Genomic DNA, 47,066 nt, shown 5'->3' with positions numbered 1-47,066 from the left:
TAATTCACATGCATTAAGCCAGATGGCTCCCTTTTTCATTCGTTTTGCTGCCTGATGTCTGCAGGAGTCAGGCCCATTTCTCGCACCAATGCGCGACTTAGTGTCCGTCCAGAAGTAAAACCGAGAGAGAGCGCGATTTTGTCGATGGGGTCATTGGTGTATTTCAAAGCGTTGTAGGCCTTTAAGCGACGCCAGTGGCTAAGGTAGGCGATGGGTGCCATACCCAACGCATCTTGAAAATGGCGAACCAGTGTCGCTTTCGACATACCGACGTGCCTTCCAATCTCTTCGAGTGTCCAGTCTTTACCGGGCTCGCGATGCATCAGCATCAAGGCTTCATGAATACGTTTATCTTTTACTGCTTTGATAAAACTAAAACTTTCAGTGGTTTCGTTTAAATAGTGAGACAAAAGCTTTAAAAATAACGCTTCTGAAAGTTTATCGACAATAGGATTTTCCCTGTATCCATGCTCCGAAATTTCTTTATCGATGGATATTACGAGGCGCCAAATTGTTGTGTCGTGTCCAATATCCTTGATATGGATTACTGGGGGTAAAGCGTCAACTACCGGGTGGCTGAGTCCGGCATCAAACATGATGAGTCCACACATCAGTTTGTGGGTAGTAGGTCCTTCCTGAAACAGCGGTTTTCCCAGTTCGCAAGCGTCGATGGCGATGTCACTCAGGGTCTTTTTATTGTCGGGAGAGTCCGCTAACCAGTGCGCATCACCTCCCGGTAACAGAAACACATCCATCTCATTTGCGAGAAAAGGCTTATTGCTATCCAAACCTACAAAACAGTTTCCTTTGAGTGTGATATGAAAGCGTGGAAACTCGCGTTTCTCCAGTGCTATGCCCCAAGGTGCACTGAGATCGGAACTGAAGAAAATGCTGCCTTTAAATCTAAGAGTTTCAAAGACATCGGACAGATAATTAAAGGTTTCTTCGCTTTTGATTCGTTGAGGCACCGTTCTGATTCCCTTAGTAACATCATGGCTATGTAATTTAGCTTAGACTAACGCAAGGTGTGCCAAGATGGTGCACCTCAACTGTACTAGAGGTGAGAAAATGGATGTAAAAAACACCAAGGCAGCACTACTAACTGTGGCTTCAATGATTATAGCTGGCGGTTTCGTATCTACTTCGGCATTTGCCAAAGAGTATTTCACTGTCAAAGACGGTGAACTTCAGAGACCAACTGGCTACCGCGAGTGGGTGTATGTCGGTACGCCTGTGACACCGAATGATATGAACAACGGCAAAGCGGCTTTCCCAGAGCATCACAACGTTTACATTGACCCAGAAAGTTGGGCGGTGTGGAAAGAGAAGGGTGAGTTCAGAGATGGCACCATCATCATCAAAGAGCTCGTCAGTGTGGGAAGCAAGGCTGCAGTCAGTGGTAATGGTTATTTTCAGGGTGACTACATTGGCTTGGAAGCCACCATTAAAAGCAAAAGCCTGAACCCAGATGAGCCGGGTAACTGGTCTTACTACAGCTTTTCAACGCCTGACCATAGTGCGCTGACTGATACTGCGAAAGCTTTTCCTGCAGCAGCTTGTAACGCTTGTCACCAAGCAGCAGCGGCTGATGACTTTGTATTCACTCAGTACTACCCAGTGCTGCGTGCGGGCAAAGCGAAAGGTGAGGCAGCAAGCGGCGGACACAGCTCTAGCCTGAAATAATAAGAAAGTAATGGAGTCATTTATGAAAAAGGCATTTCTTATCGGCTTGCTTGCCACTGGTACAGCGTTTAGTGCGCTTGCTGCGAACGATGCGTTTTCACCTTACGTGGATGAAAAAGGAAACATCAGCTTCCCGAACGATTTCCGAACCAATATGGTCCATTTAGGATCTTGGTTTGTACCAGAGGGCGGCGCTAGCGGTTTCCATGGTGTGTACACCGAAAAAGAAACGGTGGAAGCGTTTCGAAAAAACGGCAAATTCCCAGATGGTGCAACGCTGGTTAAAGAGTTGCGTGCGCACAACACCGGCAATTATACGACGGGCAGTGGCGTCAGCCATGAGACCGGCGATCTCAAACAGTGGTTTGTGATGGTGAAAGACGGTGAAGGCCGCTTTTCCGATAATGGCTCTTGGGGTGAAGGTTGGGGTTGGGCATTGTTCAAAACCGATGACATGACCAAGAACGCCTCGGCAGATTACAAGACTGACTGTCTTGGCTGCCATGTTCCTGCCAAAGCCAATGATTGGATCTACACCGAAGCCTATCCGATTCTTGGCGAATAACAGAACAGGTTAATTGATTACTATCCCTCGTAAAACAAAGCCAGCCGACGTGCTGGCTTTATAAAAAGTGTCAACCTATTTTAGGACTAGACAGTTTTTATCTAACTTCCCCGGTATGTCGAATACCCATAGGGCGAGACCAGCAGTGGGACGTGATAGTGCTGGTTATGGTCGGATACGCCGAAACGAATGACAATCTCATCAAGGAAAGGGATAGCGTCAAGCTGGGCGTTGGTATGTTGGAAATAAGAGGCTGTGGCAAACACCAGCTGGTATTGACCAGAAATAAGGTAACCTTCTTCGATGAGAGGTGTATCTGTTCTACCATCATTATTGGTGATGCTTGTGGTCACTGGATGTAGACCTTCTTCATCGATGCGGTACAGCGAGATTTTGACACCTTGTGCTGGCTTTCCCCTAGCGGTGTCGAGAACATGCGTGGTCAGTTTTCCCATTTCACCACCTCAATTTCAAAAGCTCTTGTCTTAACAAAAAATTAGCATTTGCTGCGTTGGCACCCCAACACAAAATGATAAAACTTTGAGCAAGCGCCTAATTCAGTTGAACTTTTAGCATTTTTCAGTAGGTAGGAGACTCGATGGAGAAAGGGCAAAAAAGGAAAACCGGGCCATGATGACCCGGATTCATATCATTACGCGTTCTGCAGCGCGGGACGCACAACAGGCTTGTCGTTAATCGGCAGGTGGATAAGCGCTGCAGCTATTGCCAGCACCACTGTTGTCCACCAGATAGGCTCATAAGAGCCGTAATAGTCGAACACGCGACCGCCAACCCAGGCACCTATGAAACTGCCTATCTGGTGAGTAAAGAACACCAGACCATAAAGCGTCGACATATAACGCGCTCCAAAGATCTGACGGACCAGACCAGAAGTCAGTGGCACGGTTCCCAGCCAACAGAAACCAATCGCCGCGCCAAATAAGGTCGCGGTGTGTGTTGTTAGTGGTACGGTGATAAACAAGGTCAATACTACAGCACGCATCATGTACAGCGTGGTCATGACATAACGTTTATTAAACCTATCGCCCATTAAGCCCCAGAAATAAGAGCCAAAGATATTGAAGATACCCACATAGGCCAGTGCCATCGCCGCTGTGTTGCCCGGCAATCCTTTATCAGCGATGTAGCTCGGTAAGTGCGTCGCGATAAACATGACCTGAAAACCACAGACGAAAAATCCGGCGTGGATCAACCAATAACCTGGGTGTCTGAACGCTTCTGCCATGGCTTCTTTCAGCGTTTGTTCTGGTTCTTTTTGGCCGGCTGAGGCAGATGAAGGCGCTGCCGTTTTCATAAACACGGCAAAGGCGATCATCAGCGTACAGCACATCGCAAACACTTGCATTGCGGTTTGCCAGTCATAGTTAGCGAGCAGAGACTGAGCGCCAGGGATAACGGCAAACATACCGAATGATCCCATGGCCGTTGTCAGGCCAAACGCTTTCGCGGTGTGTTCTGCCGGTACCACTTTGGCAACAGCACCTAGCACAATCACGTAGCTGGTCGCACTCAGTCCCAAGCCGATCAGAACACCCATCGAGATGTAAAGTACACCAGTGCCTGTGGCCATAGAAGTGAGGTAAAGACCTAGGGCATAAGCTAAACCACCCAAGGTAATGATGCGCTTGGCACCGTATTTGTCTGCTGCCATGCCCACGAAAGGTTGGAAAAGTCCAAACAAAAGGTTTTGAAGGGCGATAGCAAGGCTGAAAAATTCCCGGCCTGACTGAAAGGTGTCTGTGATAGGCATCATGAAGATACCGAAAGATTGCCTGATCCCTAGGCTGATAATCAAAATCCCTATCCCCAGCCACACTAGCAGCGGGAAGCGGAAGATACTCATTAAGTTACCTTTGTTTATTGTGTTGCGTGAGACCCGTGGGCTTTGTGTTGGTCATCCATTTGATGATGTTGATGGCAACCACCATCCACCGCATAGTCGGCAAAAGCGCGTTGTAGAGGAGTGCAATGCTGAACGCCAACCAGAGTGATTGTCAGCACCAGCAACCACCTGACAAGCTGGGCAAAAAGTGATTGTGAATACATGTTGACTCTGCGTGGAAATGGCCAATAGGTTAAAGAAGCGCGTAGGGTAGGGATATTGTGGATATGAAGCAAATGAATTAGATGCAAATAAGCCATGCGCAAAACGCATGGCTTATACCCAAACAACCTGAAGATGCAGGATTCAGGTGGTTTGGGTATCTACAAACTTAAAAAACTGAGAGCTCATTAAGTTGCCGGGCACCATGTATACACGGTATTTACGTCGGTTGCGGGCATTTTGAGAACCTTGTTGCTGCAGCGTATTTCGTTTTGCTTGAGCGCAGCATCCACCGTTTTGCTTGAAGAGAGCTCCGCGAAATCCAGTATTTGTCCCATGACATGCTCGGGGGATGCGACAAAATCTTCGTAGTTCAGCGTCAGTATATTCAGGTCTAGCTCAGAAGCCTCCAGCTTGGTGGTTTGGATAAGCTTGTTAAGCTGGAACGCTGTGCCCGCTACTGCATGACCACGCAGGCGGTCGTACTGAGCCAACTCCTGTAACGAATAAGCTCCCCGCCACCAAAGTAGGTTCTTGCCTTGGTATTCCCATTCTTCGGTAGAAATCATTGAATGCACCGTAGAAGCAGGGTCTCGGTTGATATTGATAAACTTGGCATCAGGGAAGATGCTGTGCAAATAGCAAAGGCGTGAGGGGCCAGTGAATCTCAACGCCAAACGGCTTTTATCTGAAAGGGTAACGCGTCGACTCAATATTTCTCTGATAGACGAAATCTCTACCGGGGTGGCGTGTTTTCCACGGGAAAAGCCACGGTAAAAATCGATTTCTTCGCGGGTGTGTTCATCCCAGAAGTTCATGGCTTCCGAAGGCGTGGGAGAGAATTCCCGTGCCAGAGAGCCAAAGAAGGATTTATCCTGCAGCGCTTTATTCCTGAATGCACATTTACGTTTGAAAAGTCGGTGCTGGAAGTCTGATCTAGGGTGTTTTTCAAAGCTCTCGTCAAGCCAACACAGGGCTTCGTGATGCATGACTAAATCTGAGATCAGCGTGACGCCGGAACGTGGTGGTCCGACAAAGATCAACGGCTGCTTCAGGGTAGAGGCTCTGTTCATATCAACACTCCTTCTTGTCTGTAAACAAGAAAGAGCAAGTAGAGTGCCAGAGTGATTAAGTTATTAATTCATAGAGATAAAACGGTATGCAATGCGGGAAGCCAACTTGGGTTGCAAAATGAAAATGCGAAATGGCGATTCGACACGAATCGCCGCACGTTATCGCCTTAAGGTGTTGTCACTTTTTCCTTGGGCGAGGCAAAAATCGAAAATTAACGAAATGGCCTGCTTTCGATCTCCCTCGCCAAAGCGTTTTAAAGACTCAAGTGCGCTGTCGACAACTTCGTCACCGGCTTTTTCCCTCAGACGCTCAATGAGTTGGGCGAGAAAGTCAGGTGTGAACTCCGGGTGACACTGCATCGTGAGAACGGTATGAGATTTTTGAGCCATCGCCACGGGACAAAAGTCTGAGCCAGCAATCACTTCAAATCCAGAAGCAGGGGAGAGAACTTGATCTTGATGACAGGCGATCAAATTGAGTTGATCAGAGAGTGGGGTATCTAGCTTGTTTGCTGGGTTTTGAACCTCAATGGGATACACGCCCATTCCCCAGCCCTTAGCGGACTTCTCAACCCGTCCCCCGAGCGCATAGTGAATAATTTGGTGTCCAAAGCAGATGCCAATTATAGGGCGAGTAAGCTCATCACATTCGCGCACAAACTGGGCAACAACTTCAATCCAGGGATCGGTATCATAAACGCCCCATTTACTGCCAGTGACCAGCCAGATATCACATTCATTGGGGGAAGCCGGATAATCTTCTTCGTAGCAACGATAGCTTTGGAATGTGGAGATGCAACTGTCTTCAAACATGCGCTTGAAGGCATCATCGTAATGTCCGTACGTCGGGATAGAGTCAGGGTAGTGGTCGTCACAGAGTAAAATGCCCAGCTTCATGTCTATATTGCACTCCTTGCATGGTTTATGTGACTGTGAAGGCTTACTGGAAAAGTGAACCTAAAAGACAGATTTCACCAACCTAATGTGTAAGTAAACGCTAATGGCATACATAAAAAAGCATAAAATATGCTGATTAAGAATATCTGTATGTCGCGCTTTTTAGATATTCACTCATAAATCTGCAAAATGGTTGCAGCGCGTAACTTTATGTACTCAATGGAAAAATTTCTGGTGAATCATCTGTCTGTATCGGATTCATCCACTTTGCTGTTTAAATTATGACTGAATCACTATAAAAACATGCTCTCTTACACAGAATCAAAGTGTTCGGTCTTTTATTGTTGGGTTAAACTCAAGTAAGATGCATCCAAAGTCGAGCGCCATCCCGGCGCATGGCGAGCCAAAATCATAGTGGAGAAACAAGCTTGATAAGTGTTTTCCTTGTAGATGATCACGAGCTGGTTCGCACAGGGATACGCCGTCTTCTTGAAGACGAGCGTGGTGTTAAAGTGGTAGGGGAAGCCGAAAGCGGTGAGGAAGCAGTCAAGTGGTGTCGTGCGAATCATGCAGACATTATCTTGATGGACATGAACATGCCTGGTATTGGTGGTTTGGAAGCGACGCGAAAGCTCCTACGCTATAACCCAGACGCAAAGATTATTGTTCTGACAATTCATACAGAAAATCCATTTCCAACCAAAGTGATGCAAGCCGGTGCCGCTGGCTATCTCACTAAAGGTGCAGGTGCGAGCGAAATGGTGAATGCTATTCGCGCGGTGAACAGCGGTCAGCGCTACATTTCGCCGGAAATTGCACAGCAAATGGCGTTAAGTCAGTTTTCTCCTGCTCAGGAGAATCCTTTCAAAAACCTTTCAGAGCGCGAGCTTCAAATCATGATGATGATTACGAAAGGGCAGAAAGTGACTGACATTTCAGATCAACTGAACCTGAGCCCAAAGACAGTCAACAGCTATCGCTACCGTCTGTTCAGTAAGTTAGGTATCAATGGTGACGTTGAACTGACCCATCTTGCGATTCGTCATGGTATGCTAGACACAGAAACACTTTAACCATTTCTGTTCGCTGTGTTTGATGCCAAAAATTTCCTAAAAACAGTCTCTGACAAACCCGGCGTCTATCGAATGATGGACGCTTCGGGTGAGATCATTTATGTCGGTAAAGCCAAATCTCTCAAGAAGCGGCTTTCCAGCTATTTCCGTACTAATGTCGCTGGAGAGAAGACTCGTGCCTTGGTGAAAAATATCGCCAACGTCGAAGTCACGATCACACACAGCGAAACGGAAGCGCTGATCCTCGAACACAATCTCATCAAGCAACACTTACCGCGTTATAACGTACTGCTTCGTGATGACAAGTCTTATCCGTACATCTTCCTTTCTGCGAGCAAACATCCGCGAATTGCTGTACATCGTGGCGCGAAAAAGCGTAAAGGTGAGTACTTTGGTCCGTTTCCTGATGCGGGCGCGGTACGCCAAAGCCTGTATTTACTGCAGAAAATTTTCCCCATCCGCCAGTGCGAAGATTCCGTTTATGCCAACCGCACCCGCCCATGTTTGATGTATCAAATCAAACGCTGTGCTGGCCCTTGTGTGAAAGGCATTATTTCAGACGAAGATTACGATGAGCTGGTGAATTTCACCCGCTTGTTCCTGCAAGGCAAAGACAGGCAGGTGATTGCTTCGCTGGTGGAGAAGATGGAAGGCGCAAGTCAGGCGTTGCAGTTTGAAAAAGCGGCAGAATATCGTGACCAGATTCAGGCCCTGCGTCGCGTCCAGGAGCAACAATTTGTTTCGCAAGACAGCGATGACGATCTGGATGCTATCGGCGTTTCCATCGAAAACGGTGTGGCCTGTATCCACGTACTTTTCCTGCGTCAAGGTAAAGTGCTGGGTAGCCGCAGCTACTTCCCGAAAATGCCGGCAGATACCGATGTCAATGAGCTGGTTTCGAGCTTTATCGGCCAGTTCTATGTGAAACAGGCGGAAGGAAACACGATTCCAACCAGCATTTTGATTGGCCAAGACTTGGGTGACGAGTTGGCCGATCTGGCAACCGCGTTGTCTGACATCGCAGGCCGCAAAGTGAACCTGCAATGCAAACCTCGCGGTGCGCGCGCCCGTTTCCTAAAGCTTGCCCAGACCAACGCTGCTACTGCGCTCACCAGCAAAATCAACCACAAGATGACCATCCATAACCGGTTCAGCGTGCTGTCAGAAGCGCTGGAGCTTGAATCGGTGAAACGCATGGAATGTTTCGACATCAGCCACACCATGGGTGAGCAGACTGTCGCCTCATGCGTGGTGTTTAATCAGGATGGGCCGGTGAAGCAGGAATACCGACGCTACGACATTACCGGCATTACCGGTGGCGATGACTATGCGGCAATGGCGCAAGTGCTAGAGCGCCGCTATAGCAAGCAGGTCGACCCTGAAAAGATCCCCGACATCATTTTGATTGATGGTGGTAAGGGTCAACTTAACCGGGCGTGGGAAGTGGTGAAGCCGCTGCTTGCCGACTGGCCGAAACATCCGTTGTTACTGGGTGTGGCGAAAGGGACAACTCGACGCCCGGGTCTTGAAACCTTGATTAAGGTGACGGGTGAAGAGTTTTCTATGCCTTCTGATTCGCCCGCGCTGCATCTCATCCAACATATCCGTGATGAGAGCCATAACCATGCTATTTCCGGCCACAGAGCGAAACGCGCAAAAGCACGCAAGAGCAGTGTGTTGCAGGAAATTGAAGGCGTTGGGCCGAAACGTCGCCAGGCATTGCTCAAATACATGGGTGGAATTCAGGAACTTAAGCGGGCTTCTGTTGAAGAAATCGCCAAAGTGCCGGGTATAAGTCGTGTTTTGGCCGAGAAGATTCATTCGTCATTGCAACAGCAATGACTTTCAAGCACCATAGGCCGTCACTCACAAAGTATTATAAGTATGCGACTGAATATCCCCATTATCCTGACCCTTATACGCATCGCATTAATCCCCGTTTTTGTTATCGCGTTCTATCTGCCTTATGAATGGTCAGCTTTCGCTGCTGCTCTGATTTTTGTCATCGCCGGTGCGACGGATTGGTTGGACGGTTATCTGGCGCGTACCCTTGGACAAACTACCCGTTTTGGTGCCTTCCTTGACCCCGTAGCCGACAAAGTGATGGTGGCAATTGCTCTGGTTCTGATTGCTGAACATTACAATTCTATTTGGGTGACGATTCCGGCGGCGACGATGATTGCCCGTGAAGTGATTATTTCCGCGTTGCGTGAGTGGATGGCAGAACTGGGCAAACGCGCCAGTGTGGCGGTTTCCTGGGTGGGGAAATTCAAAACAGCGGCGCAGATGTTTGCGCTGACCATGCTACTTTGGCGCGACAGTGAGTGGATTATTTATGTTGGCTACGCCGCGCTTTATATTGCGACTGCACTGACTTACTGGTCGATGTACCAGTATCTACTGGCTGCAAAAGATGATTTGCTGAACGCCGATAACTAAACCCGAATCCAATGAAAAGGCCGCAATCGCGGCCTTTTTTGTTTCTGTTGTTTCCAGTGTCAACAGACTTTAGGGGACAACTGGCACTCAATGCCGACTAGCTGACTTTCGGGAAAATCATCACAAAGGCAGCACCTTCCAGTTCGGAATCAATGACACGGATTGAGCCGCCATAACTTTCGACGATTTCGTCACATACCGCCAATCCGATGCCCGTGCCCGGGTTAAGTTGGTCTGCCCGCACCCCGCGTTGGAAAATAGACTCACGCAGAGACTCTTCTACGCCCAATCCATCGTCTTCAATGGTCAGCACATAGTGATCTGAGGCCTCGCTGCTTGAGATTCGCACCTCGCTGATACAAAAACGGAATGCGTTTTCCAAAAGGTTGCCGAGTAGCTCGGTTAAATCCGCTTTGTTGAGCGGCAAAGAAGGCAATGCTTCCAAACGGGTGGTGATATTTACTGGCTTATCACTGTAGACCTTGGCGAACATCCCCGTGAGGCTGTCTAACACAGGTTTGAGCTCGGTTTTTTCGCGAACCAGACCTCGTTGACCCACCAAAGCGCGTTTAAGTTGGTACTGCACCATGTCATCCATTTGGCTGACTTGTTCTATGATGCGTTTGCTCATGGCTTCGCGGCTTAACGTATTGTCGTCCAGTAGCGCATTGGTCGCGGCAAGGCGGCTTTTAAGACTATGAGCGAGATCATCCATCGCATGACGATAGCGTTGGGTTTGCTCTTTTCTGAGGGTGATCATCCGGTTCAGCGCGTCTGTGACATCTCCCAATTCTTTAGGGTAATCCGAATCCAGTTTTTCTCGGCGGGATTCCGCAATTTCATTCAGCTCACCCGCGAGTTTTCTTAGCGGACTGAAGCTCCAGTATGACGCGGCATAAAGTAAACCTGTGGCAATCGAAAACAATAGCCCCATGTAAAACCAAGTCTTACGTCTTATCTGAGACAAACTTTCCAGTTGGGCGCTGACTTCACGAAGTACAAAGAATGCTTCTTCTGTCGAGTAAGTCGCTTCAGAGATAACGTGGACGACATACGGCAGTTCGTTGTAGTAGATAAGGTCTGGGCCAGAAAGAGAGTAGGGAATGTGGTGGCAGACATTTTTCATGCCGTTATCGCGCGCGCCGTAAGACATCCAGGAAGCATTGCCATCACGTTCACAGATAAACGCCAGATAGTTGGTTTGCTTGGAGGTAGGAGTGGGAATGGGTTGATCGCGATGTGGTGCGTTCTCACCGAGTTGTAGCATGTTGTCCTGTCTCAGTTCACCAATGATATGCGGGACTTCTGTCACCAAATCGGCAGAATACATGGCAATGTAGCTTTTGACATAAATTTGGTTAATCACCACACCAAGTCCCAACGAGAAGGCAAGGATGATGGCAATGGACGTGACCATCACCCGCTTGTGGATTTCGGGCATCATGTTCCGCGTCATATCAGGTCACCTGAAGTTCAAAAATGTAGCCCTGACCACGTACGGTGGAAATCGGATTATCTTGCCCGGCCTGAGTGAGCTTTTTGCGAAGGCGGCTCATCATGACTTCAATGGTGTTTGGATCACCTTCCTGATCTTGATAAAGCACATCCAGCAGGCGCTGCTTGGAAACCACTTGGCGGTTGTGGCGCACCATATATTCCAGTAAATCGTACTCAAAGGCGGTGAGATCAACAGGGGCATCATCAACGGTGACTTTTTTCGCCAGTAAATCCATGGTGATTTTATCGGCTTTGATTTCTGGCTTCACAAACCCGGCGCTGCGACGAACTAATGCATTAAGACGGGCGACCAGCTCTTCTTTCTGAAACGGTTTTACCAGATAGTCATCCGCACCGGCATCTAATCCAGACACTTTATCTTGCCAGTTCGCGCGGCCAGTCAGAATGAGGATGGGCATACGGATTTCGGCGCGGCGAATATCGCGGATAAGGCTCAGGCCGTCCCGATCAGGCAGGCCGAGGTCAACAATGGCAATGTCGTTGGGATAATCTTTGGCAACGAAAAGGCCTTCAGATGCGGTTTTGGCGCAGTGCACCTGATTACCCAGTTCAGACAGTTCAGTTTTTAGATGATGGCTCAATAGAGGATCGTCTTCGACGATAAGAATGCGCATAAACCGTTACCTTTACTTTGTTTTCCGAATACCAGCTTAACGATGATAACGCGCAAAACGTTGCGCTGATGCAAACAACCTGCGGGTTTGTTACTGACGTGCAGGAAGATTCAGCAAACAGTGTAACTTCTGTTCGCTGAATCATTGCTGACTGCTTTGCCGGATATGCGAGGAGACTAGGAGGATTAGGGCTATCAGACCCTAATACCAACAACTCCTAAGTCAGTATAACGAGAAGGGTGCCTGCAAACGTCAGCAAAACGTTGGCGATGGCGTAGGTACCTGCGTAACCAAGAGCAGGAATGGTGCTTCGCGCATGTTGATTGATCATGTCCATGGCTGGTGCACAGGTACGCGCACCAATGATCGCGCCAAACAGCAGTGCACGGTTCATGTTGAGAATGTATGCACCGACCAGATATGCCAGTATTACCGGCACCACGCTCACAGCCAGTGCACCAAACATGATGGTGAAGCCCATTTGCTGCAAGTATTCAATCAAGTTGCCACCTGCGCTCAACCCTACGCCGACCATAAAGGTCATCAGCCCCAGCTCTTTCAGCATGTTGATTGCCCCTTGAGGCACGTAACCGAAAGTTGGGTGGTTAGCACGCAGGAATCCGAGCAAAATCCCTGCAATCAACAGACCAGACGCGTTACCTAAGCCCAGGGTCATCTGGCCGAATGTCATGGTGATCAAACCAAAAATCAGGCCGAAGATGAAGAAAGAACAGAACGCCAACATGTCTGAAACCTGACTGTGAATCGAGATAAAGCCGATTCGTTCAGCCAGTCCCATAACGCGGCGCTTCTCACCACTGACCTGCAGTACATCCCCTTTAGACAGCAAGATATTGTGGTCCATTGGCATTTCAATCTGCGCGCGGACAACGCGGTTTAAGAAACAGCCGTATTCAGACAGATTCAAATCTGACAGGCGCTTACCAATGATGGCGTCGTTTTTCACCACGATTTCTTCTTCAACCACCCGAAGGTCAAGCAGATCACGGTCGAATACTTCTTTTCCGTTGCGGAAAGAAGGGTCGAGTCGGGCGTGGCTATCCGGGTAACCTACCAATGCGATTTCATCACCTTCCTGCAAAATGGCGTCACCATCTGGGTTGGCGAGAATACCGTTACGGCGGATACGTTCTATATAGCAACCGGTTTGACGGTAAATACCCAGTTCACGAAGGTTACGGCCATCGACCCAGTTAATCAGCTCAGGCCCAACGCGATATGCTCGGATTATCGGCAGGTAAACTTTGCGCTGTGAAGAGTTACCCAGCCCACGCTCCATCGCAATCTTTTGCGCAGAGTGCTCAAGATTCTCTTTTTGCAGCTTTGGCATAAAGTTCGCCAACACGATAAGGCTGATAAGACCGACAAGGTATGCCAGTGCGTAACCCACGCTTAGGTTATCAATCATGCCTGCCAGTTGGTCTGGGGTAAAAGATCCCCCCAAGCCTGCGTTTAACGCATCTTTCGCACCTACCAATACCGGTGTTGCTGTCATCGCTCCCGCCATCATGCCGGTTGCAATACTGCCGTCTACGCCAAACTGGTACTTCATCAACAGAGTGATACCCACGGAGGTACTCAGCACTGTAAATGCAAGGACGAGATAAGATTTACCGTCGCGGAAGAAGATGCCAAAAAAGTTTGGGCCAGCTTCAATGCCTACACAGAAAATGAACAGCATAAAGCCGATGTTCAGTGCTTCTGGGCTGAACGAAAAGCCTGCATGTCCGAAAGATAAGGCGGTCACCAGCACACCAATAGAGTTACCAAACTGGAAGCTGCCGATTCTGATTTTGCCGATGGTGAGGCCAATGGCCAAAACAACGAAAAGGAGGAGGATGTCGTTATTAACAAGCAGGTTGTAGACGTCTATGTTCACTGAACAGTAATCCGCGCACGGGTCAAGGGAAATTCTGGGGCGCCATTATACTCATTTGCAATGAAATGTAATGGAAACTCGCATGAAAAATAGTATTAAATTTTGCTGACTTTCCTAATGGAAAGTATGAAAGCCTGTGTTGATGCCAACTTTCTGTTTTTGAACAATAAAAAAGCCGGCATGCTTGCCGGCTTTTTCAGAGAAATCTAAGAGAAATTACTGGTACAGACCCAGATTTTCTTTTGCGTAAGCTTCGAAGTCTGTGAAACCACCTACGTGCTCTTGGTCAACGAAGATTTGTGGCACAGTTTCAACTGGCTTACCTACGGTTTTTTCAAGGTCAGCTTTGCTGATGCCTTCCGCGTGGATGTCTACATAACGGTAGTTGAAATCGTCACGCTCTTCTTTCAGTTTGTCAGCAAGATCCTTTGCACGAACACAGAATGGGCAACCTGGGCGACCAAAAATAACCACGAACATATTCATTTCCTTTCTTATTCAAATTGATTGGATGGTGCCATATAGGGAAGGTGCCCGTGGCTTTATCATCCGATTGGCAATAACTATGCCTCAAGCACTTGGCAGATAAAAGAAGGTTTTGTCTCTTAATTCAATCGAAATTATCTATCAATCGGAAAATGAACAGAGCGCGCATTTTTGAAAGGGTGTGATGAAGGCTCCACATGTTTAAAACGAAGCGGTTTTAACCACAGAGTCTCTGCTTTGTATCAATTTTATATTCACTTAAGTGCGTAAATTGAGTGTTGAATTTTTTCGGTTTGAGGATCTGCTTTTCGTTTCTGACCAGATCCAGGGAGGTGCCATGTTTCAGTTTATGACCGCTACGCGGATTATTTTTGGTGAAGGCGCGCTTAACAACTCCTTCTCTATATTCAATAACTACGGATACAGCGCGCTTGTTGTGACAGGGCGTGATGACCAACGTGCCGATCCATTACTCGCTTATCTTTCCCAGCAAAATATTCGTTATCAACGGCTCGCTGTACACGACGAACCGCTCATTGCCATGGTGGAAGAAATGGCTGCTGCTGGGCGCTTGTTCAAACCTGATATGGTGATAGCAATAGGCGGCGGAAGTGTGATGGATGTTGGCAAGGCACTGTCAGCCCTTATCCCTAACCAGGGCAGTGTTTATGATTATGTGGAAGTCGTTGGCCGGGCTCTGCCACTCACTGCCAAGCCACTGCCTTGTATTGCAATACCAACCACAGCCGGGACGGGTTCGGAAGTGACCCGCAATGCAGTGATGATTTCTGCCCAAGAGAACGTCAAAGCAGCAATTCGAAGTCCCGACCTGATTCCTGATGTCGCGATCATCGACCCGACGTTAACCTACGGCACAGAAAAATCGCTTTCGGCAAGATGCGGTATGGATGCATTCACTCATCTAATGGAAGCCTATGTCTGCGGTGAGCCGAACCCGTTGACCGATATGATATGCGAGGAAGGTTTACGCCGTCTGGCCCCGGCGATTATTCATGCCTGCGAAGATGACGACCCGAAAGCCCGCGCGGATATGGCATTTGCTTCCATGCTAGGTGGTATGGCGCAGTCAAACGCCAAATTAGGCGCAGCGCATGGTTTGGCTGCTGCACTGGGTGCGGTGTTGGATGCCCCACATGGAGCAATCACGGCACAACTTGCCCCTTATGTCATGGCAGAGAATATTCTTGCAGCACGTGAAGCAGGGCGTATCAGCCTGCTAAACCGCTACCGCCAGTTGGCTTGTATTCTGACTGGGCGAATGAATGCTGAGCCAAGTGATGGCATCGTGTGGGTACAGCGGATCCTGCGAAGGTTAGATCTTGAAACGCTTCCCCAGCTTGGTCTTTGCGACACCATGTTTGAAGAGGTAGCAGTATCAGCTCTGCGCTCAAGTTCGATTAAAGGTAACCCGTTGCCACTAAGTGAAAGCCGCCTCATTCATATTCTTCAACAAGTCTGCCAATCTTCGAATCTCGAGGAAAGCTCTGATCCGGCCTAACCTAAAAAGCAAAAGATGTAATGCAGCGGACACTTTATAGTGTCCGTTTTGCAATTGGCTCTAGGCAGTTTGATAATGGTGTTATTCAGGAAGGCATAAACAGGAAGCGACAATGACGCCGGCTATTGAAACCATTCTCTCTCACCGCTCGATAAGAAAATTTACCGACCAACCGATCACGGATGAGCAACGCAATGCCATCATTGATAGTGCACGTGCTGCATCTACTTCCAGCTTTATTCAATGCACCAGCATTATTAGAGTCATCGACAAAGAGAAAAGGCAACTTCTGGCTGAATACGCTGGCAATCAGCCTTATGTTGCTGACGCTGCAGAGTTCTTCGTGTTCTGTGCTGACTTCAACCGACATTTACAAATCAAGCCGGACGCGCAAGTGGGCTTTGCTGAGCAAACTTTGATTGGCGCGATAGACGGTGCATTGATGGCACAAAATGCCCTGATAGCGGCAGAATCTTTAGGCTTGGGTGGCGTGTATATCGGTGGACTTAGAAACAACCCTGACAAAGTCGCTAACCTTCTAAAATTGCCAGAGCAGGTGTTTCCATTGTTTGGGCTTTGTCTTGGCTATCCTTCGCAAGATCCTGAAGTCAAACCACGCTTGCCATCAGAGTTGGTCGTTCACACTGACGAGTATTCAGCGATGGATAAAGCTGTTTTGGAGAACTATGACAGTGAGGTGCGGGAGTATTACCGAACCCGCACTGGCGGCAACAAAGAGATGAGCTGGAGTGAGCAAATTTCCGGGACTCTCAGCAAAGAAGCGCGTCCATTTATGAAAGCCTTTCTCGAAAGCAAAGGGTTCAGCACCAAGTAGTCTTTTCTAAGAGGATGTCCGTGCCCTTGATTTGGTCAGCAAGGCATCAGAATATCCAAGTTTTACTGAACACATGTCTATCGCTCCGAGCCTTGATTGCAAAGGGACTCGGGGTGAGTACCTTTCTATTTTTCCACACGTTTTGTTACACCCATTGACTAATAAATCACCGCAGAAAAAACTTTTTTCGCGATAAACAAAAGTAGATGGTGATCACGCTCTCATTCCCTGATAGACTCCGCGCGCTTCTGTCATTCTCTTCAAATTTGAAGAATGCCAAAAATAATTTATATCTTCGCAGTTTTGACTACTAATTCATCAATTTAGTGAATGAGTTGCGCGGGGATGTTGGGTTGGGTGGCGCAGTAGGGGGCTAATGCCGGCGACACCTTTTATTAGTGAATTTATTGAGTCGTAACATGAACAAACTGAACAAAGCTACGGGCGTACTAGCAGCCGGTTTCTTTATCAATATGTGTATCGGCATCCTGTACGCGTGGTCTGTATTCAAGCAGTCACTGGTAGAGCAGGGTTGGTCGAACGCAGATGCATCTATGCCTTACACCGTTGCAACCATCTGTTTTGCACTTTCTCTGCTGGTGGCGGGTAACCTGCAAGACCGTATGGGTCCTCGTAAAGTTCTGATTCTGGGTACCATCATGGTGGGTATTGGCATGATCGTATCTAGCTTTGCTTCATCTCCTATGACTCTACTACTGAGCTTTGGTGTGATCACCGGATGTGGTATCGGTTTCGGTTACGCGTGTCTGTCTCCAGCGGCAATGAAGTGGTTCCACCCTTCTAAAAAGGGCATGGTTAACGGTCTGATCGCAGCAGGCTTCGGTCTGGCAGCGGTATACCTGGCGCCACTGACTTCTATGCTGATTGAAGGTTACGGCGTTCAGCAAAGTTTCATGATCCTGGGTGTAGGTATTCTGGCTATCGCTGTTCCACTGGCGTGCACCATTAACAACCCACCTGCGGACTACACACCAGAAGCACCTGCTGGCTATGTAGCGAAAGCAGGCGCTGGCGACAACAACATGGGTTGGCGCGAAATGGTTAAGACTCCACAGTTCTACTCACTGTGGCTGATGTATGCGCTGGCATCTTCTGCGGGTTTGATGGTGATCGGTAACATCACTTCTATCGCGATCAACCAGTCTGATCTGACTCAAGTTGCGTTCCTTGTTGTAGTTCTGTCTATCTTCAACTCAGGCGGTCGTGTTGCTGCAGGTATCCTGTCTGACAAGATTGGTGGCCTGAAAACTCTGATGTTGGCGTTCATCATGCAAGGCATCAACATGATGATGTTTGCAACTTACAACACCGAGTTCACCCTGATGGTAGGTGCGGCTGTTGCAGGTGTAGGTTACGGCACACTGCTGGCAGTATTCCCATCTATCACTGCTGACTACTACGGCCTGAAAAACTACGGCGGTAACTACGGCGTGCTTTACACCGCATGGGGTGTGAGTGGTTTCATTGGTCCTGTTGTTGCTGCAACCGCAGTAGACATGACCGGCAACTACGTGATGGCATACACCATCTGTGCAGCAATGCTGGCTGTGGCAGTTGTTCTATCTTTCATTACTAAACCAGTGAAAGCAGAAGCAGCAAACGCGCAGAAAGTTGCAGCGTAATCGCTAGCTACTTAATACTTGGAAGCCCGCTTTATGCGGGCTTTTTTGTATCCTGACCTTCCAGAACTCATCATTTTTATCCCTCTTTATCGCATCAGTAATGCCCCCAATTGATATGCAAATCCGAGGTCTGACCTTTGACCAGGGCTGATAATGTGTTCCATGGGTGAGACTTTTTGAGACATTCTAAAGTCGCAACTTTCTTGGGGTAATTGAACGCTGTTCTAAATCAGTGCCAATAAGTGATTGATAATAAAACGCCGTTCAATAACACTGATGAATAACTGGTCAGATTTGTTGGTTTATTCAGGCATTTTTGAATAGAAAACACTGTTTGATTGTTCAGTTTGCATTGGCTAGGTTGTGTTCACCACTCGAATACCAGGAGGGTATTAACATGCATTCAGTGGATTCAACCTGTATTAAAAACAGTGAGCGTGAACAGATAGCTAAGATTCAGGCGGGGCACCCGTTAGCCCGCAACTACTTCGACCAACTGGTCGCGAGCTACCTGTCACCATTACATCGTCGATGCATGGCATGGTTAGGTTGTCCTTATGACGCGGATGACGTGTTGCAAGAAACCTTGGTGCGGAGTTTCCGCTACATCCACGCCTATCGCGGCGAAGCTGCATTCAGAAGCTGGTTATATGCGATTGCAGACAATCAGTGCAGAAGCTATTTGAAGAAGCGTGCGACTCACTCGCAACGTTTCGTTTCAGACGAGTTGCAAGAGGAAGTTGGCGTTGAAGAGAAGTGTCCTGTGACCTCAGAACAGGGTATTTCAAATTCAGTGCAATCATTGGCTAAAACCGCACAGGAAATCCTTGTGCTGCGTTTTGAACATGACCTCTCGCTCGAAGAAATCAGTAACGTCCTCGGCCTTGGCCTGAGTGCGACGAAAATGCGTCTTTATCGCGCCATTGATGCGGCAGAGAAGCATGTACTGAAAAACGAGGAGGGCCTGCTTGCAACGGCTTGAAATTCGAATAGCAAATCGTGAATAAAGAAAACCGCCTACTTGGGCGGTTTTCTTTTTTGTGTATTTAGAATCACCAAAGGTGATTAGCAAATCACTTTAATTGCCAGGCCACCTTGAGAGGTTTCGCGGTACTTCGCGTTCATGTCTTTACCGGTTTCCAGCATGGTTTCGATAACCTTGTCCAGAGAAACACGTGGCTCTGAAGAGCGGCGCAGCGCCATACGGGTTGAGTTGATGGCTTTCATTGCAGCAATACCGTTGCGCTCAATACAAGGAACCTGTACTTGACCCGCAACAGGGTCACACGTCAGACCCAGGTTGTGCTCCATGCCGATTTCCGCAGCGATACACACCTGTTGTGGGCTACCGCCCATCAGTTCAGCCAGACCTGCAGCTGCCATTGAACACGCAACACCAACTTCACCCTGACAACCTACTTCCGCGCCAGAGATAGACGCGTTTTGCTTGTACAGGCCACCAATCGCGCCAGATACTGCGAAGTAACGGGTGTACTCACGTGGGCTTACGGTTTGGATGAACTTGTCATAGTAAGCCAGAACCGCAGGGATGATGCCACACGCACCATTAGTCGGTGCGGTTACAACACGGCCGCCAGCTGCGTTCTCTTCGTTAACGGCAAACGCGAACATGTTTACCCAGTCAACCACTGCCATTGGGTCGTTTGAGAACTTCTCGGTAGACAGAAGCTGTTGGCGGAGCGCTGCCGCACGACGTGGAACGCGAAGTGGGCCAGGCAACACACCTTCGTTGTTCATGCCGCGATCCAGACACTCACGCATGGTGCGCCACACGTTACCGAAGTAGGTTTCGATTTCATCTTCAGTGTGCATCGCACGCATGTTTGCCATGACAACCGCACTGATTGACAGGCCAGTCTCTTTACAATGGTTCAGCAGTTCTTCCGCGCTGTTGAATTCATAAGGAACAGCAACTTTATTTTCGTCTTCTTTGCCGAAGTTCTCTTCATCAACAATAAAACCACCGCCGATAGAGTAGTAAGTCTTGGCGTAGGCTTTCTCTTCACCAGACCATGCAGTAATGGTCATGCCATTTTCGTGCAGAGGCAGGTTAGTGGTGTGGAAGTTCATACCGCTTTCACGTGGGAAGTCGACAGTATGAAGTTGGATACCTACTGGCAGACGTTCGGTTTCTTCAACACGTGCGATGAAGCCAGGAATGCTGTCGATATCAACGTTCTCTGGAGAGTTGCCCGCCAGACCCATGATGATAGCCACATCAGTGTGGTGACCTTTACCGGTCAGAGACAGAGAGCCATAGACATCCACAGTGATCTTGGTGATGTCCTGCAGTTTCTCCATGCGGGTCAGATCGTCGATGAATGATTTACCGGCTTTCATAGGGCCAACAGTGTGCGAGCTGGAAGGACCTACGCCGATTTTGTAGATATCAAAAACGCTGATCATGTGTCATACCTCAGTCAATGCCCGTGGTTTACGTGGACGGGCATTTGGATTAATTCGTTTATATCCATCCGTGGAGGTGACAGTTTGCTGAGCCGATATACCCTAGGTTTTGCTGACCTTAAATGTTAGGTATTTACCTTTCCGTGGCTCAGTGAAAAAAGCAAAAAAGAGCAAGGAATTTAAGCATCCTTGCTCTTTTGGGGCTGTGCATTCTACACGATTTATTAGGCGATGAAACCGTACATAATCGCTGAAATCGCTACCATACCCATGAAAGTGACGAAGATGTTGCTCGCCTTACCGCCGTACTTCTGCATAGACGGTACTTTCTTGATAGCGTACATCGGCATGATGAACAGAATGGTCGCGATGATTGGGCCACCCAGTGATTCAATCATACCCAGAATGCTTGGGTTGATGGTTGCAACAATCCAGCTGGTGATGATAACGAATGCTACGGTGAACATATCGATTTTCTTCATGTTCACTTGCTTACCGCGAGAGCGCAGTTGCTTGATGATGATACCGTTCAGACCTTCACGTGCACCCATGTAGTGACCGAAGAAAGAAGACACGATAGCAACGAAGGCAACGACTGGACCCAGGTAAGAGATGAATGGGCTTTCGTGTTTGTTCGCCAGGTAAGACAGAACCGCCAGGTTTTGTGCTTTTGCTTCTGCCAGATCAGCAGGCGTCAGGCTCAGAACACAAGAGAACACGAACAGCATAACGAAACCAAGCAGCATGCCCGAGGTGCGGAACAGGATTTGGTTCGATTTACGCTCAGCATTGTCACCGTAGTCACGGGTCTGTGCCATAGAGAACGCAGAGATCGCAGGGCTGTGGTTGAATGCGAAAACCAGAACAGGGATAGAGATCCACAGGGTTGTCATGAAATCACCCGCTGTAGGAATTTGCTGCAGTGCAGACATGTTCCAGTCAGGGATCAGGTAGATAGACATGAACAGCAGGATCGCTACCAGCGGGTAAACCAGGAACTGAGTCACTTTCAGCATCAGTTTCTCACCCGCCAGCATGACTGACATCATACCCATGATTAGGATGATAGACAGAACAGCGCGTGGCAGAGATTCCATGCCAAGCTGGTTAACCATGAAAGAGTCAACAGTGTTGGTAATACCAACGCCGTAAATCAGAACGATCGGGTAAATCGCGAAAAAGTAAAGCAGAGTGATGAGTTTACCCGCAGTCGCGCCGAAGTGCTCTTCAACCACTTCAGTGATGTCGCTGCCTGGCTTCTTAGAAGACAGAACGAAACGTGCAAGGCCACGGTGAGCCAGATAAGTCATAGGACCAACCAGGATTGCTAGGGCAACCAGAGGCCAGAAACCGTTCAGACCAGCGTTAATAGGAAGGAACAGAATACCTGCACCTACCGCTGTACCAAACAGAGATAGCATCCAGGTGGTGTCTTGAGCAGACCACTTCATTTTGTCTGCGCTCGAAGTCGTGCTTGACTGAGTTTGCATCGTTTAATCACCAAAAATAATACGGAACAGATCGGGAACTGATGCGTATTGTTTACATTTTTTCACTGTAAACTGTGATGGAGATCATTTTTGTGGCAACAATATTTCGTGCGACGAATTTATTTGAACTCACTACATTCACATTTTTTATGGTTTAAAAACGTTGTTTAAAGACCCTAAAAATAGTTGAGGTATTAAAAATTAGTTGAGGGAAAGTTGCTGGCTGAGGGCATGAAGTATCTGAGCCGTAACACCCCAGATCAGGTGGTTCTCATAGCTCATGGCGTAGATGTGGTAGGTGTTACCACGAACATGGAAAGGTTGTTTGGTGATGGCATCGCGTCTCAAAAACTGAGCGAGTGGCACCTCAAAAAGGCTGTGAACCTCATTGGCATCCAGCACGGGTGTGTAATCGGCATCCACAAAAGCGATAACAGGCGTAACAAGGTAGCCGCTGACGGTTGGAAGTGGCGTTAAACAGCCAAGAAGATGCGCTCTGTCAGTGGTGACGCCAATCTCTTCTTCCATTTCACGAATCGCCGTTTCGACGATATCTGTGTCCGATTCTTCCGCTTTACCGCCGGGGAAGCTAATTTGGCCTGGATGATGTTTCAAATGCGTTGCGCGTTTGGTCAACAAGACATGCAGTTCGCCATCACGTTCTGCAAGGGCAATCATCACAGCAGCGGGACGAAGATCTGGTGATCCTTCCCGACGCATGGCATCGGTCGCACGTTGAATCACGCGCTTGTCGTAATGGTAACTGGGGCTTAGGCTAAAACGTTGTACTAACCAATGGCGGGAGAGGGGACGCATCGGGCTTTGGCGCGTTTGATGCGCCAGAATTGCCGGTTGCTGTAGCGAGGTGTTATCCATCCATGGTGTTTTTAACATGCGTCCTACCTACTTCTGAATGCGCTGTACCGCCTCTTATGAAGACAGCACAGGAAGAATCCGACTGAGCTTGTCGAGTGTTTCCTGATACTCCGATGCAGCCTCACTGTCCGCGACCACGCCGCCGCCAGCCCAGGCATAAATGTGTTGTTGATGGCAAACCAGCGTACGGATCGTAATGCTGGTGTCCATGGTGCCGCAACGACTCAAGTAGCCAATGCTGCCACAGTAAATGCTGCGTCGATGCGGCTCCAGCTCCTCGATGATCTCCATAGCGCGTACTTTAGGTGCGCCAGTTATCGATCCACCGGGGAAACAGGCTCGGAGCAAATCTTCACCGTGCTTATCATCAGAAAGTGTTCCCGTTACGGTACTGACCATATGATGGACGGCTGGAAATGTCTCAATATCAAAAAGTTTAGGTACATTTACCGAACCTGGCGAGGCGACTCGGCCAATATCGTTGCGAAGAAGGTCAACAATCATCAGGTTTTCGGCGCGATCTTTCTGGGCATTCTTCAAGCAGTGTATGTTTGCCGAATCCACAGCAGCGTCGTTGTGACGAGGGCGGGTGCCTTTGATCGGCTTGGTTTCAATCTCCCTGCCGTGCAGTTGCAAGAAACGCTCTGGAGAGACGGAAAGAATGGCAGAATCTTCCAAACGAATAAAACCGGAGAAGGGCGCGCCATTGGTTTTGGCCAGCTTTTGATAGGCTTCCCACTCGCTACCCTGATAAGGCGCTTCAAAGCGTTGAGCAAGATTGATTTGGTAACAATCCCCCGACTTTAGATACGCCTGCACACGGTCGAACTTCTCTTCATAGGTTTCCGGCGTCATGTTCGCCTGCCATTCACCTTTCAAAGAGAATGCCGAGGCTTCTGCTTCCTGATGGCCTTCTAGCCATGAAAGTCGGTTTTCACCCTCAGGTTGGATCAGCACCAGCTTTTTCTCTTTATGGTCAGCAATCACTGCCCAGTCATAAATACCCACAGCCATATCAGGAATGTCGATATCACGGGTCGCCAGCTCAGGCAAAGTTTCTACCTGACGGCCAAGGTCATAAGCGAAGTAACCCAAAGCCCCGCCAAGGAATGGCCAAGGTGCGATAGGCTCAGTGCGGGGTAAAAGGGAAAGCTGAAGCGCGTGCAACTCTTCGAACGGATCCGTCTCGCTGGATGCGGTGCGACCGTCACGATACCAAATACGGTTGATGCCGTTTTCACTGCAAAGCGTCGCGATGGGGTCCGCCACTAGAATATCAAAGCGGTTATCCGGATGTTTTTCCGCTGCAGACTGCAGCAGCATTGCCCAAGGTTGGGATTCAATACGGGAAAAAAGCGACGTGAGTGCTGATGGCGAGTACTCAAGAAACTGCAGAGTGATAGGCATTCGTCTCGATTCGGTCATTTTCGTGTTTTTGTGATCGGCATTGAAGCGTCTGTTGGCGCTAAATCGGCCGTAAGAGTATCATAATCGTGGCTTTTAAAGCTAAGTTTGGAAAGTGAAAAATCAAGCGGCGAAAAGTCATTCGCCCAATCAAGGACGCGAGAGGGTCGCTTCTCTGGCAAAGCTGCCGAATAAGAGAAAGCGGCCTACTATTTTGTAATACCTATTCGTAATACAAAGCTCGACTGGAAGCACTGTTTAGCCCGCATTGATAAGTGAGCGAACAGCGCCAAGGAATCATAAAAATTAAAGAGGCAACTATGACTGTCATTCGTAAGGAAGATGTCATCGACAGTGTCGCTGACGCCCTACAGTACATCTCCTACTATCACCCTATCGATTTTGTTCAAGCCCTCGAAAAGGCGTACGAAAAAGAGCAAAGCCAAGCGGCTAAAGATGCCATCGCCCAAATTCTGATCAACTCCCGCATGTCTGCAGAAGGCAAACGCCCAATCTGTCAGGACACAGGCATTGTGACCTGCTTCGTGAACATCGGCATGGATGTTCAGTGGGAAAGCGACCTCACCGTACAACAAATGGTCGATGAAGGCGTACGCCGCGCATACAACAACCCAGATAACCCACTTCGTGCCTCTGTGGTTGCAGACCCTGCGGGTGCCCGTAAGAACACCAAAGACAACACCCCAGCGGTAGTTCACATCAACATGGTGCCGGGCGACAAAGTGGAAATTCAAATCGCGGCGAAAGGCGGCGGTTCTGAAAACAAAACCAAGATGGTAATGCTCAACCCATCTGACGATGTAGCGGCTTGGGTTGAGAAAACCCTGCCAACCATGGGCGCAGGCTGGTGTCCACCGGGCATGCTGGGTATTGGTATCGGCGGTACGGCAGAGAAAGCGGCCGTGCTGGCAAAAGAATCTCTGATGGAACACATCGACATTCAAGAGCTGATTGACCGTGGTCCAGAAAACGCAGAAGAAGAGCTTCGTCTTGATATCTTCAACCGCGTGAACAAACTGGGCATCGGCGCACAAGGCCTTGGCGGCTTAACCACGGTTGTTGATGTGAAAATAAAAACCGCGCCAACGCATGCAGCGTCTAAGCCTGTGTGTTTGATCCCTAACTGTGCCGCGACTCGCCACGTTCACTTTACCCTTGATGGTTCAGGCCCAGCCGACCTCCAGCCACCAAAACTGGAAGAGTGGCCAGAAGTCACCTGGGAAGTCGGCGAAAATGTTCGCCGCGCAAACCTGGATGAAGTCACCAAAGAAGACATTCAAGAGTGGAAGACGGGTGAAACGGTTCTGCTTTCAGGCAAAATCCTGACCGGTCGTGATGCCGCACACAAACGTATTCAGGAAATGCTGAACAGCGGTCAAGGTCTGCCAGACGGCGTGGACTTCAACGGACGCTTCATTTACTACGTAGGCCCTGTAGATGCAGTGGGCGATGAAGCTGTTGGCCCTGCAGGCCCAACCACTTCAACCCGTATGGACAAGTTCACTGACACGATGCTCAGCGAAACCGGTCTTATCGGCATGATTGGTAAAGCGGAGCGCGGCCCTGCAACGGTTGAATCCATCAAAGAACACAAAGCGGTATACCTGATGGCCGTAGGCGGCGCTGCTTACCTTGTTGCAAAAGCCATCAAGAAAGCACGTGTTGTAGCGTTTGAAGATCTGGGTATGGAAGCGATTTACGAATTTGATGTTGTAGATATGCCTGTGACCGTTGCAGTAGACTCGCGCGGCGACAACGCCCACCAAATCGGCCCAGACACTTGGAAGGTGAAGATCGCCGAAATGGAAGGCTAAGCCCAAACGGCATCAGCTTGAAAACCAATAAAACCGCGGCCTAGGTCGCGGTTTTTGTTTGTCGATTGCTTGAGGTTGATCGTAGAAGTATTGCCACAATTTCTATTGGGGTGCCCAGTTTATTAGTATTTTGCTCAATTTGATTACTGGGCTAAATGCGCAGGGGCGGTAGCGTGGAATCAAAGTAGCCTAGATAGCGGGCTGATGACTCCGCTGGCACCATTATTTAAAACATGTGTGTATATCTGCGTGGTTCTAATATCAGAATGTCCTAACTGCTCTTGAACCGTCCTGATGTCCGCACCGGCTTCTAGAAGATGTGTAGCAAATGAGTGTCGAAGTGTGTGACAACTTACCGCTTTGCTTATTTGAGCTTCTCTTGCCGCACGCTTTATTGCTCTTCGAATGGTCGTTTCATCTAAGTGATGACGCCGAATCAAGGATGAGCTAGGGTCTACCGAAAGTTTGCTAGAGGGAAACAGAAATTGCCATCCAAGCTGTTTGCTTGCTGCGGGGTATTTCTTTGCTAACGCATTTGGAAGCCAGACGCCGCTGAAGCTAGGGTTAGAAATGTCTTTCTCAAAGTATTTATCAACTATCGCAATCTGGTTTCTAATCAAGGGAACAAGTTCTTTGGCTAGGGTGACTTTTCGGTTTTTATTACCCTTTCCCTGCCAAACAAAAACGGCGTAATAATCAAAATCAATGTCCTGCACTCTAAGTCTTAACATTTCAGTGACTCTCAATCCGCTCCCATACATCAGTTTTATCGGAAGGCTAAGGTTGGGAGGAAGATGTTGGAAGAGGCGTATAGTCTCATCTTTGGTAAGTACGACGGGAAGTTTTGGGGATACTTTTGATCTATTGAAAGACAAATTTTCTCCAAGCGGTTTTTTTATATATTTCCGATAGAGAAAAACAACGGCGTTGAGCGCTGTTGCTTGACTTTTCACAGCCAGTTTTCGCTCGTTTGCTAAATAGGTTAAAAATAGCTCTACCTCTTCGTCTCCCATATCTGCGGGATGCTTTTTGTTGTTATAGATAATAAACATCTTTATCCAGTAGATGTATGTGTCAACCGTTCTTTTAGAATAGTGGCGTGAATACATAAACTCGCAGACAGATTGGAGAAAAGGCGATTTCATAGATGTTTAACCATACTGTTTATATACACAGTTCTTACTCTATAGTAAGAAATCGCAGAATTTAAATGCGGGACGCCCGTTTTTGTCAGTTTGCAAAGATAGTCATAGTTCTATGTAACTGATAATATTGATGTAAGCTGCGCGGTGATACGGTGGTTAGTGTACTAATCGGGCGTCTCGGTTTTGTACTAAACGGGCTTTATGCCCGCTAATAAGTTGTTAGTTCTAGGGAAGGTTAAAGTGAAGAAGTTGAAATTATTCCTTGTAAGTGCAACAAAAGTAGCACTCGCGTTTTCATTAGCTAGTTGTACCACTGTTGATATAGAGCCCAATGCTACTTATACGTTTTGCCCTGAATTTAAAAACGTTGATAGTAAAAGTTACTTTTTAACCTGTTTGGGGGAAAGATATGAAGGGCTTCCTAACGAAGTGAGTAAGTCACTAGAGTTTATTCAAAAGTATTACAATTACGATCTAAATGACTACACCGTAGCACAGTACCTAGGTTGGGAAAGGGATCAACTCGCTGAATTATACCTTAATACTTTTTCTATAACGGATGCTGACGTTCTGAATGAAACCAGAATAAAGAAGGCTGAGGTTCTCTTCAGTTCATGCACTGATATCACAGCAAAATCGGTTGCTTATGAAGTTGGCTACATGGATGAAGTCTACTTACGGTTCTACTTTGACAAATATATTGGAGAGAGCCCCGAAGAGTATAGATCCAGCGTGTCCTGTAACTAACAAGTGAATCAACGAGGGACGTTTACTCGTGGCGCATTTTTTCAAAGAAACGTTGTGATTAAGGCACTTCAACCAGTTTGGGTTAGTAAACGCCCGTTATTCAAACGTTAGGGCAACATGATGATCAAAAATCCATTTCTATCTGCACTCATTTTCGCTGCTGTTTCTACTGCGCAAGGAGAAGAAAGTGTGTTTATGGATTCAGTACCGAGTGGTTTCACACCTCCGGCACCAGAGAGTGACTACGACGCGCAGCTTTTGGACAAAGTCAATGAGTTGGGGTGGTATAACATTCACATAGCTGAAGAAAATGGAAGCCCGGCATTTGCATTTTCAATTGGTCACTTTCACAAGCAAAATCATCCTGAAATTATTATCGTCGGATTACCTGCCGAAACCGCGCATCAGCTGCTCAATATTGCGGTAGTTAAAATAGTCGGCGCTAATGAGAAAATTGAGCCTTATAAGAAGTACACAGACTTCACGGAGAGTTTGTCAGTAGCTTTTGTACCAGTAGGTCTAGAGCACTATGGAGAATATTTAGGTTATGCAAATTGGTACTACGGCTCTATGCCTAAACCCTATCCAGTGGTTCAAATGGTTTGGCCAGATCGAGAAGGAAAGTACCCTTGGGAGTCTGGGTATGATCGAAGGTTTTCGCAGTCTCAACCAATTTTGGGGCCTATGCCCTAACAAGGCCAGGCACAGCGACGGCTTTTCCGTTTCGGCTTCGCCTACACTACAAAGCCGCGCGTGCTGGCGGCGTTAAAAGTCACAGACATATTGGAGGCATTTTGAAAGGTCCGAATCCAGAAGATAAAGAGCCCATGAAAGGATTTCCTCAAGTAGGGTACTTAAAGAACTACATTTCATCCGAAAATATCATTGTTGGTGATTATACCTACTACGATGATCCTGAAGGCCCAGCGCGATTTGAGGGTAATGTGCTTTATCATTTTCCTTTTATTGGAGATAAGCTCGTAATTGGGAGGTTTTGCGCCATCGCAAAAGACGTAAAGTTCATCATGAATGGCGCTAATCACAAGATTTCCGGCTTTTCTACATACCCATTTCAGATATTTGGTAACGGTTGGGAGAAGGTCATGCCTAAAGAAGGTGATTTACCCTTCAAAGGTGACACCAAAGTTGGGAACGATGTTTGGATTGGTTATGAAGCCACGATTATGCCGGGAGTCAAAGTTGGCGATGGCGCAATAATAGCGAGTAAGTCTGTTGTGACATCTGATGTCCCAGCGTACAGCGTTGTTGGTGGAAACCCTGCCAAAGTCATTAAGTACCGGTTTGACGAAAATACAATTAGTGAACTCTTGGAAATAGCATGGTGGGATTGGAGTGCTGAAAAAATCACTGAAAATCTCGAATCAATAGTTGGTTGCGATATTGTCGCACTTCGGAATACAAGTGACTTTTAACAAAGCATTACAGCGGACAAGCCGCTGAATGCGGCGTTAGGGTTAAGCATATAGTGGGCTAACTATGAATATTCATTTTGAGTTGGTAGAAGATTTGTGGTGGCAGGCAAAAGCAAATTTACCATCATGGAATGGCTTTCAAAGTATAGGAGGGCTGTGTGGCTCTAACGATGAAAACTCCGCGTCCGATGGTACCGTTACAGTTTTGTTTGCACCCGAAGGTCGTGATGCCAGCCCTCTCAATAGAGAAGAAGTAGAATCTGTAATTTGGGTACTTGAAAATGAGTCCGATATATCTGTGAATCTGTTGGAATCACTTCTAATCATTTACCCTCAATTACAAATAACCTACGGATACTCCGACTCTGAAAAAGCAGAGTATATGCCTGATGTGCTGGTGCCTAATGATTTCAACACATTGATTAGTTTACATTCAGTCAATGTGCATCCGCTTTGCAAGGACGGTGTCCCATATATTGGGTTTGAGTTCGGTTGCAAATGGGATGAAGAGCATGGCCTAGGTGTTCTCATGCATGGCTCCAGAGTTGTAGAAATTGGAGGAGCTGATACAGCAATTCTTCTTTGGCTTGCAGAAAAAGATGCAGAAAAACCCTAACAAAGGCAATCAACGCGGGACGCTTTGTCAACGCGGCAGCTTTTCAAAGTGTTGTGAATACAAAGAATTAAAGAAGTTTGGGAGGTTTTGTAAGCGCCCGTTATTGCAACGTTAGGTATTTCAAGGAGTAGTATGGAAACTACAGTAGAACAAGCAAAAGAGTTTTTTGAACATTATCAGACCATGTTTGATAGCGGCGACATGGAAGCTTTCTCCAAACTATTCGCAGAACCATTTATCAGCGTTAGGCCAGACGGTTCCGTTCAATCGATGCCAACGAATAAATGTGCATTGAAGTTTTTTAGTGAGGTATATGATAATTGGAAAGCAGAAGGCTACTCTTCATTTCGTACAAAAGACTTTCAGGTTACCCCTATTGGCAAGGATAGTATGCTAGTGACTTTCACATGGGTAATGCTAGACGACAGCCAAAATGCAATCAGAGAGTGGCGCCAGTCATATAATTTGCTTGCAAGAAGTAGTTCGTGGGTAGTCATCACGTCTACGTTTCACGCGTAGCTTAACCTAACAAATTGCTTAACAAAGACTCCTAACGCTTGGCGACTTCAGTCGCAATTTAAGCTCCGTGTTTATGGCACAATATTCAAGTTAAGTGGCATCGCGTTGTCGCTTGTTAGCAAGGCTACATGGATTCCCCCGTTCGTCAAACATCCGCTAGACTTTTCAAGATGGGTTTTGGACTGCCGCTCTACATTCGGCCTTTCGCTGACTCACGTCACGGCCCTGATGACATTACGCGGTTGCAGTGCCTCATTCGTTAGAAGACATCAATGTGTCCGCCGCATTAACAGGCTCTCTGCAAATTGTCTTAACCTATCCTCATCAGCTGCGTCTGCAATGACCCGGTTGGTGTGTATCCCTGCGCCGCCTCTTACTCAGGCGGCGTAGTCTTGATATTCGGTTTGGTTGTGTAACAACGCCCAGATAATGCGGGCGTTCTTAGCTGCCAGCGCGACAATGGCGCGGTTCATCCCTCGTCGTTCGAGGACGTTTCTCCCCCAGACACTGAGCCTGTCCTGTTTTTCTCCGAGGTTGGTTATGACGGCTCTCGCTCCGTGAACTAACAAGGTTCGTAGATACTTGTCGCCCCGTTTACTAATGCGCCCAAGGCGAGGTTTACCGCCTGTTGAATACTGTTTGGGAACTAATCCCAACCAAGCAGCAAAGTCTCTCCCGGAGTCGAACTGCTCACCTTTACCGATGGCAGCAATAATGGCTGTGGCGGTTTGAGGTCCGACGCCTCGGACGTTAAGGATACGCTGCGCATTAGGGCTGGCTTTGGTTACCATCTCAAAGCACTGGTCGGTGTCTTCGACACGTTGATTCAGAGTCTGTAAGTGTTCAAAGCAATCCGCCAGGACAGCACGGGCGATATCAGGCAAGCCGTTTTCAGCGGCTTCGAGAATAAGAGGAACCTCGCGATGGACAGCGGCACGTCCGGTTGGAACGACGATGCCAAATTCGGCGAGCAAAGCACGGATACGATTAATGAGGGCAGTCCGCTCCTGAACCCAGTGCTCACGCATTCGGTGAATAGCAAGAATGGCTTGGCGTTCAGGTGATTTAACAGGAACAAAGCGCGTATTGCGTCTTTGGACGGCTTCACAGATAGCAATGGCATCATTAAGGGTGCGGTAGGGGCTGACATACTTAGCCGCCATGATGCGGGTATCATGGCCTAATTGGGTGAACGCTCTGGCCCAATAATGCGCACCACTACACGCTTCAATGCCTATACGCATAGCTGGCATATTTGCTAATGTAGTCAGTAATTTAGCGCGTGATACAGATTTATGAAGGATGACCTTTCCCCGGTCATCCACTGCGTGCAATGAGAAGTGGTGTTTGGCGAGGTCAACGCCACAAAAGAATATAGAAGACATGGTTACCTCCGGTATTTAACGCGACACCTAAGTGTGACAAATCCTCGTGAGGGGGAATCCATGTCATTCGTTATGTGACTGTTAAGTAAGACGATTTTTATTCTTGTTCCATTGTGTAATATGTTGATATCAGAATATGTTTTATTTTAAAGGAGTGAAAATGGATACAATAGAAGAAGTTCAGAGAAAAAGTAGGAATAACACAAGAAATATAATGTTATCAGTGGCTTTTGCTATTGCTTTTTTTGCAATTGGCAAACTAGGTAATGTTGATGGAGACTTAATAACGTTTTCATCTGTGATTGTTGCACTTGCCTTATCTTTGTATTTCCTTATTGATGAAATTAGACATACAGTTGTGTCATCATCAATAAATATAGATAATAAGATTTGCAAAAAACTTGATGAAATAAAGTCCGCTAATATTAATGCTGAGGACAAGTTTGGTGAGAGGTTCGAGGAAATAGAATATAATAATCTACAACTGAAAGAAAAGTTGTCTGGTGAACTTACGGAGCTACAAAACTCGAATGTTACCCTTATTGATAATATTCAGCATTTACTTGAGCGTAGTAAGGTTAAATATTTTGATTTGATGCGTTATTCAGTGAATTTAAATGACGAAGACATTCCATTTGTATGGTTAGATATTTGTTGGGGGATTAAGAAAAAGTATTATGCTCTTAATTATGAGAAGCCAGAAGGATATGATAATGACCAGTCGGATGTTGGTATTCCAATTCAAAACTTTAAGGCGAAGAACGGTGTTGAAGTAGAGAAAATATATGTTATTGATTCTCTGAGTGAATTAGATGAGCTGAAAAGTGTAATTAATAGTCATATTGAGTCAGATGTAAAAGTAAAGTATATATTGAAGTCTAAGCTAGACCAAGTTAAAGGTCTCAGTGCGAATCATCTCATGTCAATAGATTTTAGTGTGGTTGATGATAATTTTGTTATTGGTTGGGAGCTTACTGATAGAGAGTGCTCTGGTGGTTACTTACTCTTTTCTGAAACAGAAATGAAAAAGTACTCGGATTATTTTAAACGTATTAGTACGATTGCTACAAAAATACAGAATCCTATCAAATAATACATAACAAACTGTTTAAGAGGGATTCTGGACCTCCCCCGATTTAGTGGACACGCAAAACCCACACTCGCCATTTATAACAGACAGCCAGCAACTGGAGGGTAGATGAATATTGGCGCTCAGTTATTCGGTGTTCCTGAAGAAATCTTAAGAAGTGAGCTAGAACATGTTCTTAAGTTTATAAGTGAAATAGGCTATGATGGCGTTGAATTCCCTTTCCTTCTAGAAGCCGAGAGAGAACTTAATCAGTTTGGGTTAGATTGTGTTGGTGTGCATGTTGCGCCAGAACAACTGGTAAAACATGATGAGCTAATAAGCTATTTAAGTCGGCATGAATGCAGAAACTTATATGTTTCTGGTCCTTTGGGGTGGCACGATAGAAGTCTGGACAATTTCAAGACCACATGTGGTTTATTAAATCGTGTGGCCGAACTGTACGCCAAAGAAGGTATTAAAGTTCAATATCACAATCATGACTTTGAATTTTTAATAAACCGTGGTGAAACATCTACTCCCTTTTCAATACTTGAAAATGAGCTTCATTTTGAACATATAGATCTTTGCATTGATGTCGGTTGGCTTCATTTAGCTAACGTAAATGTTAATGACTTTCTTCATGAACACAGAGACAAAGTATCACACCTACATTTAAGAGATTTTGCTGAGGCAGAGTCTGTTTCTCTAGGTCAGGGAAGTGTTCCGTTGCCCGAAGTATATGAACAACTTAGTGAACTTAATCGGCTTAAGTGGGTAGTCGTCGAGTTTGAACCAACCTCGAATTTCAAAACGCTTTTTGAACAAAGTTGGCGGCACTTGAACCTTCTACGCGAAAAAATTGCAGAATAGCCTCTTCAGGCGGATTCGTAACGCTCGGCAATTTTGGCGTCAAATTAGGCTTACGTGTTTACGATGATCAATGTTGGTTCGGTGAGGCATCACTCGCCACTTGATCGGTTGTTCGGCTCTAGTTATTCGGCGCTGTAAGTAAGGAATAATTTACGTGACAGAGATTCATATTTTTAGACATGGTGAAACTGAATGGAACATTGAAGGCCGTATGCAGGGCTTCAAAGATTCGCCTCTTACGGAGCTTGGAAAGGCTCAAGCTGTAGCTGCCCGCAAAAAGATAGAGCACCTAAACTTTGATGCTGTCTTTTGCTCAACAAGTTCGAGGGCTTCTGATACAGCAAAGATCTTAGTCAATGACGTAGATATCCAAATATATGAGACCGACGAGCTAAAAGAGATCAATATGGGCTCTTGGGAAGGCATGAAACATAGTGACGTTAAAGAACAATTTGCAACGGACTATTATTATTTCTGGAATCGACCTGGTTGCTTTCGGATGAACGGCGCAGAGTCATTTCACGACTTAAAAGTTCGGTCTACCGCCTGTATTAAGAGAATTTCGCAAGAGCATAAAGGTAAAAAGATACTGGTCGTGTCACACGCGGCATTGATTAAAACATTGCTTACGAGTTTACAATCGAAGCCCTTGGATGAGTTATGGGAAGGGCCATTCGCGACCAACTTATCGCACAGCATAGTTATCGGTGGTGCTGGTTCGCAGTTAGTCGTTAAGCAGTTCTGTGACGAAATTTGCAATGAAAAAGAATCGCTGAATGATTAAATGGGTAAGAAAGTTAATAAGCCATTCAAAAGGATCAAAAGCATTTCTAGAAAGACCAGATGCTACTTATTACCCCGATAAACCTGAAAAACGAAAATGAAAACAATTTTTGAGCATACGCAATCAAACGTGCTGGTGATACCACAAGCTCTTTATGCCATGAAAGATGTAACGGTGATTTGTCATCATCGAAACTCAGTCATTTTTTATAAGAGCCTTGATCGCGACTTGGTAGACATTGAATTCTACACCAATACACCTTGCTTCATATTTGTTGAAAGCGGTCGTGAGGTCATCACAAACTACAACAACGATACGGTCGAGTTGAGTGCGGGATCTGCTATATTTCTCCCTCAAGGGGTAAATCTTCAATCTGACTTTGTTAAAGAAACAGAAGCACTTAAAGCGTATCTTGTGTTTTTTGATGATGATGTTGTCAATGACTACTTAAGCAAAATTAAAAGCCCTTTAGCTGGCCATGAGCGTAAGGAAACCTTTTATCTATTGGAAGGTAATCACGATTTTTCAAGCTTTTTCCAATCAATTCAATCTGATATAAATACTCCTTCCTATTTGAGCGTTAAACTCCAGGAGCTGCTCCACCTTATTGCATGGAGAGATAGTCAGCACATTTTTAACTCATTGCTGGCCACAAAGAAAAGAGTCCCTCCTAAGCGAAACCTCACGCGCATGTTAGAAACGCTTGATGTACTTCATTTGACTGTTGGCGACTTGGCGCATCTTTCCGGAAGAAGCCTTTCAAGTTTCAATCGTGATTTTAAAGAAAACTACAAAGTGACACCCAAAAAGTGGCTTCAAGAGAAAAGATTATCTAAGGCTAAAGAGCTTCTGGTAGGTAAAGAGCTGTCTGTTACTGAAGTCGCTGTGACGATGGGTTATGAAAACGTGTCGGCTTTTATTAAGGCGTTCAAAGACAAATATGGTGTAACACCAAAACAAATAAAGCCATAAGAAAGATTGAAAATCGTTATTTTTGGCAGTTTGCAGGTAGTTTGCCTTTGAGTGCTTGGTTAGTCTGCACTTAGATTTCATCCCAAAGGAGCGAAAAATGAGTGTTAGAGTCACGCTAAACTGCCAAGTAAAACCAGATCAGTTTCAAACCTTACTGCCATTTCTGGAAGACAACTTACCCAATGTAAGGGGGTTTAAAGGAAATATGCAGGTTAAAGTACTATTTGACGAAAAGAATAACGAAATGTTCTTGGATGAAGAGTGGTTGACGGTGGAAAGCCATCATGCGTATTTGAATTTCATTGAACAGAATGGAATATTAGAAGAGTTGGGATCTTTTCTCCGTGCACCACCAACCATTAAGTATTTTAATAAAGTCGAAATTTAGCTATTAAAGCAAACACGAAATTAGCATCAACAAAGTAATGTGCTTCGGTAAATGCCCTGCTGCGCTCCCAGCTTTCTGGTGGGCGCAGCGTTATCGCCTATAAACTCTTCACCTTTTCTGACGTCATAGCGCAGGAGGCTCAAGCATCGAAATCCTATTAGGAATACTCGCTTTAGCGACTTCAATGGTTGCTGCGGTGGTGGGCTTCGGTGGTGGTATGCTGCTGATTTCCGTTCTCCCCTCATTCTTGGCGCCCAGTCTTATTATCCCAATACATGGGCTCGTGCAGTTGGCGAGCAACTCTTCCAGAATGCTGTTTTCACTGAGCAAGGTTAGGTGGGATTTGCTACCGGGTTTCGTTATCGGTTCTGTTCTTGGTGCGGTCGTGATTGGTTATGGCTTGTCGCATATCTCCATGGAATATGTACCTTTGGCTATTGGGCTTTATATCTTGCTCAACCTTTGGAGCAAGCACTTTTCATCTGCAATCAGTAAATATGAGAGTTTTTATCTTATCGGGTTTCTCCAAACCGGTTTAGGGCTTGTCGTTGGTGCTACAGGGCCGCTTGGGCTCAGTGTCCTAACCAAAAAATTAGGCTGTAAAGATGAAATCATCGCGACAAGCTCGCTGTTTATGACCATTAGCCACTTTGCAAAGATACCCGTGTATCTTGTTCTCACCACATCACTACTTTCTGAACTATCTGTGATTGGTTTTATGGTTGCGGGTGCGGTGATTGGCTCTTATTTGGGTACAAAGCTCCGCCTCAAGGCAAAGAACGAGCTTGTGGTAAAAGTGATTAAGGTTCTACTGTCGCTGCTGGCGGTGCGGATGATTGTTGGTGTGGCCTTATAAAGGGCGATCCCTGTCGAATGCCAAATCGATACACCCAGCACCTAACCCAATGAAATTCATTGCTCAATAATGTGTCGGAGAACACGCATCTTTCCCTATCCGCACGTTGGCTAGATTTGTTATGGTAAACGCCAGTTAGCGGGTGGAAATAGAACCAGAACGACACTTAATTTAAATACCACTGCGCATCGGATTCTGAGAATGAGTTAAGGAGAACTAAGATGAACATTATCGCTGTTTTTCAGGGTAAAGCGGCTTCATTGCTGGCTGAGAGCGAACAAAGTGCAAGCGAGAAACTCATTGAGCTTGCGACGTTTTTCTACAAGATTGATAACCGTGTGGCGTTGGCTGAGCAAAAATACATGGACGAGCTTCTGCAAACCATTGAGTGGAAATCGACGGTCAGTGTGGAATCATTCCAACGTAACTGCATTGGTAAGATTAACAGCGTGCTCGACGGTTCAGATGAGGAAGCTTCTGCCTACCTGTCGCAACTGATGCAAGAGCTCTCTGAGCTGGGCGCAGCAGAAAAAGCGAAAACGTTGGCGAAAGAAATTTCTGATGCCGATGGCGAAATCGCTGACGATGAAGTGCGGTATCTCGACCTCATTAAAAGCTTCAAGTAATCCCAATAACCCGCTGCCGAAATCAGCGGGTTTTTTGTGAGGTTGAAATCATGATTCGAACTGCTTCGGAATCGGATGCTGATGGCATTCGCGAGGTATCAAAACACTTAGGCTACGCTGAGCTTTCTCCCGAACAATCCTTCCTCAACCTTCAGGCAATCCTTTCTTCGCCTAATGATCAGATTTATGTTGCCGAATGCAATGGCTCTGTTGTTGGGTGGTTGCACCTGTTCTATGCCAAAAGGTTGGCATCGGAGGGCTTCCATGAAATCGGTGGTTTGGTGGTATCACCATGGTATCGCGGGCAGGGTATAGGCCGTGCGCTTGTCGAATATGCTTTGGATAAAAATGACGGTGAAATCCGTGTCCGCTGCAATGCCCAGCGAGCCGAATCCCATAAGTTCTATGAAGCGATTGGGTTTCGTTGCAGCAAAGCTCAACACGTCTTTCATATCCGAGCACAATAAAGCGTTGCGAATTGTCTCGCGTGTCTTCTGCGGGACCATAGCATTTTAAACCTCATAAGGGCGCAATATCTGTCAGGTAGGAAGCGCTAACATCAATTAAATTTGCGTGTTTATAGTTTCACCTTTAGATAGGCAAACGCATCAATCGCGGAGGACACATGCCCCTTAAAGAACTCATTGAATGGCAATGGAAAGGCTATTCAACATTTCATCAATCGAAGAAAAACCTTCTTATCCATATCATCTTTGTTCCCTGCTTTATCGCTGGGTTTGCGTCTTTTGTGTTTTCACTACTTAGTCTTGATTTGATAGCTGTGCTGATGTCAGTGTTCTTGATGGCTGTTTCATTCGGTTTGCAGGGGTTAGGACACAGCAAAGAGGCAAACCCGGCAGAGCCATTTACAAGCTTCAAAAATGCGATGTCGAGAATTCTGCTTGAGCAACTTTATACCTTTCCTAAATTTGTGGTGACGGGAAATTGGTACAGGGCGTTTGTCGCATCAAAGCATTAAGTGCTATAGGGATAGGCGCTTAGCAGAAGCCCAGTTAACAACGAGAGATAAACATGAATCCTGAACAGATAGGAAAAGCCTACGATCAAATCACTCATCTCTGGACAGATGAGGGTTTCAACATGACCAATGGTATTGCCCAGCATAAGAAAGCGATGAGCTTTGCAAAGCATCGGGGCAATGCGTTGGATATTGGTTGTGGCTGCACAGGCCGGTTTATGGAGTTGCTGGTAAGCGAAGGTTTTACGCCTTCTGGTTTGGATGTTTCTAGTGAGATGCTCAAGATTGCGAGAGAGAAACACCCGGATATTCACTTCATTCAAGGCGACATCTGTGAATACGTACTCTCCGAGAAGTACGACTTTATCACTGCGTGGGACAGCATATGGCATATCCCTTTGTCTGAACAAAAGCAGGTTCTGACCAAGATCGTCGAGAGTCTCAATGAGGGTGGGGTATTCATCTTTTCGTTCGGTGGTACAGAAGAGCCAGGGGCCCACAAAGATGATTTTATGGGGCCTGAAGTCTACTACTCATCACTTGGCACCAATGGTTTCTTAAATCTGCTTATAGAGCTAGGTTGTATTATCAGGCACTTTGAGTATGACCAATACCCAGAGTTACACACCTATTTGATTGTGCAAAAAACTTAGCCACCTCTTACATCTGGTCATGGAAATACAAAGCGTATTCGTTGAATATAGTGGGGTTAGGTGCAATAAAAACTGAGAAATAGAATGACGGATAAGCTGGAAAGCATCGGATTTAGCCATTGGTTCGAGAGCCGTATTGATGAGAGCAAAGCTGCCAACCATGGTATTGCCCGTGTCGTCTCCGTGCATAAAAACAGCTACACAGTGACAAAAGGTGGGGAGGAGGTCTTTTCGGAGCTTTCGGGAAACCCACTCTACGGTGCAGAGTCTTCAAACGATTTGCCGACCACGGGCGATTGGGTCTATGCAGACTTTTACGATGATGACTCACACGCCATTATTTATGGAGTCTTCCCACGAAAAACACTCCTGAAACGAAAAGCACCGGGAAAACAAATCGACGTTCAGCTTATCGCTGCAAACATTGACACTGCTTTTATCGTTCAGTCATTGAATGAAAACTTCAATTTGCGAAGATTGGAGCGATATTTGGTGATGGTGAATGAGAGCAATATTGAGCCTGTGGTTCTACTCAGTAAAAGTGACCTTCTATCAACAGAAGAGATTGAGGAGATTAAGTCGAAGGTGCTGAGTATTGCTCCCCATGCAACGGTGGTTGAATTTAGTAGTCTGAATCAGGAAAACATGGATTCGATTCTTGAGCTGTTGAAGTTCGGACGCACTTATTGCTTGTTGGGCTCATCAGGGGTGGGGAAGACAACACTGCTCAACAAACTGTTAGGCAGTGATGAGTTCGAAACTCAAGAGGTGAGCAAAATACAAAGCAAAGGTCGCCATACCACGACCAGCCGTCAGTTAGTCCAGTTAGAAAGCGGCGCGTTGATTATTGATACCCCTGGGATGCGCGAGCTCGGCAGCATGTCGGCGGATGAGGGGCTGGATGAAACCTTTTCAGAGATCTTAGCGCTGTCGCTTAACTGCAAATTCAAAAACTGCTCGCATACGAATGAAAAAGGCTGCGCCATTCTGAAAGCCATTGAAACGGGTGAGTTATCTGAACAGCGGTATAAGAACTACCTCAAGATGAAAAGAGAATCCGAATTTAATCAAATGTCTTACTCTGAAAAGAGAACGAAAGACAAGAACTTTGGAAAAATGATTAAGTCGGTCTTAAAAAAACAAAAACAGATAGAGCAAGGGACATAGCGACCCTTTACTTTATGGGTTGATTCTTTGAACAAAGGTCGCACAACCCCGATATCAATACGACCGGATCTATGAAATTCAAAAGCCAATCTTTAACACCTAACCATAAAGATTTCACTTCGCTTATCGAGGAACTCAATGTTTCACTGGGCAATATCACGGGTGATTCCGGTGAAAGCTCGTTCGTTGCCGATGACTTCGATTTGAGCCGTGATGGTTGTATCGTGGTGTACTTCGGCAACGAGGCTGTCGCCTGTGGTGTGTTTCGGTTTCATTCAGAGCAAACCTGTGAGCTAAAACGCATGTATTCAAACTGTTCAGGTGCTGGTGTTTTTTTACTGCGAGAGATCGAAAAGCTTTCTGCAAACAAAGGTTATCAGTATGCAGTTCTTTCCACGCGCAGGGTGAATCAAAAGGCTGTAGAGTTTTATCGACGTAACGGCTTCAAAGAAATCGAGTGTTATGGTAAGTATGTGGGTTTGGAGAGATCGATCTGTATGGGAAAGCCATTGGCCAGTGAATGAGTCTTGCACATGACTTTGGTAGCAGTTATTTCAGCCCATAACAACAGTGTCTTTTTGTTCAAAGTCGCTTGATTGATGGCTACAAAAAGCTTTTTATCACCTAGTCTGATTGTTCATCACTCAAAAAGAGACAACGAATATGTCGATAACCTTGTTAACAGACGATGAGATTTTGGCCATAGCCATACCCATGATTGATGCGGTTGTGAAGGCATCCAACGATAAGGATTGGGATGCTTTTTGTGTTTATCAAACGAAAGAAGAAGCCGAAGATCCGGAAAACAAAGCAGGCGTTATCAAGGCATGGGAGGAATTTGACTTCTTCTCTTCCTTAACGCTGGAGCGTCAAATTCTCGGTGTCCTCCGAAACGATGATGTTGCACAGATTGTTTGGAAGCAAACAAGCACCAAGGTGGAAGGCGAGTATCTTGCACGTTATTTCATCACAGAAATTGATAAAGAAATCAAAGAAGTGGGCTTCGTGATTAACTAAAGGCTTTTTCTGTGTAGTCTGTTTATGTGTCGAATGGAAAAGGAGAAATGGCCTTGCTGGATGCTTATGATAAGCCGCCGAAAAGACTGAGAGATCTGAATGGCTTTGGGCCTCGGAGTGAAGACATTCTGGCAGGGGTTGACATCCACACAGTAGAAGACTTTATGGCGATCGACCCTTATGCGCTGTACGCCAAGATTAAACCAATGAAAGGAATGGGTCTAAACTCCATCTATTCCATTATTGGTGCACGGGAAAATATCTCCTGGATTGAAATAAAAAATACCCGCAAAGAAGAAATCCTCATGGTGCTGGATGACATGGGGCTTGCACCAAAATAGTCTCTCTCGTCAGCCGTGTGAATGGAAGGTCACGACCTTTAAAGGGCGTTGCCAGTTGCTAACTTCCTTATCTCATCTTTGGGCTCGCGCCAGCTCCAGAGTGCCTTGATGGATAAAACCGAATAACCCACCTCGGGTAAAACTCCGATCCCTTCAACATGATAGCGTTTCCTATTTGCCCAACACATAACAAAATGTGATGTTTTGAATCTATTTTCATGTATGTATTGCTATGGGTTGGCGCGTTAGATTAAGCCCATACCCAAAATGAAAACCCCAAGAGGTTCAACATGAAAACTCAATTCGTCCCTTCAGTACTGTCTCTCGCGATCGTTGCGTCTTTCGGCGCTTTTGCCAATGACTATGCATCTATCGATACCTATGAAGGCAAGCCAGCCTCGGAGTACACCATTAACGCAAATGCCGCTGTAGCGAAAACATTACCTTGGGAAGACACTACTGCGTTCGAACGCACAACACGTGGTTTGATTGCTGAATTTGGCACGCATGAAGCGGGCGAGTTGAAAAACCGTTTCGAATACATGACTGACATGTCTGTTGATGATCTGCCGCCAACGGTTAATCCATCTATTTGGCGTCAGGGCATGCTGAACTATGCGGCAGGCGGCTTGTATGAAGTCACTGACGGCGTATACCAAATTCGCGGTGCTGACCTGTCAAATATGACAATCTACCGCTCTGAGAACGGCTATGTGATTCACGACCCTCTGCTTTCACGCGAAGCGGCAGCAGCTTCTTGGGAGTTTGCGAAACAGCACCTACCGGCAATTAATGGTGAACACAAAATCACCGGCATGATCTATTCACACATGCATGCTGACCACTTTGGCGGCTCTCGTGGTGTCTTTGAATCTGGCGACTTCGCAGCAGATGCTGAAATTTACGCGCCGAATGACTTCATTAAAGAGCTGGCAGACGAGAACGTGATTGCCGGTACCGCAATGGGACGCCGCGCGAACTATCAATACGGCACCACCTTGGACACCAACACCAAAGGCATCGTCGATAACGCGCTTGGCTTGGGGACATCACGCGGCGAAGTGACGCTGGTGGCACCCACACAGGAAATTCAAGAGCGTGAGGCTGTTATTAACATTGATGGTTTAGACTTCCATGCCATCAACATGCCTGGCGCGGAAGCACCTGCTGAGATCGTGCTTTATGTGCCTGAGTATCGCTCGCTGAACACGGCAGAGCTGACTTATGACGGCATGCACAATATCTACACTTTCCGTGGTGCAAAAGTTCGTGACTCGCTGGTTTGGACTAAGTACCTCACTGAACTTAAGATGCGTTTTGTCGACAGTGGTTTGGTCGATAACATTCACGCCGCTCACTCAGCGCCAGTGTGGAATGATGCTAACACTGAAGCGAATGAAATCTCAGACTACATGACGCTTCAGCGCGACAACTATGGCTTTATCCATAACCAAGCAATGCGACTGGCAAACCACGGTGTGACCATTCATGACGTTGGCCGTGAAATCGAGAAGATTGTTCCTCAATCTCAGATTGATACCTGGCACACGAACGGTTACCACGGTTCATACAGTCATAACGCCAGAGCGGTTGTGAATCTTTATCTTGGATATCACGACATGAACCCAGTCAACACCAACCCACTGCAGACCACAGAGAAGTCGTGCGTATACGTTGAAGCTGCGGGAGCGGATGCCTTCTACAAGGCGGGTATGAAGCACTTTAATGCGGGTGAATATCAGGAAGCGTCTCAGCTGTTCAATGACTTGGTCCAGTGTGAGCCAAGCAACATCAAATACCGTTTTGCGTTAGCAGACAGCTTTGAGCAGCAAGGTTACCAGTCTGAAACCATGGCATGGCGTAACAGCTATCTGCAAGGTGCGGTAGAGTTGCGTACGGGAGAGATACAGCCATCTCTTAAACTGGCTTCACCAGATGTAATTGCAAACACGCCAACAGGCATGTTCCTCGACTTCATCGCGGTAAGCCTGAATGCACCAAAAGCAGAAGCAGCAGGCTTGGACTTTAACTTCGGCGTGTACCACCCAGATTTGGGCGAGCGTTACTACGGTGAAGTGTCTAACGCGAACATGGCTAACATCCAAGTTGATGAGCTGCCAAAAGTAGACTTCGAACTCATCATTCACAAAACCGACTTCACCAAAGTGGTATTGGGTGAAACCAGCTTGGAAGATCTGATTAAATCTGGTCAGGCAGGTGTGAAAGGTGATGCAGAGCTTCTCACTAAGCTGGCAGGTACTTTAGATAGTTTCGATGGTCTGTTTGAAATCCTACCAATGCCTAAGAAGTAACACTGTAAAATACTGAAAAAGAGAAAGCCCAGCTAAATGCTGGGCTTTCTGTATCTAACATTTCCATTAAAACGGTGCGTAACTATCAGGGATTGACTCCGGCACTGTCCAGCGTGCTTTCGCATCAATTTCTTGGGTCAAACCACGAACTGGGATTTGCCTGCGATCGCCATATAGCCACAACACGATGTTGGTGCGTAAGCCGCTGGTGATGGGTTGTGCAGCATGCGGCACACTGCCACGGTGAATCATTGCGATACCCGGTTCAAAGCTGAGTCGACGCACCATACCTGTGGTTGGGTCGTAGTAATCAATCTCTGAGCCAGTAAACGCTTCACCCGGTAGGTTGAGATTGATGTTCATTGTCGCTGCGGAAGCGTCAGTGTGCAGTCGCAGTGACGTATCGACACCGGGTTGATACTGAATCGAAAATCCGAAGGTTTGCGAATCATAGCCGGTAACTTCTGGAAACAGCAGTCTAGCGACAGGGCGCATGTATTTATCCATCACGGTTTGATAGAACGCCTGAAACTCTGGCGCAGCCAGATAGCCTTCGGAGCGTTTATCCAACATAGCACCGTGTCGGTTTAGCGCGATGCCATAAGGAGGACGCAAAGGAATCTCCGCGTTGGCGACGTTTTCCAAATAACCACGGAGCTCTGCCAAACGTTCAGGGTCGAAAAATTGGCATTGGAAGACACCCGGAGCCACTTCTTCCCATAGCTCTTTCACATCCAACTCTGTTGTTGGGTCCTCCCATGCTTTGTTGACCGCGTCTCGGAGTGTTGCATTGAGTAAAGACTCATCTAACTTGAATGCATTGCCCTGCTCAGTGATCTGCCACTCTGTCCACGCGCTGCTGAGTAACTCTCGGTTGTTATCCCAAAACTGTTGAACAACAGGTGCTCGCATTAACATTTCTTGTCTTGAAGGCAGCGTGAGATTACGTGCTTCATCCAAAGCGCTGATTGTTGCTTGGTCATTGATGATGGCTGCATGACTCATCTTTAACTCTCCCATTCTTATTGTTCGTTTTGCCTGAGTAGCGGCGATGGGATAACGTTATTACACACTTCACTATTGATAAATGAGCCAAAAGAAAAGACAGTTTCAATACTTTCTAAATAATCAAAGACGGTTAAGTTTTTCGGATTTGGAGCAGAAGGGTTGGTTTAGGGGCGAAGCGGCCTTCATCAAAGGGTAGTGGGGCCTTATCAAAGGGCAACAAAAAGCCCGGCAGTCGCCAGGCTCTTTTCATTAGCGAAGACGTTCTTAGCTGTTTCGAATTACTTTACTTTCCAGCTAACGGTTTCGCCAGCACGGATTGGCACAACAATGTCCGAACCAAATGGCATGGTGTCTGGCACTGGCCACTCTTCTTTGGTCAGCGTTACGGTGTCTGTGTTACGTGGCACACCATAGAAGTCTGGACCATTCTGGCTTGCGAAAGCTTCCAGGTTCTCCAGTTTCCCTTCTTGCTCGAATACTTCTGCGTAAAGTTCCAGTGCGGCGTGTGCGGTGTAAGAACCTGCACAACCACATGCTGATTCTTTCGCGCCTTTCGCGTGTGGCGCTGAATCTGTACCCAGGAAGAACTTCTTGCTACCGCTGGTCGCTGCTTCAACAAGTGCTTTCTGGTGCGTGTTGCGTTTCAGAATTGGCAGGCAGTAGAAGTGAGGTTTGATACCGCCAACCAGCATGTGGTTGCGGTTGTACATCAGGTGGTGAGCGGTAATGGTTGCTGCAACGTTCTCGTTCGCGTTTTTCACGAAGTTTGCCGCATCCGCTGTGGTGATGTGCTCAAGGACGATTTTCAGGTTAGGGAAATCGTTAACGATGGGCGCCAGAACGGTATCAAGGAACTCTTTCTCACGATCGAAGATGTCCACCTCGTGGTGGGTCACTTCACCATGAACCAACAGCAACATGCCCACTTCCTGCATGGCTTCAAGAACGTGGTAGATGTTTTTTGCATTGGTCACGCCTGAATCCGAGTTGGTGGTTGCACCGGCAGGGTAAAGCTTCGCAGCAACAACAGCGCCAGAGGCTTTCGCTTTGCGGATTTCGTCTGGTGTGGTGTTGTCAGTCAGGTAGAGCGCCATCAGTGGCTCGAATTGCTCAGAAGGCTTTTGCGCCATGATGCGTTCGCGGTAAGCAAGCGCCATTTCAGTGTTGGTCACAGGAGGAACGGTGTTTGGCATGATGAGCGCGCGACCGTTGTAACGGCTGATGTCGCGGACGGTATCTGTCAGCACTTCGCCATCGCGAAGGTGAACATGCCAGTCGTCAGGGCGAGTAATTGTAAGTGTGGTCATTAAGGCGTCCCTCCATAGCTAAAATATCGGATTGGCGCCTGTCGGCAAGGAATGTGAAATAAAAAGCAAACGCTTGCGCTCAGGCGGCAGGATGATAGTGGAAAAGGGCTTTTATTTCATCTTCTTTCTCGAATTTTACTGTTCCCATGTGTTTTTATGAGAGTCGGAAAAGCCAGATAAACTGACAAATGGTGATGTTTTGCTCTGGAAAGGGTCTATTTCCTTTTGATTCAGAATATTGTCGTAATCTTATGTATTTAAAAGGTTAATAGTTGACTTGCTTGTGCGCATTGAAGACTATGAATGTATGAAAACGAATTCAATGCTAAAACTCATCCGAATTATCATCATTCCTAATGGGTCTGTTGGCCTTTGATGGTTGGAATTTTGTTCTAGCGAAAAGCGTTTTAGGCGCGGCGAGGTGTATGTCGCCTAGTCATTCTAAGCAAATACACCTCAACAAAGCATAAAACGCTTAGGGCAGAACCCTTCGGGCAGCGTTTGTGGGGAATTTCTGCTGCGTTATCGGC

General features: G+C 46.8%; 48 protein-coding genes. 30 read left to right on the top strand and 18 right to left on the bottom strand.

The genetic code is table 11. From position 1 onward, the window contains the following. Positions 1-35 precede the first annotated feature (35 nt). The gene (locus tag RN22_RS17040) at positions 36-968 is read right to left on the bottom strand and encodes an AraC family transcriptional regulator (RefSeq protein WP_082111431.1); all 933 of its coding nucleotides are present in this window, start codon (positions 966-968) and stop codon (positions 36-38) included. 100 nt (positions 969-1,068) lie between these two features. On the opposite strand from RN22_RS17040, the gene RN22_RS17035 reads away from it, so the two are divergent. Continuing rightward, positions 1,069-1,683, top strand: a complete 615-nt coding sequence (locus tag RN22_RS17035) for a cytochrome P460 family protein (protein ID WP_002541337.1) — start codon at positions 1,069-1,071, stop codon at positions 1,681-1,683. A gap of 22 nt (positions 1,684-1,705) precedes the next feature. Next, entirely contained in the window at positions 1,706-2,248 is a 543-nt protein-coding gene (locus tag RN22_RS17030) for a cytochrome P460 family protein (RefSeq protein WP_046306062.1), read from the top strand. Positions 2,249-2,349: 101 nt separating this feature from the next. On the opposite strand, the gene uraH is transcribed toward RN22_RS17030, so the two are convergent. The 5 genes from uraH to RN22_RS17010 form a co-directional block, all read right to left on the bottom strand. Next, entirely contained in the window at positions 2,350-2,703 is a 354-nt protein-coding gene (uraH, locus tag RN22_RS17025; protein WP_046306060.1) for a hydroxyisourate hydrolase, read from the bottom strand. A 197-nt stretch (positions 2,704-2,900) separates the two neighbouring features. Then, positions 2,901-4,112, bottom strand: coding sequence for an MFS transporter (locus RN22_RS17020; protein ID WP_046306057.1), 1,212 nt, complete (start codon positions 4,110-4,112; stop codon positions 2,901-2,903). A 14-nt stretch (positions 4,113-4,126) separates the two neighbouring features. Further along, a complete protein-coding gene (locus tag RN22_RS24740; RefSeq protein ID WP_082111430.1) occupies positions 4,127-4,315 on the bottom strand; it encodes a hypothetical protein in 189 nt (62 codons plus the stop codon). 186 nt (positions 4,316-4,501) lie between these two features. Beyond that, complete coding sequence (locus RN22_RS17015; protein ID WP_046306055.1) at positions 4,502-5,386, bottom strand: sulfotransferase; 885 nt, start codon at positions 5,384-5,386, stop codon at positions 4,502-4,504. Between the two features lie 159 nt (positions 5,387-5,545). Beyond that, positions 5,546-6,283: a gamma-glutamyl-gamma-aminobutyrate hydrolase family protein gene (locus RN22_RS17010; RefSeq protein WP_046306053.1), complete on the bottom strand. Its 738-nt coding sequence runs from the start codon at positions 6,281-6,283 to the stop codon at positions 5,546-5,548. 428 nt (positions 6,284-6,711) lie between these two features. Between RN22_RS17010 and uvrY the strand changes: the two genes are divergently transcribed. The 3 genes from uvrY to pgsA are packed head-to-tail and all read left to right on the top strand — an operon-like array spanning position 6,712 to position 9,795. Beyond that, on the top strand, positions 6,712-7,356 hold the full coding sequence (gene uvrY / locus RN22_RS17005) for a UvrY/SirA/GacA family response regulator transcription factor (protein WP_002541347.1): 645 nt from the start codon (positions 6,712-6,714) through the stop codon (positions 7,354-7,356). Between the two features lie 15 nt (positions 7,357-7,371). After that, entirely contained in the window at positions 7,372-9,198 is a 1,827-nt protein-coding gene (gene uvrC / locus RN22_RS17000; RefSeq protein WP_082111429.1) for an excinuclease ABC subunit UvrC, read from the top strand. 42 nt (positions 9,199-9,240) lie between these two features. After that, positions 9,241-9,795 (top strand): CDP-diacylglycerol--glycerol-3-phosphate 3-phosphatidyltransferase, encoded by a 555-nt coding sequence (gene pgsA / locus RN22_RS16995; protein ID WP_046306050.1) that lies wholly within the window; start codon positions 9,241-9,243, stop codon positions 9,793-9,795. Between the two features lie 97 nt (positions 9,796-9,892). Here pgsA and RN22_RS16990 read toward each other — a convergent pair whose 3' ends face one another. From RN22_RS16990 to RN22_RS16975, 4 genes are all read right to left on the bottom strand, one after another. Beyond that, complete coding sequence (locus RN22_RS16990; RefSeq protein WP_046306048.1) at positions 9,893-11,251, bottom strand: ATP-binding protein; 1,359 nt, start codon at positions 11,249-11,251, stop codon at positions 9,893-9,895. A gap of 1 nt (position 11,252) precedes the next feature. Then, on the bottom strand, positions 11,253-11,927 hold the full coding sequence (locus RN22_RS16985) for a response regulator (protein WP_002541351.1): 675 nt from the start codon (positions 11,925-11,927) through the stop codon (positions 11,253-11,255). 217 nt (positions 11,928-12,144) lie between these two features. After that, positions 12,145-13,827 (bottom strand): aspartate:alanine antiporter, encoded by a 1,683-nt coding sequence (locus RN22_RS16980; RefSeq protein WP_002541353.1) that lies wholly within the window; start codon positions 13,825-13,827, stop codon positions 12,145-12,147. 216 nt (positions 13,828-14,043) lie between these two features. Further along, positions 14,044-14,307, bottom strand: coding sequence for a GrxA family glutaredoxin (locus RN22_RS16975; protein ID WP_002541354.1), 264 nt, complete (start codon positions 14,305-14,307; stop codon positions 14,044-14,046). A gap of 343 nt (positions 14,308-14,650) precedes the next feature. Between RN22_RS16975 and RN22_RS16970 the strand changes: the two genes are divergently transcribed. The 4 genes from RN22_RS16970 to RN22_RS16955 all read left to right on the top strand — a co-directional run bounded on the left by RN22_RS16970 (position 14,651) and on the right by RN22_RS16955 (position 19,292). Then, positions 14,651-15,832, top strand: coding sequence for an iron-containing alcohol dehydrogenase (locus tag RN22_RS16970; protein ID WP_046306045.1), 1,182 nt, complete (start codon positions 14,651-14,653; stop codon positions 15,830-15,832). Between the two features lie 112 nt (positions 15,833-15,944). Further along, positions 15,945-16,667, top strand: coding sequence for an oxygen-insensitive NADPH nitroreductase (gene nfsA / locus RN22_RS16965; RefSeq protein WP_046306043.1), 723 nt, complete (start codon positions 15,945-15,947; stop codon positions 16,665-16,667). A 419-nt stretch (positions 16,668-17,086) separates the two neighbouring features. Next, positions 17,087-18,310: an OFA family MFS transporter gene (locus tag RN22_RS16960; RefSeq protein ID WP_002541357.1), complete on the top strand. Its 1,224-nt coding sequence runs from the start codon at positions 17,087-17,089 to the stop codon at positions 18,308-18,310. A gap of 397 nt (positions 18,311-18,707) precedes the next feature. Beyond that, positions 18,708-19,292 (top strand): RNA polymerase sigma factor, encoded by a 585-nt coding sequence (locus RN22_RS16955; protein ID WP_002541358.1) that lies wholly within the window; start codon positions 18,708-18,710, stop codon positions 19,290-19,292. An 83-nt stretch (positions 19,293-19,375) separates the two neighbouring features. On the opposite strand, the gene RN22_RS16950 is transcribed toward RN22_RS16955, so the two are convergent. From RN22_RS16950 to pabB, 4 genes are all read right to left on the bottom strand, one after another. Beyond that, a complete protein-coding gene (locus RN22_RS16950; RefSeq protein WP_046306041.1) occupies positions 19,376-20,737 on the bottom strand; it encodes an L-serine ammonia-lyase in 1,362 nt (453 codons plus the stop codon). 224 nt (positions 20,738-20,961) lie between these two features. Further along, complete coding sequence (locus RN22_RS16945; RefSeq protein WP_002541361.1) at positions 20,962-22,227, bottom strand: serine/threonine transporter; 1,266 nt, start codon at positions 22,225-22,227, stop codon at positions 20,962-20,964. Between the two features lie 201 nt (positions 22,228-22,428). Then, complete coding sequence (locus RN22_RS16940) at positions 22,429-23,121, bottom strand: CoA pyrophosphatase (RefSeq protein WP_046306039.1); 693 nt, start codon at positions 23,119-23,121, stop codon at positions 22,429-22,431. 36 nt (positions 23,122-23,157) lie between these two features. Next, the gene (gene pabB, locus RN22_RS16935; RefSeq protein WP_046306038.1) at positions 23,158-24,510 is read right to left on the bottom strand and encodes an aminodeoxychorismate synthase component I; all 1,353 of its coding nucleotides are present in this window, start codon (positions 24,508-24,510) and stop codon (positions 23,158-23,160) included. Between the two features lie 317 nt (positions 24,511-24,827). Between pabB and RN22_RS16930 the strand changes: the two genes are divergently transcribed. Next, entirely contained in the window at positions 24,828-26,342 is a 1,515-nt protein-coding gene (locus tag RN22_RS16930; protein ID WP_046306035.1) for a fumarate hydratase, read from the top strand. A gap of 179 nt (positions 26,343-26,521) precedes the next feature. Here the strand turns inward: RN22_RS16930 and RN22_RS16925 are convergent, their stop codons facing one another. Further along, the gene (locus RN22_RS16925; RefSeq protein ID WP_046306034.1) at positions 26,522-27,487 is read right to left on the bottom strand and encodes an integron integrase; all 966 of its coding nucleotides are present in this window, start codon (positions 27,485-27,487) and stop codon (positions 26,522-26,524) included. 240 nt (positions 27,488-27,727) lie between these two features. On the opposite strand from RN22_RS16925, the gene RN22_RS16920 reads away from it, so the two are divergent. The 5 genes from RN22_RS16920 (at position 27,728) to RN22_RS16900 (ending at position 30,802) form a co-directional block, all read left to right on the top strand. Beyond that, positions 27,728-28,234 carry a helix-turn-helix domain-containing protein gene (locus RN22_RS16920; RefSeq protein WP_197076311.1) on the top strand — a complete coding sequence of 169 codons (507 nt, stop codon included), beginning with the start codon at positions 27,728-27,730 and terminating at the stop codon, positions 28,232-28,234. A gap of 117 nt (positions 28,235-28,351) precedes the next feature. Further along, a complete protein-coding gene (locus RN22_RS16915; protein ID WP_082111428.1) occupies positions 28,352-28,927 on the top strand; it encodes a DUF4262 domain-containing protein in 576 nt (191 codons plus the stop codon). A 98-nt stretch (positions 28,928-29,025) separates the two neighbouring features. Continuing rightward, positions 29,026-29,667 (top strand): Vat family streptogramin A O-acetyltransferase, encoded by a 642-nt coding sequence (locus RN22_RS16910; protein ID WP_369700105.1) that lies wholly within the window; start codon positions 29,026-29,028, stop codon positions 29,665-29,667. A 64-nt stretch (positions 29,668-29,731) separates the two neighbouring features. Next, positions 29,732-30,283, top strand: a complete 552-nt coding sequence (locus RN22_RS24535) for a hypothetical protein (protein ID WP_052737558.1) — start codon at positions 29,732-29,734, stop codon at positions 30,281-30,283. A 132-nt stretch (positions 30,284-30,415) separates the two neighbouring features. After that, entirely contained in the window at positions 30,416-30,802 is a 387-nt protein-coding gene (locus tag RN22_RS16900) for a DUF4440 domain-containing protein (RefSeq protein ID WP_046306028.1), read from the top strand. A 377-nt stretch (positions 30,803-31,179) separates the two neighbouring features. Here RN22_RS16900 and RN22_RS16895 read toward each other — a convergent pair whose 3' ends face one another. Further along, complete coding sequence (locus RN22_RS16895) at positions 31,180-32,187, bottom strand: IS110 family transposase (RefSeq protein WP_046306026.1); 1,008 nt, start codon at positions 32,185-32,187, stop codon at positions 31,180-31,182. A 160-nt stretch (positions 32,188-32,347) separates the two neighbouring features. On the opposite strand from RN22_RS16895, the gene RN22_RS16890 reads away from it, so the two are divergent. From RN22_RS16890 to RN22_RS16820, 15 genes are all read left to right on the top strand, one after another. Further along, on the top strand, positions 32,348-33,280 hold the full coding sequence (locus tag RN22_RS16890; protein ID WP_046306025.1) for a hypothetical protein: 933 nt from the start codon (positions 32,348-32,350) through the stop codon (positions 33,278-33,280). A 105-nt stretch (positions 33,281-33,385) separates the two neighbouring features. Next, on the top strand, positions 33,386-34,126 hold the full coding sequence (locus tag RN22_RS16885; protein WP_046306023.1) for a sugar phosphate isomerase/epimerase: 741 nt from the start codon (positions 33,386-33,388) through the stop codon (positions 34,124-34,126). Positions 34,127-34,280: 154 nt separating this feature from the next. After that, complete coding sequence (locus RN22_RS16880; RefSeq protein WP_052737557.1) at positions 34,281-34,910, top strand: histidine phosphatase family protein; 630 nt, start codon at positions 34,281-34,283, stop codon at positions 34,908-34,910. A 96-nt stretch (positions 34,911-35,006) separates the two neighbouring features. Beyond that, a complete protein-coding gene (locus tag RN22_RS16875; RefSeq protein WP_046306022.1) occupies positions 35,007-35,882 on the top strand; it encodes an AraC family transcriptional regulator in 876 nt (291 codons plus the stop codon). Between the two features lie 97 nt (positions 35,883-35,979). Next, positions 35,980-36,270 (top strand): putative quinol monooxygenase, encoded by a 291-nt coding sequence (locus tag RN22_RS16870; protein ID WP_046306020.1) that lies wholly within the window; start codon positions 35,980-35,982, stop codon positions 36,268-36,270. 145 nt (positions 36,271-36,415) lie between these two features. Next, positions 36,416-37,126, top strand: coding sequence for a sulfite exporter TauE/SafE family protein (locus RN22_RS16865; protein ID WP_255350069.1), 711 nt, complete (start codon positions 36,416-36,418; stop codon positions 37,124-37,126). A gap of 221 nt (positions 37,127-37,347) precedes the next feature. Then, positions 37,348-37,752: a hypothetical protein gene (locus RN22_RS16860; RefSeq protein WP_002541377.1), complete on the top strand. Its 405-nt coding sequence runs from the start codon at positions 37,348-37,350 to the stop codon at positions 37,750-37,752. Between the two features lie 50 nt (positions 37,753-37,802). Next, a complete protein-coding gene (locus RN22_RS16855) occupies positions 37,803-38,219 on the top strand; it encodes a GNAT family N-acetyltransferase (protein ID WP_046306016.1) in 417 nt (138 codons plus the stop codon). 158 nt (positions 38,220-38,377) lie between these two features. After that, the gene (locus tag RN22_RS16850) at positions 38,378-38,731 is read left to right on the top strand and encodes a hypothetical protein (protein WP_046306014.1); all 354 of its coding nucleotides are present in this window, start codon (positions 38,378-38,380) and stop codon (positions 38,729-38,731) included. 53 nt (positions 38,732-38,784) lie between these two features. After that, complete coding sequence (locus RN22_RS16845; RefSeq protein WP_046306012.1) at positions 38,785-39,384, top strand: trans-aconitate 2-methyltransferase; 600 nt, start codon at positions 38,785-38,787, stop codon at positions 39,382-39,384. A gap of 84 nt (positions 39,385-39,468) precedes the next feature. Further along, positions 39,469-40,551 (top strand): ribosome small subunit-dependent GTPase A, encoded by a 1,083-nt coding sequence (gene rsgA / locus RN22_RS16840; protein ID WP_046306010.1) that lies wholly within the window; start codon positions 39,469-39,471, stop codon positions 40,549-40,551. A gap of 71 nt (positions 40,552-40,622) precedes the next feature. Then, positions 40,623-41,075 (top strand): GNAT family N-acetyltransferase, encoded by a 453-nt coding sequence (locus RN22_RS16835; protein ID WP_046306008.1) that lies wholly within the window; start codon positions 40,623-40,625, stop codon positions 41,073-41,075. A gap of 190 nt (positions 41,076-41,265) precedes the next feature. Then, complete coding sequence (locus RN22_RS16830; RefSeq protein WP_197076310.1) at positions 41,266-41,568, top strand: hypothetical protein; 303 nt, start codon at positions 41,266-41,268, stop codon at positions 41,566-41,568. 47 nt (positions 41,569-41,615) lie between these two features. Then, the gene (locus RN22_RS16825; protein WP_046306006.1) at positions 41,616-41,909 is read left to right on the top strand and encodes a TfoX/Sxy family DNA transformation protein; all 294 of its coding nucleotides are present in this window, start codon (positions 41,616-41,618) and stop codon (positions 41,907-41,909) included. A 290-nt stretch (positions 41,910-42,199) separates the two neighbouring features. Then, a complete protein-coding gene (locus RN22_RS16820) occupies positions 42,200-44,221 on the top strand; it encodes an alkyl/aryl-sulfatase (protein ID WP_046306004.1) in 2,022 nt (673 codons plus the stop codon). 66 nt (positions 44,222-44,287) lie between these two features. Here RN22_RS16820 and RN22_RS16815 read toward each other — a convergent pair whose 3' ends face one another. Beyond that, entirely contained in the window at positions 44,288-45,226 is a 939-nt protein-coding gene (locus RN22_RS16815) for a 2OG-Fe(II) oxygenase (RefSeq protein ID WP_046306001.1), read from the bottom strand. A 281-nt stretch (positions 45,227-45,507) separates the two neighbouring features. Further along, entirely contained in the window at positions 45,508-46,536 is a 1,029-nt protein-coding gene (pyrC, locus tag RN22_RS16810; RefSeq protein ID WP_002541394.1) for a dihydroorotase, read from the bottom strand. Positions 46,537-47,066: the final 530 nt, after the last annotated feature.

Source organism: Grimontia sp. AD028 (assembly GCF_000973155.1).
Classification (GTDB): Bacteria; Pseudomonadota; Gammaproteobacteria; order Enterobacterales; family Vibrionaceae; genus Enterovibrio; species Enterovibrio indicus.
The sequence above is the reverse complement of the archived record's forward strand: the minus strand, read 5'-3'. Positions and strand labels throughout refer to the sequence as shown.

What these genes read in the sequence shown, in the direction of transcription:
- RN22_RS17035 (WP_002541337.1), top strand. Translation starts at nt 1,069, where the DNA reads ATGGATGTAAAAAACACCAAGGCAGCACTACTAACTGTGGCTTCAATG.
- RN22_RS17030 (WP_046306062.1), top strand. Translation starts at nt 1,706, where the DNA reads ATGAAAAAGGCATTTCTTATCGGCTTGCTTGCCACTGGTACAGCGTTT.
- uraH (WP_046306060.1), bottom strand. Translation starts at nt 2,703, where the DNA reads ATGGGAAAACTGACCACGCATGTTCTCGACACCGCTAGGGGAAAGCCA.
- RN22_RS17020 (WP_046306057.1), bottom strand. Translation starts at nt 4,112, where the DNA reads ATGAGTATCTTCCGCTTCCCGCTGCTAGTGTGGCTGGGGATAGGGATT.
- RN22_RS24740 (WP_082111430.1), bottom strand. Translation starts at nt 4,315, where the DNA reads ATGTATTCACAATCACTTTTTGCCCAGCTTGTCAGGTGGTTGCTGGTG.
- RN22_RS17015 (WP_046306055.1), bottom strand. Translation starts at nt 5,386, where the DNA reads ATGAACAGAGCCTCTACCCTGAAGCAGCCGTTGATCTTTGTCGGACCA.
- RN22_RS17010 (WP_046306053.1), bottom strand. Translation starts at nt 6,283, where the DNA reads ATGAAGCTGGGCATTTTACTCTGTGACGACCACTACCCTGACTCTATC.
- pgsA (WP_046306050.1), top strand. Translation starts at nt 9,241, where the DNA reads ATGCGACTGAATATCCCCATTATCCTGACCCTTATACGCATCGCATTA.
- RN22_RS16990 (WP_046306048.1), bottom strand. Translation starts at nt 11,251, where the DNA reads ATGACGCGGAACATGATGCCCGAAATCCACAAGCGGGTGATGGTCACG.
- RN22_RS16985 (WP_002541351.1), bottom strand. Translation starts at nt 11,927, where the DNA reads ATGCGCATTCTTATCGTCGAAGACGATCCTCTATTGAGCCATCATCTA.
- RN22_RS16975 (WP_002541354.1), bottom strand. Translation starts at nt 14,307, where the DNA reads ATGTTCGTGGTTATTTTTGGTCGCCCAGGTTGCCCATTCTGTGTTCGT.
- RN22_RS16970 (WP_046306045.1), top strand. Translation starts at nt 14,651, where the DNA reads ATGTTTCAGTTTATGACCGCTACGCGGATTATTTTTGGTGAAGGCGCG.
- nfsA (WP_046306043.1), top strand. Translation starts at nt 15,945, where the DNA reads ATGACGCCGGCTATTGAAACCATTCTCTCTCACCGCTCGATAAGAAAA.
- RN22_RS16960 (WP_002541357.1), top strand. Translation starts at nt 17,087, where the DNA reads ATGAACAAACTGAACAAAGCTACGGGCGTACTAGCAGCCGGTTTCTTT.
- RN22_RS16955 (WP_002541358.1), top strand. Translation starts at nt 18,708, where the DNA reads ATGCATTCAGTGGATTCAACCTGTATTAAAAACAGTGAGCGTGAACAG.
- RN22_RS16950 (WP_046306041.1), bottom strand. Translation starts at nt 20,737, where the DNA reads ATGATCAGCGTTTTTGATATCTACAAAATCGGCGTAGGTCCTTCCAGC.
- RN22_RS16945 (WP_002541361.1), bottom strand. Translation starts at nt 22,227, where the DNA reads ATGCAAACTCAGTCAAGCACGACTTCGAGCGCAGACAAAATGAAGTGG.
- RN22_RS16940 (WP_046306039.1), bottom strand. Translation starts at nt 23,121, where the DNA reads ATGTTAAAAACACCATGGATGGATAACACCTCGCTACAGCAACCGGCA.
- pabB (WP_046306038.1), bottom strand. Translation starts at nt 24,510, where the DNA reads ATGCCTATCACTCTGCAGTTTCTTGAGTACTCGCCATCAGCACTCACG.
- RN22_RS16930 (WP_046306035.1), top strand. Translation starts at nt 24,828, where the DNA reads ATGACTGTCATTCGTAAGGAAGATGTCATCGACAGTGTCGCTGACGCC.
- RN22_RS16925 (WP_046306034.1), bottom strand. Translation starts at nt 27,487, where the DNA reads ATGAAATCGCCTTTTCTCCAATCTGTCTGCGAGTTTATGTATTCACGC.
- RN22_RS16915 (WP_082111428.1), top strand. Translation starts at nt 28,352, where the DNA reads ATGATGATCAAAAATCCATTTCTATCTGCACTCATTTTCGCTGCTGTT.
- RN22_RS24535 (WP_052737558.1), top strand. Translation starts at nt 29,732, where the DNA reads ATGAATATTCATTTTGAGTTGGTAGAAGATTTGTGGTGGCAGGCAAAA.
- RN22_RS16900 (WP_046306028.1), top strand. Translation starts at nt 30,416, where the DNA reads ATGGAAACTACAGTAGAACAAGCAAAAGAGTTTTTTGAACATTATCAG.
- RN22_RS16895 (WP_046306026.1), bottom strand. Translation starts at nt 32,187, where the DNA reads ATGTCTTCTATATTCTTTTGTGGCGTTGACCTCGCCAAACACCACTTC.
- RN22_RS16890 (WP_046306025.1), top strand. Translation starts at nt 32,348, where the DNA reads ATGGATACAATAGAAGAAGTTCAGAGAAAAAGTAGGAATAACACAAGA.
- RN22_RS16885 (WP_046306023.1), top strand. Translation starts at nt 33,386, where the DNA reads ATGAATATTGGCGCTCAGTTATTCGGTGTTCCTGAAGAAATCTTAAGA.
- RN22_RS16875 (WP_046306022.1), top strand. Translation starts at nt 35,007, where the DNA reads ATGAAAACAATTTTTGAGCATACGCAATCAAACGTGCTGGTGATACCA.
- RN22_RS16870 (WP_046306020.1), top strand. Translation starts at nt 35,980, where the DNA reads ATGAGTGTTAGAGTCACGCTAAACTGCCAAGTAAAACCAGATCAGTTT.
- RN22_RS16860 (WP_002541377.1), top strand. Translation starts at nt 37,348, where the DNA reads ATGAACATTATCGCTGTTTTTCAGGGTAAAGCGGCTTCATTGCTGGCT.
- RN22_RS16855 (WP_046306016.1), top strand. Translation starts at nt 37,803, where the DNA reads ATGATTCGAACTGCTTCGGAATCGGATGCTGATGGCATTCGCGAGGTA.
- RN22_RS16850 (WP_046306014.1), top strand. Translation starts at nt 38,378, where the DNA reads ATGCCCCTTAAAGAACTCATTGAATGGCAATGGAAAGGCTATTCAACA.
- RN22_RS16845 (WP_046306012.1), top strand. Translation starts at nt 38,785, where the DNA reads ATGAATCCTGAACAGATAGGAAAAGCCTACGATCAAATCACTCATCTC.
- rsgA (WP_046306010.1), top strand. Translation starts at nt 39,469, where the DNA reads ATGACGGATAAGCTGGAAAGCATCGGATTTAGCCATTGGTTCGAGAGC.
- RN22_RS16835 (WP_046306008.1), top strand. Translation starts at nt 40,623, where the DNA reads ATGAAATTCAAAAGCCAATCTTTAACACCTAACCATAAAGATTTCACT.
- RN22_RS16830 (WP_197076310.1), top strand. Translation starts at nt 41,266, where the DNA reads ATGATTGATGCGGTTGTGAAGGCATCCAACGATAAGGATTGGGATGCT.
- RN22_RS16825 (WP_046306006.1), top strand. Translation starts at nt 41,616, where the DNA reads ATGGCCTTGCTGGATGCTTATGATAAGCCGCCGAAAAGACTGAGAGAT.
- RN22_RS16820 (WP_046306004.1), top strand. Translation starts at nt 42,200, where the DNA reads ATGAAAACTCAATTCGTCCCTTCAGTACTGTCTCTCGCGATCGTTGCG.
- RN22_RS16815 (WP_046306001.1), bottom strand. Translation starts at nt 45,226, where the DNA reads ATGAGTCATGCAGCCATCATCAATGACCAAGCAACAATCAGCGCTTTG.
- pyrC (WP_002541394.1), bottom strand. Translation starts at nt 46,536, where the DNA reads ATGACCACACTTACAATTACTCGCCCTGACGACTGGCATGTTCACCTT.